A 57,671-nucleotide genomic window follows, 5' to 3' on the forward strand; every position below is an offset into this window, starting at 1 on the left:
CAGATTATAAAATCCAAGCCTAGCTTTTTAACTTACACACTTTACGGGATAGTGTCTCTGATTTTTTTTATTTACTGCTAAAAACTTTACTGTAAAGGAAATTGGTCTATTCACCATTGGCTTCTTTGTCTTTCCTCTTTTTGCCCTTTTGCCTATTAATCCTATATATTTTTCTTCACTATTTGCTTGAGTGTGCTGTAGTCTTTTTCACTCATCGATTTCTTCGGAAACATATAATTGTATTTTCCTTCCAGGGAAATAAATTTTTCGTTGATATCAAACCTCTCAAAATCTTTCCACAGACTCAGCTCTTCCCGGTTATCGAGATTCACATTAAAAGATTCTTCATTAAACCTGATTTCATAGATTTCAGAGGTTTCCAATGATTTTAGATATCGGATAACTTCTTTTTTCCATCTTGACACTTTACTGATGCTTACAGAAAGATAAACAGCACAAAGAAGGAAAATAAAACTTATAAAATATAAAATCCCGAAGTTCTCTCCGCTCAGGCTGTCTTTCATACAAAATGTGATGAACAAAGCCAATCCCACAATAATCGTTGAAATAGTTTTCCCCTTGGTAGTAGGTGAAAAAAATAAGCTTCCCTGGTTCCCGCTGAAATAAATTTCCTCGAAATCTTTTCTGTTTACATCTAACCTGATTACTTTTTCGCCATTCATTTCTTAGAAATATTTAGTTTGTTTTAAAAGTCTACAAAGCTAAATGAAATAGTCTGAATCCGGAAAAATATTTTAGTTAAGAGATCAAATTAACCTCTTGAAGCATTCACATAGTCTACAAAATCACCCCTCTTCATATTTATCGCTTATAGCGGAAAGCTTCTGCATCAGCTCACGGTTTTTCTGTTTTAAATCATCCATTTTCCGAAGCATATCATGAATAACTTCCAGGCCGGGTAAATTGATTTCCAGATCATAATGCCAGTTGGCAAATCTTTCAAAGGCAGGCAGGTCTTCATACGTCAGATACCGGATTTCATTCTCCGTCTGCACGCTTAAAAGGCCGTATTCTACCAGTTCATCAAAAAAAGTAATTTCGATATTGTATATTTTTACGAGTTCTTCCCGTGATATTCTTTCACTCATGGCTCAGGAATTTTTTAATTGTTCAAAAAGTTCTTTCTGCTTTTCAGTAAGATTTGTCGGCATTTTGATTTCATACGTCACAAACAGGTCTCCGAACTGTCCTTCTTTTTTGTATACCGGAAAACCTTTTCCTTTGAGTCTCACCGTCAACCCGTTTTGTGTTTCCGGTTTTACTTTCAGATTGACGCTTCCATTAAGGGTATTTACTTTCACATCACCCCCTAAAACAGCTGTGTAGAGATCAACTGTAACTTTTGTTTTAAGGTCATCTCCTATTCTTTCAAAATCCGGATCTGCCGGAATGGTAAATGTGATGTATAAATCTCCGGCCGGGCCTCCGTTGATACCGGGATTCCCATGCCCTTTCAGCTTAATCTGCTGACCGTCATAAACACCTGCAGGAATTGTAATTCTTACTTTTTTGCCATTAATATCAAAAGTCTGCGGATGTGTTTTGGCTGCATCTTTTAAGTTTAAATTCAGCTCGGCCTGAATATCCTGGCCTTTAAATTTCCCTGATGCGCTTCCGCGCGAACTTCTTCCAAAACCTCCACCACCCCCGAACATACTTTGGAAAAAGTCGGAAAAATCTTCGCCCTCTCCAAAATCTGCACCTGAAAATCCACCTCCATAATTCTGATTCTGATACTGTCTTTGCTGTTGCTGACTTTTTTCGTATTCTTCACCATGTTTCCAGTTTTCTCCATATTTATCATATTTTGCACGGTTTTCCAGATTACTGAGAACTTCATTCGCCTCATTCAGTTCTTTGAATTGTCTTTCAGCTTCCTTATCGTCCGGATTAAGATCCGGATGCAGTTTTCTGGCCAGTTTTCGGTAAGCTTTTTTGATGTCTTCCTGCGTTGCGCTTTTATTTACGCCTAAAATTTTATAGTAATCTATATAAGCCATAAAGACGATTGTTTACTCAAATTTAAAAAATTTGCCCCTGAAATTAATACAACAGAATGTTAAAATAAACTTATCTTTGATAAAAAGCGTTACATGAAAGAGGTTTTTAAAAACTATTCGGGAATTATACTTTTACTTTTGGGAATTACCGTTGGAAGCATTATCGGAATTACAGCTCCCGGTTTTGTAGATTATCTCAAACCATTAGGTGATATTTTTCTTAATCTGCTTTTTGTCAGCGTAGTTCCACTGGTATTTTTTGCCGTCTCCAATTCAATTGCTTCCCTTGAACAGCAGTCGAAGTTTGGGAAAATCATCTTTGTCATGTCTTTTACTTTCCTCCTCTTTATATTGGTAGCTGCCATTTTTACGATTTGTGCAGTCTATCTGTTCCCGGTTTCCACGATCTCCGGAAGTGCTGATATAATCAATGAAGCAGCCTCTGAAGATACCTGGGGCAACAGGATTGTTAGTTTTTTCACTGTTGGAGAATTCACGGAACTGTTTTCAAGAAAAAACATGCTTGCTCTTTTAATTTTTGCTTTTTTAACAGGTTTTGCAGCCAGGAAATCAGGAGAAAAAGGACAGCCGTTCAGAATATTTATTGCTTCAGGCTATGAGGTGATGAAAGAATTGCTTTTATTAATTATGAAGCTTGCCCCAATCGGTTTGGGAGCTTATTTCGCCTATCAGGTAGCCACAGTGGGGCCACAGCTTTTCGGATTTTATGCAAAACCATTAGGCCTTTATTATATTGCCGGAATCATTTATTTCCCGGTATTTTTCTCGATCTATGCTTTTATGGCCAACGGGCAAAAAGGTGTCAAAAGCTTTTGGACCAATGCGATTTATCCTACTCTTACTGCTTTAAGTACCTGCAGCAGTTTTGCAACGATGCCTGCCAATTTACAGGCAGCTTCAAAAATAGGCATTCCGAACCCTATTGCGAATCTTGTAATCCCCATCGGAACTACTCTCCACAAAAACGGGTCTTCAATGTCTTCGATCATTAAAATTTATGTCGCCTTTTTAATTATCGGAAGAGATTTTTTTGACCCTTCCAATCTTCTGCTGGCTTTGGGAATAACCGTTTTTGTAAGCATTGTAGCCGGAGGGATTCCGAATGGAGGCTATATCGGTGAAATGCTGATGATTTCCGTATACAAATTACCTCAGGAAGCCATTCCGGCAGTAATGATTATCGGAACATTGGTTGATCCTCTCGCAACAGTTTTAAACGCTGTAGGTGATGTTGTGGCTGCAATGTTTGTGAACAGGTTTGTGAAAGTTTCGTCCTGACCTGAACAAAAACACAAACATCTGTGAAATCTGTGGTCGGATTATAATTTTATACAAATTTCAGACTCTCGCCTATCAGGCGAATTAAGCAGATTCTTCTTCGTGTTTATACATCTTATTAATCAATATTAATCAATGCAATCCGATCCTATTCACTGCGTTTTATAGCTTCAAGGTTTTCATATTCTTCGGGAGTGAAAAGTCTGTAATGAACTTTAAATGTTTTTCCTAACGGGGTTTCCAGAGAAAAGCCTCCCGGTCCGAAGCCATCTGTAGCATCTAATGTAAAATGGGAGTACTTCCAGTATTCAAAAAGATCACGGTCAATCCAGAATTCGTGTCCGTTGATGGTTCCGATCATTGCGTCATTCATTCTCGGAAAGAAACCTCCTTTTTCAAAACACTGCGGCTGTGTTCCTTCACAACATCCTCCAGCCTGATAAAACATAAGGCCGCCGTATTTTTTCTCCAATTCCCAAATAACTTCCAATGCTTTTTCCGTTGCGGACAGTCTTGATATTTTAGGTTCCATTTTTTAAGTTTTAATTGGGTAGGTCGATTAACCGTAAGGCATATTTTTTCTTTCATTATGCTTTAAGACGCAGGAAAATCAAAAAGTTTTTAACTATAATAATTTTACGTCATTCCGGAAGAATCCAGACTTTTCTGTGAATGTAAGGATTCTTCTTTCATCAGAATGACTCACAAGATTAAAATAAATTACGTCTGAATTTCAAACGGTCTTTCCGTTTCACAATTTTATAGCTCGTTTCAAGACATAAAGTTAAAAATAGCCCGGCAAAAAAAATCATCTGCCAGGCCCACAAAAAACTCTGAAAATTAATTTGAGCCGGCAATATCGAGAACGATCCTGCCGTCAATCTGTCCTTTTTTCATTTTATTAAAAACATCATTGATGTCTTCAAACTTTGCTGCAGTTACAGTAGCTTTTACTAAGCCTTCATTGGCAAAATCCAATGCTTCCTGAAGATCTTTCCTTGTTCCTACGATTGATCCTCTCACGGTAATTCTTTTTAAAACCGTTTCAAAAATAGGCAGCTCAAAGGAACCCGGAGGTAAACCATTTAATGCAATCGTTCCTTTTCTTCTCAAGACATCAATTCCCTGTTTGAAAGCAACCGGAGAAACTGCTGTAATCAGGGCACCATGCATTCCACCTGCTTCTTTATGTAAATATTCTCCGGGATCTGTATTTTTTGCATTGACTACCAGGTCTGCACCCAACTTTTTCGCCAGTTCAAGTTTGTCATCAGCTACATCAATAGCAGCCACATGCATTCCCATTGCTTTTGCATACTGAACCGCAACATGGCCCAATCCGCCAATTCCTGAGATCGCAACCCATTCACCGGGCCTTGTTTCAGTTTCTTTTAATCCTTTGTATACAGTAACTCCTGCACACAAAATAGGTGCTATTTCCAAAAAATTGACATCAGGTTTCAGATGGCCCACATATCTTGAATCGGCAATAACATATTCTGCAAAACCGCCGTCTACACTATAGCCACCATTTTTCTGGGCTTCACAAAGGGTTTCCCAGCCGGTAATGCAGTAATCACAACATCCGCAAGCACTGTATAACCATGGAACCCCTACTGCATCTCCTTCTTTTACATGGGCTTCGGGGCCACAGGCAACTACTATTCCTACTCCTTCATGGCCCGGAATAAGAGGCATTTTCGGTTTTGCCGGCCAGTCGCCATCTACAGCATGTAAATCTGTATGGCATACTCCACAGGCTATGACTTTTACAAGCACTTCATATCTTCCGGGTTCTTTTACAGGAACTTCTTCTATTTTCAGGGGCTGCCCATAACCTTGAACAACAGCAGCTTTCATCGTTTTTGGAATCATATTATTTTTGAATTAGTTTTTAATTTTTGGTTAAAATTTCTGCTCATCCGGAACAGTTCAGACAAGACGCGTGAGGGATAGGAAGGGCGGCGAGGAACGAGCCGGTGCGGAATGAAATGGAGCACCGAAACGAAGTGAAGCCCTGGATAGCCCGACCGCTTTACCCCGTTGCTAAAACGGGGTAAACGGGCACGCCCTAATATTTAAAATTAAAAGAAACCTAATTTGTTTTTGTTGTATGAAATCAACATATTTTTAGTCTGACGGTAATGATCCAACATCATTTTATGGTTTTCTCTACCGATTCCCGACTGCTTGTAACCTCCGAAAGGTGCTCCTGCAGGGTAAGAATGATACTGGTTTACCCATACTCTACCCGCCTGGATCTGACGCGGAACATTGTACAGCTGATGTGCATCCCTCGTCCAGACTCCGGCTCCAAGCCCATAAATGGTATCATTTGCAATTTTAATTCCTTCTTCCTCATCTTTAAACGTAGTGAAAGCCAGAACCGGCCCGAAAATTTCTTCCTGGAAGATTCTCATTCTGTTATTACCCTTGAAAATCGTAGGCTGAATATAATAGCCACTTTCAAGCCCTTCTCCGACATTGTTTACATCTCCGCCTACGAGAACCTCCGCTCCTTCTTCTTTTCCCAATTTGATATAGGAAAGGATTTTATCTTTCTGAATCTGTGAAGCCTGGGCTCCCATCATCACGGTTTTATCCAAAGGGTTTCCTACTTTGATCGCTTTCACCCTTTCAATTACTTTTGCAATGAATGCGTCTGCAATATCTTCCTGAACCAGTAGTCTTGACGGACAGGTACAGATTTCTCCCTGATTCAGGGCAAAAAGTACAGCTCCTTCAATTGCTTTATCCAGAAATTCATCATCTGCATCCATTACCGAACTGAAGAAAACATTTGGAGATTTCCCACCCAATTCTAATGTTACCGGGATAATATTTTCAGTAGCATATTGCATCACCAGACGACCTGTAGCAGTAGAACCCGTAAATGCTGCTTTTGAAACCTTAGGATTGGTCACCAAAGCTCTTCCAAGCTCGGCGCCAAAACCATTGACAATATTCACCACTCCTTCAGGTAATAGATCTCCGATGATCTCCATTAATACCATAATGGAAATCGGGGTACTTTCCGCAGGTTTCAGCACAACACAGTTTCCTGCAGCCAATGCCGGAGCCAGTTTCCAAACAGCCATCAGTATGGGAAAATTCCAGGGGATAATCTGTGCAATAACGCCTAACGGCTCATGAACGATAAGAGAAACCGTATCTTTATCCAGCTCATTATGGGAGCCTTCTTCTGCACGGATTACAGAGGCAAAATATCTGAAATGATCGATTGCCAGGGGTATATCAGCAGCAAGCGTTTCCCTGACTGCTTTTCCATTATCGATGGTTTCCACCGTTGCAAGATATTCCAGATTTTGTTCTATTCTGTCTGCAATTTTATTCAAAATAATGCTTCTTTCCGTAGATGAAGTATTTTTCCAGGTTTGAAATGCTTTTTCTGCTGCGTTTACGGCAAGCTCCAAATCTTCTTTAGATGAATGGGCCGCCTGAGTGAATTTCTTTCCGTCAACCGGGGAAACTACATCAAAATATTGTCCGTTAACCGGTGCTGTAAATTGTCCGTTAATATAATTATCATATTGGCTTTTGAATTCAGGCCATTGTAAAAGGGTTTCTGATTTCTGTTCTGTAATCGTGCTCATATTAGTGTAATTTTAATTTTTCTGTAAAGCCAAATTACACCGCACTGCAAAAAAAGATATAGCACAATCCTACAAATAAACTGCAAAATAGTGCAGACGCTTAATTTTATCATTTCATTAACAGCTGCATGACTTTAAAATTTCTATATTTGAGTAAGAGGCAACAAAAAATGTTTAGAAATGAACAATAATAAATTTTTATTAAATACTCCTGAATTAAAAAAGGAAAACCAGCTTTTGAGCCTAATTGAAAATCAGACGAAATTCAATCTAAACAATTGTGAATTCAGTATCTATGAAACTCATAAAGCAGCTTTTGATGTAAAACTTCATTTTGAAAGTATTGCCTTTACGGCGATGCTCAGAGGGAAGAAGCATATGAAACTGGAAAATAAAACCAATTACTTCGATTATTTCCCGGGAGAAAGTGTTTTAGTAGCTCCCGGAGAAACAATGGTAATTGATTTCCCCGAAGCTGATGAAATCCCTACACAATGCATTTCTTTAAGCCTTAATCCTGATTTTATAGAAAATTCTTTAAATCATTTAAATTATCACCTCCCAAAAGTTGATGAAACCTCACAATGGAACATTCAGCTGGATGAGTATTATCTTTTTAACAATCAATCTCTTGCCTCTGCCACCAACAATATCATGAGAATTGCCATGGATGATAATTCCCAGAAAGATATCATGGCCGATTTTGCTTTGAAAGAACTTCTGATACGGCTTATGCAAACCCAGGCGAGAAGCATGGTAGAAAAAAATATTGCTAAAAATAAATCGAGGATCGGTTTTGCTGTAGATTATATCAGGAAAAATATTCACCAGAAGTTATCAATTGACAGCATTGCAAAACTGGCCTATGTGAGTAAGTCGAATTTCTTTAAGATGTTTAAAGATGAGCTTGGAACTTCTCCCAACGAATTTATTCTTCGAGAGAGGATCAACAGAGCTAAAGAGTTACTGGCCAGCCAGAACAGCATAAAAGAAACCGCCTACCAGACCGGCTTTTCAGATACCAATTATTTCACAAGGGTATTTAAACAACTGGTGGGTGTGACACCGAAAAGCTATCAGAACGGATTTGGGGTTTTTGAATAAGAAAGCCCTGTCCGAAGACAGAGCTCTGATAATTTATTAATTTTATAGATTAGTAACCTGGGTTTTGTTGGATACCCGGATTTATATTGATTGCTCCTATAGGAATTGGCCACTGCCATTTGGTGCTTGCAGATGCTAAAGTAAGGGTTGGAGCCGCAGATCCGGAGCCTGAACTTGAAGCTCCCTGACTTGGCCTCGTTAAAGATAACCCTAATCTCTTAAGGGTATACCATCTGTCAGCTTCCCCCATTAATTCCAATCTTCGCTCCTTTTGGATTTCGTCCCACAGTGCAATACCCGTTAAATTAAGAGCCGTATAATCAGAATATCTTGACTGTCTTAATTTATTCAGCAGCTCCAAAGATTTGACAGGATTGGAATTAAACGCTGCCTCAGCACCATTGAGATATACTTCTGCAGTTCTAAGGTATTTATAATTTACAACATTTGGCAAAGATCCTCTCGTATTATATTTAATCACATTGATATAGCTTTGCCCGGAATATGGACTAACCTGAAAATAAGTATTTTTTCTAACATCCGTAGCTTTGTACTGGCTATAAAAATTTTCGTAAACTACAAATTCCGACCTGATAAATCCTGACACAATCTGATTATATGAAACCCCGGTAGTAACTCTCTCTGCATCTGAGTTCAATATTTCAAATAAAGTTCCATCTTGCTCAGTACTATTCCAAACTTTAGGAAACTTATCAATAGCGCCTACGCTTGGAGACAGCCCGATAGATTCTTCTGCTGCCGCCAGTGCTTTTACATGATCTCCTTTAAACAAATACACTCTTGAAAGCAATCCTATTACTGCAGCTTTGTTTAAACGTCCCTTTGTAAATGGTGCAGCGGTATTGTTTCCGGCAGGAATATTTGCCTTTGCATACTCCAAATCTGTTATAATTTTGTCATAAACCTGAGCAACTGTAAGGTTTCTCGTCACAGGATTGTTGGAGGTCGTTTCCATATAGGCAATTCCCAGGGAGTTATTAGCATCTGCCGATTGTGTAGGTATTTTACAATATGCCCTGGCAATATCAAAATGAATGATACCCCTTAAGGCTCTGGCTTCTGCTTCAACCTGTAATGTTTCTGTGGGAGAAAGAATACCTTTATTTAAATTTTCCAGGACAAAATTAGCTCTGGAAATAGCAAAATATGCAGCACTGTATAATCCGATAGTCTGCCCATCATCTGAGCCAAACTCAAGAAGCCATGCTCTGGTATTTGTTAATCTCCCTAATGGATTCTGGATCAGATTATCAGAAGTTAAATCAGCCATAATATTTTGGTTTCCGGCATCTCCACCTGAAAAATATCCTGCAGATTTCATTGCATCATAGATACCATCTAAAGCAAATCTATAATCTGTAGGTGTTTTGAATGCCTCATCAACAAACGTATTCGTATTTGAAAACTGATCCAATTCTCTTTCGCACGATGTAACTACACAAAGAGTAAGCACCAAACCTGAAATAATTATTTTTTTCATTTTTTTTATTTTAAAATTCTACTTGAACACCAAACATAAATTGTCTAACGGCCGGATAACTAAATAATGCAAATGATCCCGATACAAAAGTCTGTCCTGCAAGCAGCTGATTTTCACCTGAACCAACAGCTACTTCAGGATCTCCCTTGAAGCTTGTCCATGTTAATAGATTCTGAGCCTGTACATACATTCTGATTGAATTTAGCGGGACATCTTCTCCCAATACTTTTTTATTGAAAGTATACCCGATCATTAAGGTTCTGAATCTCAAATAGTCTGATTTTTCCAGGAATTGATCGGACGCTCTCAATCCTACTGCAGTTGGTTTTGGCAATACATCAGTATCTCCGGGATTTTTCCAGTAGTTAAATGCATCCAGGCTCATATTATTTGCTCTTGAAGCTGAGCTTTGTAATAATTGTGTTTGATAATTATAAGTATAACCTCCTGTCTTGAATGTAAAATCTGCTGACAAATCAAATCCATATGCCTCTAAACTAAGCCCAAAACCTCCAAAAAACTTTGGAAGAGGACTCTTATCTGTAATATCCTTGATATCTGCTGTAGCGTTATACGTATCTGTAGCGGTTCTTCCATTTACTGTATAAAAATTCTCACCAGCATTTGGATTTTGCCTATCCGTATAATATAACGCTTTTCCATCTGCAGCATTTACCCCTGCATATTCTACCAGTCTGTAGAAATAAGGAGTCTCTCCTACTTTTAAAGCTGTTTCTCCTAAATTTCTTTGTGTACTTACACCATCGAGTGAAAGTATTTTAGCTCTTGGCAAAGATCCATTTCCTCTCAGTGAAAGTTTTAAATTCTCTTTTCTAATGATATCAAACGTAAATTCAGTTTCGAGACCTTCAGTACGCATATCTCCGAGATTTTTATAGATCGCATAATTTCCTGATTCATAAGGTAACGGTAACAGCTGTATAAAATCATTTCTATCCGAACGATATACCTCTATAGCTCCTCTAAATCTGCTTTTAAAAAAGGCAAAATCTACTCCTAAGTTGGTTGTTTTATTAGTCTCCCATTTTATATCCGGATTTCCGGTGATTATGGTAGGTGTCATATTTGCTCCACTCCCGTAATCTCCATATGCTACATATCCTACATTAGCAAAATTTGGAATATTCCTATCATTTCCCGTGGTTCCATAAGATGCTCTTAGTTTGAGATCATTTAAAAATCCTCCATTCAAAAAGTCCTCTTTTCCAATATTCCATGCTACACTTCCACTCCAAAATATACCGGACTTATTATTTTCCCCAAATTTTGAACTTTTATCCTGGCGAATAGAAGCTGTTAATATATATTTCTTTTTATAATTATACTCTGCAAGGCCTAATAAAGAAAATAAAGTACTTCTTACCTTATCTCCTGTGAAAGTGTTTTTATCCGAAGGAATGGTATTCGAAGGAGCATCAGAATTTGGGTTTTTGTAGTTTGTTCCGCTAGCAATAATATTCTCTGTGAATTCATTGTTAAATTCTACAAGAGCTGTAGCACCAACATAATGATCATTGAATTGTTTCTTGAAATCTATCCTATTTCCATAAATATAGTTGAAGCTATAAAATGTGGTTTTTCTAAGTGATCCTAATCCTGCAGCACCATTTATAATAATATCTAATTGAGATCCTCTTTTTAAATTATTTGTATTTACTAAATTATCATATAAGGTATTAAAGTACATTCTATATGATAATGCATCATTAATTTTATATTCCCCAAAAATATTTCCAGTCGCTCTTAACCTCTGTTCAGAATCAAGATTATTCCGCAAGGCCTCAATAATATTAAGCCCCTGTCTTAAATTAAAATTATAGGATCCGTCAGAATTATATACCGGTTCAAACGGATTATATCTATACATTGCTCCAAATGGACTTTGTACATTATTCCTATCCCTGACATTTTCTGTGTATTGATAGGAAATTCCAAGATCTAAACCAACTTTTAGCTTATCACTAAGATTATTTTCAAAATTAAATCGCCCTGTATATCTGTCAAAACCATTAATATCACGTACAATACCTTCATCTTTGTCATATCCTAAAGAGTAATAAAATTTATTCTTATCACTTCCCCCTCTAGCAGAAAATATATAACTCTGTAAAGACGAAGTTCTTAGAATATCTTTCTGCCAGTCATGGTCTAATTTTTTCAGAGCTTCTTCATCAGCTGCAGTATAACTCGGAAGGCCTGATAAACCTAAATTTCTCATTTCCTTTTCATACTGTAATTTCTGGGTAGAATTCATCATTTCAAAATTTAATTCCTTATCAGAGATCTTTTTTGAGAATCCTAGTCTGCTTTCGAATGAATATTGCGTTTTCCCGTTTCTACCTTTTTTTGTCGTTATAACAACAACTCCATTTGCTCCCCTTGAACCATACTGAGATGTTCCGGCAGCATCTTTAAGGATCACCACACTTTCAATATCGTTTGGGTTTACCGCATTGAATTGTCTGGATGTCATATAAATTCCATCAACAATATACAACGGTTCTGAATTACCAATAAGGCCGGATATACCACGAATATTAATCTCAGCTGTCGATCCTGGCTGTCCGTTTCTTGACTGGGAAAAGACCCCTGATGCACGGCCCTGAAGCATATTCCCAACAGAGGTCGTTGGAATTTGTGTCTTTAATTCTTCAGCTGTAACAACAGATTGAGCCTGAGCTATTTCATCTTTGGATTTTTTCTGATACCCCGTTACTATAACCTCCTCAATTTGTTTTTCTTTAGGTATGGTATCTTTATTTACAGTCTGTGCTATTAAAGCCTGTCCTGTAAAAAATAAAACACCCGTTGTTATTAAACGTAATTTTACATTCATGTTTTTGATTTTTATGAAAAACAAATATGTTAATAAATATTAACATTAACAATCCATAAATAACTGAAAAACAATACATTAAAATGTAATAATTTTTATAAAATCAAAGAAATAATGAAAATAAGAAATGTCATTTATTAATGACCACTAAAATATTTTTATTAAAAAACATTTTAATGATTTTTTTAAAAGTTAAAAAAAAAGTGCAGTTACTATAAATTCGACTCATTACTAAAAAAAATTAATTTAAACCAATTTTTTAATGAAACATTTTAATAAGAAATAAGTACAATTTATGAATAGCACGAGAAATTAACAGAATATTCAGGAACAATAACACTACAAAAGAGAATAAATAATTAATTTAAAACAAATTTTATAACATTTATTTAACAAAAAAGAGACGGTCTCAATAGATCAGTAAATTTCCAGAAATCTTCTAAATGACAAAAAGCTGCCAGCAGGATTCCGGGCCGAGGATACTTTTGAGACCGTCTCTTTTATAATATATTTAACTTTGATAATGGTAATACCGAGCTCCTTTCAGGACAGGATTTTCCGGTTCTATAAATTGTAACCCAAAGCCTTTATAATTGGGGTTGATGGATTGAGCTATTTGTTTTCTATGCAGTTTTTCATAGGTTTCAAAATCAATGGCAATCCTGTTATTTAAGTTTTCAAATACATTCCATTTTGAGACTACAGTTTTCCAGTTTTCAGAAATTTTCCCGGAAAAAACTTTTGATTTCGAACCGCTTCCGTACCCTAAGAACCCTATTTCAGAACCTGTTAATTCTTCGTTTTCATTATAAGCAACCTGCAGTGCTGAAAGAAGCGCCATAAAGATCGAAGCTGTGTACATATTTCCAATTTCAGAGGAAGCACGTTGGGATTTTTCTATTTTTTCACTGATAAACTGAAGATAATCATCAGATTTTGCGACTGCTTTTTGTTCTTCAGGTGTTTCATAAGCAAGTCCGTTTTCAAGGCTGTATAATTCTGTAAACACTCTTTTCCCGTGAAATGCATAAGGAAGATGGAAAATAAGGTATTTCCAGTCTTTGTACGGCTGATTTCTGCCTGTAATTTCTTTATAATGGTCGTAAGCCTCCCTGATTCTATCCTGATAACACTGGTTGGAATACTGACCGTCAAAAACAGGTTCATCGGTGAAAATTTCTATTTTATCAGGAAATATTTCAGGGGCATTCATTAAATCTTCTTTTTGATAATGGCGTCTGGGCTTGAAAAAATCAAAAACACTTTCGGTAGCAACTCCCCATTGGTTTTCAATTTCAAGAAGATCCGGATTTGCAGAAATCAGTAAGGCAACTGCACCGCCACCCTGCGTATATTCTCCGGATGAAGCCAATTCATATTTTGCGTAATCGCTGGCAATCACTACTGCTTTTTTATCAGGATTAGACCTCACAAAATCCAACGAATTATGAAGTGCATCCACAGCCCCGATACAGGCAAATGTCATATCTACAACATCACAGTTTTTAAAACACCGCTCACCAAATTCTTTTTCCAGAACTTCCTCCACCATCAGCATGGCATAGGAAGCAGTGGGTTTTGCTGCATCCAGCGCACTTTCGGTTCCCAGATAGATCCTGGATATGTCTTTCGGATTAATCGTATAATCATTTATTAATTTTAATAAGGCTTCTGCTGCAAATGTAGCTGCATCTTCATGAACATCCGGGAAACCCATTTTATGCAATCCTAATCCTTTCTCCAGCTTTGCAGGTTCTATTCTTCTTTTTTCAGCCAAATCTTTTATTTCCAGATACAATGAAGGCGCGTGATAACTGGCCGCTTCTATTCCAAAACTCATACGTTAAAAATTATAAAACACGAATTTAAAAATTATTAGCCACAACACCGCATATTTCGATTAGTATTATTAAATTGCAGTCACTGATGTATTCTGCTGCAAAAAATATTATCCGAAAAATTTTTCCGCAAAAATTTCTTTTTGAAAACGAAATACTTTTCAGGAAAAGCTTATATCCCTTTTACAGAGGGAATAATTGTGAATGTAATATCTGCCGTTCCCGGCTCAAACATTTTATAAGATTAGACAACGGAAACCTGCTTTGTCCTGTTTGTGGCAGCCTGCCCAGATCGAGAAGGCTTTTTAAAATTCTGAATGAAAACTATTTGAATACAGGCCTTTCCGTATTGGACTTTTCACCGTCAAGGGCTATTTTCCGGGCATTGAAAAACAGAAAGGATATCCAGTATTTCCCGACGGATTATGAGAATGAGTTTTTAGCAGATTATCATTTCGACATCACAAAAATAGATTCTGAGCCTGAAAGATTTGATCTTATTCTTTGTTATCATATTCTTGAACATATTGAAAATGATGCTGCCGCTATCAATGAATTATACCGGGTCCTGAAAAAAAACGGAACAGCTTTGATTCAAACTCCTTTTAAAGCCGGAGATATTTATGAAAATTTTGAAATCAAATCTCCTGAAGAACGTTTAAAACATTTCGGACAGGAAGATCATGTACGGATTTATTCTGTAGAAGGATTGACTGAACGACTGCGAAAAGCAGGATTTCAAACAGAAATTAAAGTCTTTGAAAAAGATGACTATCAAGGTTTTTCACCTCTGGAAACGATTATCATCTGTAAAAAATAACAAAAAGCACACTTTAAAAAGTGCGCTTTTCATATCAGTATTTACCTGTGTAACCATTATTTATAATCTTCAATAGCTTTGTTCAGGGCATCGATCTGCTTATTGATGCTTGCTGCGCTTTGAGGGTTTTGTTTCAGCAATTCCATTTTTTTGCTTAATCCGTCTTTCAGCATTTGAGAGATCATCATTTTAGCCTGTGGATTTTGTCCGACCTGGCTTTTCGCCCGGCCTAAAATTTTGGTGATACTTTCCGTAGCTTTCAGATTATCGGAAGTCATGATCCAGTTGAAACCGTCTTCGGCAGCTTTCCCCAGTTCAGGATTCTGGAATTTCACAAACGGGTAAAATGCTGCATAAGAGGCAATATTAGCCATCTGGGAAGTTATTTTATTTTTAACAACAATGGGTAATAATTGTGCCACTAAATCTTCTGAAGCATCTTCCAGGTTAATTTTGTCAGCCATTGTACTCGCTTTTGACGGGTCAACCGTAACAATAGCACCTAAAGAGTTTCCTTTTACCGCATTGGATACAGCATTGATTCCTTTTTCAAAAACCGGGGTATATTTTTTATCCTTTGTTTTGGCCAGGGCAGCAATGGCAGAAGCCTGAACCAATGTCTTGGGATCGTTGGACGCCAGCTTTTCAACATCAGCACCCAATGCTTTTAGCTGTTCAGGATTTGATAAATCCATGAGATCCAATGCTTTCATTCTTAGTCTGAAATACGGATCTTTTAAAGCTGCAGATAGTAATTTTGTTGCTGCAGGACTTTTTCCTACCTGGTCTTTTATGTTTTTTAATGCATTATATCTGCTTTTAAGCTCTTTAGAACCTGTATACTGCATCAAATACTGCTCAGGTGTTTTCGTATCGGTAATATCTGCCAATAAAATCCCATCCGCATTGATATTTACCAGATCCGGAGTTTTTGAAACGTCAAAATTAAATGTACTCTTTGCTTCTGCATTTACCCAAACATTATATCTTTTCGGTTTTCCGTTATCATATACGTCGATTGCCAATGGAAATTCGAACGGCTGGTCCTGAGACTGGTTGATCACCACGTTAACCTGTTTTTTAACCGGCTCAAAGGTGTAAGAATAATTCAGCTTCGGATTTCCGCTTCCGAAATACCACTGATTGAAGAACCAGTTCAGGTCTTTACCGGAAACTTTTTCAAAAGATAATCTTAATTGGTGTGCTTCCGCATTTTTGTACTCATTGGTTTTCAGATAATCATTCATTCCTGCAAAGAATGCATCATCCCCTAAATAATTTCTCAGCATATGAAGAATACCTCCCCCTTTCTGATAAGTTACCAGATCGAAAACATCTTCCCGGGAATCGTAATTGAATCTTACCAGGTTTTTCTTGAAATCGGAAGGATTATGAATGTACATATTCACATCACTCATCTGATGGTAGTCAGCATGGTCTTTCCCATATTTGTATTCATTCCAGAGATACTCGGAATAATTGGCGAAAGACTCGTTCACCGTCAGGTTGCTCCAGCTTTCCGCCGTTACAAGATCTCCAAACCAATGGTGGAATAATTCGTGAGCAATGGTATCTTCCCATTTATTTTCATCGATCAGCTGGCCCGGTTTCTGTAAAATATCGCTTCCATGAAGGGTGGCAGTTGTATTTTCCATTGCGCCGCTCACATAGTCTCTTCCTGAAATCTGCGCATATTTTGCCCAGGGATAATCATAACCCATTTTTTTAGAGAAAAACTCGATCATTTCCGGCGTATTTCCGTAGATCTGTTTTGCATAAGACTCATATTCCTTTTCGATATAATAGTCTACAGCAATATTTTTCCATTTATCTTTCACGATGGCATAATCTCCCACTCCCATAAAAAACAGATAGGTAGAATGCGGCTTATCCATCACCCAATGATCGGTTCTCAATCCGTTTGATTCTTTCTGGGAATCTTTTAAAAGCCCGTTGGAAAGGGTAACATATTTATCAGGAACCGTCATATAAATTTCCTGTGTTGTTTTCTGGTTCGGTTTATCAATCGTCGGGAACCATGCGGAAGAAGATTCAGTTTCTCCTTGCGTCCAGATCTGAGTAGGCTTATCAGCTTCTGTTCCCTGGGCATTGATGAAATACAATCCTTTGGCATCACTAATTGCAGCGCTTCCTTCCTGTTTTACTTCATTCGGACGGGAAGTGTATTTGATGTAAACGGTGTAATCCTGATTTTTCTGATAGGTTTTATCAAGACTGATTTTTAAAATATCATCTTTGTATTCATATTTTAATGGTGTTTTTTTACCATTCTGATCTAAAGCCACTTCATGAATCAACATGCTTTTTGCATCAAGGGTCAGTTCTCCTGTAGGATAAAAGTAAGGTGAAGCTGTTAACCATTCTTCTCCGTTCATCTGTTCTTTCTGATAATCGAAATTAACTTTAAGTTTGGTGTGCTTCAGTTCTGTTACTTTGGTATGCGTTGCTCTGTATACTTTTTCTCTGCCTGAAGTTTCGGTTTGTGCCGATACATTGGCGGAAAATAAAATTCCAAGCAGGGCAACAGATAAAATGGCTTTTTTCATTATTTTTTAGAATTATCTTTTATTAATAGGTCGAAAATATCATTGACTACGGTTTCGTAATCTCCTTTTTTAAGCTGTTCTTTTGTTTTCGCAAAAGCCTTTTTAAGCTCACTTTCAGGGTTCTCTTCATCAATGATGTCTACCGAATCTACACCTTTCAATTGAAGTATGGCATTTTTCAATGCTTCAAGATCTGCTTTTTCTCCGGTATTTATTTTTAAATATTTCATTGTATTATTCTTTTGTGAACGTATTTTTTGTTTCTCCCTGGCTGATTACAAACTGATTTTTTGCCGGATAAAAATCGATAACAATTCCTGCCATGTCAAATTTAAATCTCGTATTCGAAGTTGCTTCCAGAGAAAATTCACTCTGACCTGTGGCTTGAGCCACCAGTTTTTTCTCCCTGATAAAGATATTAATTTTTAAAGGGATATCCGGAGAGGAATATGTTCCTGCATATTTCCGGAGTTCGTTTTCCGGAACTTCAAATACTTTAAAGCCGGGCATCTCAAAGTCTTTTCCCATTGCTGTTTTTATCATTTTAATGGAAATTTCGTTGGTATCCATATCCGACTGGCTGGTACTGAAAGCTATCGCTACTTTCAGATCAGGAAAATAAAACAAAGCTGAACTGAACTTATCAATCCCACCGGTATGACCGAATCCCCAATATGTATCGAAAGGAACCTTCACTAATCCGTAACCATAATTACCAACAAAGTTTTTCATTGTATCCAGACTTTCTTTTTTGATTAATTTTCCTTGTTCCAGACCAAGAATGAATATTAAAAGTTCAGTTGGGGTTGAGATAATGCTTCCGGCTCCACCGGGAATACTCATGTCAGTTTCTGATGAAGCCTCGTACTTCCCGTTCATATACTGGTAAGATTTTGCCTGATTGCCGGAGGTGTCGATTTTTCCGCCAACTTCCGTTAAAGTTAATTTTAAAGGTCTGGCAATTTTATTTTTAATTAATTCAGCATAAGGCTTTTTAAAAACTTTTTCAAGAATAAAGCCCAATAAAATATAATTTGAATTGCTGTATTCGTATTTTGAACCAGGCTCAAAATCACTTTTGTATTTTTTGATGATATTAACCAGACTGCTTTCTGTCTGAGCTTTTGTGTTGTACTGCCAATATTCTCCTTCATTGGTCAGATTATGAATTCCGGTTCTGTGTTGCAGTAAATTTTCTATTGTGATTTTATCAGCATTTGGAATTTCAGGATAGAAATCAGAAAGTTTTTGATCCAGAGAAAGCTTTTGATCTTCCGCGGCTTTCATGATCAGAACTGCTGTAAAAGTCTTACTTATGGAACCTACCCGATATTGGGTATTCATATTGGCTTTCTGTTGTTTCTCTACGTCAGAAAACCCAACTACTTTCAGGAAAGTCGGCTGATTATTTTCTGCAAAAGCAAAGCTTCCCATTATTTTATGGTGTACAAACAGGGAATCAAAGTAATTACCAAGTTTCTCCTTTATCTTATTCTGAGAAAAAACAACACTTGAAATACCAATTGCTGAAAGAAAAAATAACTTTTTCAACATGCTTCTTAGTTTAATCAATATGTTGAAAAAATTCACTGAATGTTACAAAAAAGTAAAGTTTTACCCTTCACATTTGGTCTTTATATTAAACGGCAACGGGAGCTTTAATTCCGGGGTGCGGATCATAGTTTTCTAAGGTGAAATCTTCAAAATTAAAACTGAAAATATCTTTAATTTCAGGATTCAGTTTCATTACCGGAAGTGCTTTCGGTTCTCTTGCCAATTGCTTATTCACCTGCTCAAAATGATTGTTGTAAATATGCACATCCCCAAAGCTGTGAACATAATCACCTGCTTCAAGGCCACAAACCTGCGCCACCATCATCAGCAGTAATGCATAGCTCGCAATATTAAACGGAACTCCAAGGAAGACATCAGCACTTCTCTGGTATAATTGTAAAGACAGTTTTCCGTCGGCTACATAAAACTGGAATAATGCATGGCAGGGAGCCAGCGCCATACTGGGGATTTCGGCAACATTCCATGCAGAAACAATCAGCCTTCTTGAATCCGGATTTTTCTTAATCTGGTCAATAACCTCTGAAATCTGGTCTACCACTTTATGATCTGCCCCGGTCCAGCTTCTCCATTGTGCTCCATAAACAGGACCCAAATCCCCGTTTTCATCTGCCCATTCATCCCAGATGCTTACCCCGTTATCATTAAGGTATTTGATATTGGTATCTCCTTTTAAGAACCAAAGCAATTCGTAAATAATAGATTTTAAATGCACTTTTTTCGTCGTTACCAAAGGAAAACCTTTTGAAAGGTCATATCTCAGCTGATACCCGAAAACACTTCTCGTCCCGGTACCTGTTCTGTCGGTTTTATCTGTTCCATTGTCTAAAATATGCTGTAAAAGGTCTAGGTAATTTTGCATTTTGAGCGTTTAAATAATTATAACAGACTTCAAAGTTAATAAAAAAACAGCTGTGAAGTTCTCTTCACAACTGTTTTATTTCAACAAAAAATTATTACTTATTTTTTAATAATTTTCTGAGTACTTTTCTCTTTACCATTATCCAATGACAGAACATATACTCCCGGAAGCAGTGATTCTACATTGACTGACTGGGATTTTGTCTCTCCGGAAAGAACCACTTTTCCAAGGCTGTCAACAAGCTGATATCTGAATTCCAAACCTGAACGGGATTTAATATTGATTACATCTTTTACAGGATTCGGATAAACACTGATGGTATTATTATCAGTTAAAGTTTCTGCAGTCAGTGATGAGACCGTTCCTGAAGAAGCTATTCTCAGGGTATAATCTTCAACCTGTCCATAGCTGAATGTTCCGCATGCTGATGTAGGCAGGGAACTGTATTTCATGATTACCCTCATTCTTGTATCTCCTGTTACAGCAGCCGTTGGGATTGTGATATTTCCAGATACAGGAGAGGTAGTGCTCGCGGCTTTTGACCATGCCAATTCTCCGGCGTCCGTAAAGTCTCCATCACCGTTAAAGTCAATATAAACAGCATAGGCTTCACTATATTTTGTAGATGACCAGTACGGAGTTATCGTGATGGCGTAAGAGCTTCCTTTTGTCACATTTCCGATAACAGACGTGAAATTCTCATATCCCGAGGTACCTGTAGATGCTTTATTAATATTCGCAAATACCACATTGCTGATACGCTCGTCTGCTGTAGAATTTGCAGAAGAAGTACAGTAAGTTGCCGTGGAAGCCGGTGACGTGGTTATACTTACACTGTTGCTTGCCAATGAAATATTTCCTGCTGCATCTTTCGCTTTTACCGTAAAACTGTATGATGTGGAAGGAGACAGCCCTGTTACTGAATAAGTGGTCGCAGAGGTAGAACCTAAAAGACTTGTTCCTTTGTATACGTCATATCCTGTTACACTTACGTTATCCGTAGATCCGCTCCATGATAATGCTGTAGAATTCTGTGTTGTAGAAGATGCTGCCAACTGAGGTGCAGTAGGCGCCTGAGTATCAGTCACCGGAGTTCCGCCGTTATAAGCTGTTCCTAACCCTACGGCATAAAAAGCATTCTGAACGGCAATATGTTCTGCTGAATCAGTACCAAAAAGGTCTTTTGCTGATTGAATCCCGTAAGTCATCGCATTCGTATAATTGGAGTTGGCTGTAAGGTAAGAAGTCTCCAGTCTGTATGCTATTTTTGCAGCTTTTTCAAACCCGATTCCGGTAACGTTAAAGCTGTTTCCTATATCATTCGTTCCTGTGCCTCCCATTACCAGAAGATAAAACCAATAGTTTATAACTCCGCTATTGGTATGAACCCCGCAATAATCATTTTGTGTCTGGCTTGGAAATGCACACCCCGTAGTTGTTGCGTCTTTCCAATAAGTTCCTTTATAGGTATCCGGCTGCTTAGACAATCCTGAATTCGGATTACTAAGAGACCTTAAATAATTAGGTGATACTTTGGTGATCTCTTCACCAATTAAGAAATTCTGCTTTTCAGGGGCATAGGCATTTTCAACTACCGCTCCCCAGATGTCGGAAAAGCCTTCGTTCAAAGCACCGGATTCTCTTTGATAAGCTAACTGAGCTGTTGTCTGACATACAGCATGTCCCAGCTCGTGAGCCGTCACATCAAATGCTCCAAGGGGTTTAAAAGTTGTTGCCCCGTCGCCATACACCATTTCACTCCCGGTCCAAGCCGCATTTTCCCAGGAGTTCCGTACGTGTACGTAGCTGTTTAGTACTGCCCCCTGGTTATCGTAGCTGTTTCTGTTGAATGTATTTTTAAAATAATCATATGTTTTTTCTACTCCCCATTGTACATCAAGTGCCACATCATTACCGGTTGAAGAATGCTCTGCCGTTGTCCAGTTATTATCCGTATCCGTAATATCTGTCTTTACAAGATTGGTATAATCCCCATTATTGTTAGTATAGGTATTTACACCTCCGCCTCTTGTATTATCTCTCAAAACATATTTACCATTCAAAAGAGTGGTCTCTATAGTCTTTGTTCCACTGTATCTTGTCTGGGCACTTCCTGCAACAAAAACCGACAATAGATCCGATTTTGACTTATTTTCTGCTCCGATAGCATTTGCCTGTTTTCCGTAGCCATTTTCACCTGCATGTTTCATAATCGGATCATCAAACAGGATATCCCCCGAATTTGCATCTACATAAATGTGGGACCTTACAAAAGGTTCAGCCGAAAAAATATCAAACTTATAGGATAATAAAAGCCTATAGTTGCCGTCAGAAGCCTGAACCGGAATTAAAACAAGCTCTCCCTTGGGCTGATAGCCCATATCTTTTCCATGTTTTGTATTGGACATTAAAATTTTTGCACCTATGTATTTTACCGCTTTATTAAGTGCTACAGATTCTGAAAGATCTGCATGGGTATTTACCTCTCCGGTATTGTAGATTTCGCCGCTCATACTAACCAGATTGCCTTTTATATAATGCAATATATAATTGGCAAATTCAACCTTAATTCCCTGATGATAAAGCTGATACTTCTCATCAGAAAAATCACTGAACAATTTTGCAGATTCAGTTCTGACCATCTTAGATCCGGCGGGGAGATTTAAAATTTCTGAAAAGAATTTTTCATGATCAGACAATACCAGGTCTCTGGCTGTTGTCCCTGAATTAAAAAGAATAAGTGATGATCTGCCATCTTCACTGTTTATTCTTTGTTGTACATACCGTTGAGCCTGCACACTTACTCCACTTACCAAAAGTGGAATAAAAAACGCAAAAATCAATTTGTTTTTCATAAAAATTATATTTGGTGTGTTATTAAATCATTCCAAATATAAAAATAATACAAACATAAAATTAAAAAAAACTTGCTTTAATTATGAAAAACATATAATTCAATTAAAAATATTGCCAATTTAATAATAATTAAAAATAAACATTTAATAATTATATCTCAATAAAACAATGCAATTATTACAAATAATTTCATAACAATATTTAATTACAATTAAATATTTTGATAATAAAAACAATAAAATACGACTAAATCATTCCTGAAATCATTTTACTATTGATTCATCAACATTCATATATCCATTGAAATTTAAAAAATGATCACCATATTTTTTCAATAATCTGATGGTTATTGTTAAGAGAAAATGTCTCACCTTCTTTCATGCCTGCCATTATTTTAGACAGTGGAGCTTCTTCTGATATCGCCATTATTTTCTGATGATCAACTATGATCATCCCTAAAGAGACCGAAATATAAAAAAGCCCTTTATCTGTTTTTACTAATGCTCCATTTTGAATTTTCACAGATGATTCTGAAGTCATTTTTTGTACAATTACCTGCTGATTTACGACTTCGTTAAGCTGCCGTTGAAGATTATTGATTTCCTGTTGAAGCATTTCGCGGCCTGTTTCGTACTTATCTCCCATGGAACTTTTGGTATCATTGTTTGAAGCTCTGGTTTCTGCAATCAGGTTTTCAAAGTTTTCAATTTTCTCTGTAATTTTTGTTTTTATGCTGTTTAATATATTCTGTTTATTCATCTTTAAAATTTGGCTAAAGCCTTTGTCTTTTGAATTAAAAAGCGGGCTAAAGCCCGCTTACTTATCTATTCAAGTTTAATTATTTAATAGAATCTCTAGTGGTTATAGCTCCATTTTCAACTAAAATTTAACTGGCTTTTCTATTCATTTTTCAAACACAGCATAGTCTGAAACTTTAAAACTGAAATCTTTTCCTGTATTAAAATCTCTTTTCGTTCCGTCAAATATATTTTTAAATGTTCCGGACAAATGATCATCCTGGATACTGAAATCAACAGCCTCTTTTGACATATTCAAAACAACCAGGACTTCATCCTTTCCATTTTTCCGCACGTATGCTAAGATTTTATCGTTAGCGGTAGTATTTAAAAGATAGGTGATGACGTTGGAATCTCCTCCTTTTAAAGCAGGGTTTGAAGATTTCAAACTGAATAAGGTTTTATAAAAATCAGCCATTTGATAGGTATTCGTCCATTTAACAGCATCTTTTTCAAAAAACTCCAGCCTCTTCATATTGGGTAATTCCTGACCTGAGTATAATAGCGGAACTCCATTCCAGGTTGCAGAAAATACGGCCATAGGTTTTGTAATCACACCATATTTTTCATATTCTGTTCCGTTCCATGAATTTTCATCGTGATTTGTTGTAAACCAGGCTCTCATAGAGGCATCGCCAATATTGGAATATCTGATCAGCAAATCTTTTAAATCCTGTAAAGGCAGATTTTTTTTATAATAATCCTCAGATTTATGCATCCAGGACCATGAATAGCTGGCGTCGAAAACTTTCCCGTATTCGGGGGTTTCCAATTCATCAAATTCCCCCAGCCAGAAAAGAGGCTTTATGGTTTCGACTTCTGGGCGTGCCTGCTCCCAGAAATCCACTTCTACCCAGGAAGCAAGATCACATCTGAAGCCATCGATCCCGGTTTCTTTTACCCAGAATTTCATGGCATCAATCATTGCCTTTCTCATTTCCGGGTTTTTATAATCCAGTTCAATGATGTCATCCATTCCGGAAGCAATATGAAATTTTCCGTCCGGATCTTTCAGATAAAATTCGGGATGGGCTTTTGTCCAGACATGGTCCCAACCGGTATGATTGGCCACCCAGTCGATAATCACCTTAAATCCCAACCGGTGGGCTTCGTTCACCATGTGCTTAAAGTCATCAAGTGTTCCGAACTCCGGATTAATTGAGGTATAATCTGCTGCTGCATAAGGACTTCCGAGACTTCCTTTTTTATTTTGCTGCGCAATAGGGGTTACCGGCATGAACCAGAGTGTTTTCACTCCCATTGATTTCAGTCGGGGCATTTCTTTTTCAAATGCTTTGAAGGTTCCCTCCTGAGTATATTGTCTTATATTGACTTCGTAAATATTTGTAGTATGCTTCCAATCTTTCGGCAAATCCATCGTGTTATTTATATTTTGAGTAGTACAGGAAACAATTCCCAGACCAATTACAGCTAATAATATTAATTTTCTCATTGATCTCTTTTTAACAAAAATAGGAATTGTTTTTAATAACAGAGGGGTGAAAGGGTGAAATTACTAAACTGTCAAATCGTTAAATTGTTAAATCGTAAATGATCAATTTTGATTTGCAGGTCAGTTTAATAAGTAGCTTCTATCCTATCATCCTGAAATAAAACAGATCCGTCTGCTTTTCCACATAAAAAGCCCTGGATACAAATCCAGGGCTGTATTTTATTTTATACTTACCATTTTATCTTTCTTCGTTATCATCATCTTCATCATCGAAAACATCATCATTGTAGTCTTCTTCTTCCTCATCATCGAAGCTGTCATCTTCATCTTCAAAGCTGTTGCTATCTCCAAAATCATCATCAAAACTGAAATCATCATCCATTAAAGGCATTGCCGATTTCTTTTTTGATCCGCCTGCATTTCCGCTTTTACTTGGTGCTTTTAATGGAACATTTCCAAATCTGTATACTGTAATCGGATAATTAACTCCTTTGGTTTCTTCAATTACTTCAATAAGTTCACAGAAGAATTCCCAAAGATCTAAAAGACCATACTGGAACTGAGCTTTATCTCCTGTTTTTTCAAATGCCTCATCGATATACACATCCGACATAATCTCACCATCACCATCGTCACTCATATCTTCCAACGGAACACCTTTTACTATTGTTCCATCTTCTTCAAGTAAATTAAAAGTTGAAAGCTCATCTCCCTGCAAGCTGAACGCACTTTTAATTCCTAAATGTAAGTTCCATAGCGTTTGTTTTCCTTTAATTTCGATATCACGGAAAATATCTTCTTTCGCATCTAATATTACGCGGATTTTGTAAACCATATCAGTTTTTAAATTACTTATTTGCCTTAGTTATTATGATAAATCTCTATTGCAAATATATAATAAATGAGATGTGACAAAAAAATATTTCAGGATTTTTTAAAATATTTTTTTTTCTTAAATTTTGCCGGAATCATTTGCTTTTTTCAAGCATAAAACTGAATTTCGTTCCTTCAAGATAAACACTCTCTACGGTAATATTTTCATTATGGGCTTCAAGAATATGCTTTACAATGGCTAATCCTAAGCCCGAACCTCCCTGCCTTCGGCTTCTGCTGGTTTCCACACGGTAGAACCTTTCAAAAATCCTTGGTAAGATTTCCTGTTTTATTCCCATCCCGTTATCTATGACTTCGATCAGGACTTTATTTTTCAGAACACTGGTTTTTACCACCACTTTTGCTTCCTGCCTGTTGGCATAATGAATGGCATTAGAAACAAGATTGATGAAAACCTGGGAAATTTTTTGCTTATCTGCATCTACAAAGATCTGTGGATGCAAAGTCTGAATCTGCAGAGTTGTATTGTGTTTTACCGCTTCAAGATCAAGAAGGTCGAAAATCTCTTTTATTAAAAGGTTAACATCAAATTTGGATACCGTAAGATTGATCTCTCCAGCTTCCAGTCTGTTAATCATATCCAGGTCTGTAACAATGGCAATCAGCCTTTCTACGGAAATATCTATTCTTTCCAGATATTTATCCCGGATGGTCATGTTTTCAACTCCGCCTTCCCGCAATGTTTCCACATATCCCTGAATGGAAAACAGAGGGGTTTTAAGCTCATGGGAAACATTTCCGATATATTCTTTACGGTAGCTTTCCATTTCTTTCATCATATCGATTTCGGTAACCTTCTGTTGGTTAAGATCTGAAAACCTTTCGCCCAATTCTTTGATCGTGATATTTTCATCATTATCATGAACAATCTCCTGTGGTAAAAGCTGTGAAAGCCCGCGAACCTGTTTTTTACCGTAATAGTTGAAGAGAAGTTCGAGCACAACATAATTAACAATGAAAATAAAGACAATACATAAAAAGAATCCGATTTTAAAAAACGGGGTCTTATAGTAGATATCCTTCAGTGAATCAAAAATGATTACTAACAGAAACATCACCAAAGTCAGGAGGCATGATGCGACAAGGGTAAGCCTGTAAAATTTCAATTTTACAATTTTTTATGGGTTATAAAGTAAAGGTAGGAATTTTAGTCGTATTAAACGATCAGCTTATATCCTATTCCTTTTAACGTCTGAATGGTGTTGATTCCTAATTTTTCTCTTAGTCTTCTGATATGAACGTCTATGGTTCTTTCACCTACGATCACATCATTCCCCCAAACTTTCTCCAGGATTTCTTCTCTTTTGAAAACTTTCTCTGTATTGGAAGCCAGCAAATAAAGCAGATCAAATTCTTTTTTAGGAAGCAAAAACTGCTGTCCGCTTTTGGAGACTCTGAAGTTGTCTTTATCAATTACCAGATCCCCGATTTCTATTAATTTAGCATTATCAGAAACCTGAGAAGTCAATTGTAATAAAGCATTTACTTTGGAGATAAGGATTTTCGGTTTGATCAGTTTTACAATGTAATCATTGGCTCCTGCCTGAAAACCGGCTAATTGAGAAAACTCTTCACTTCTTGCAGAAAGGAAAACAATCAGTGTTTTTTGAAGCTCTTTTATTTTACGAAGTTCCTGGCAGGTTTCAATTCCGTCTTTTTCAGGCATCATTACATCTAATAAGATAAGATCGGGAACAATTTCCTTTGCTTTATCTATTCCTTCATTACCATTGGTAGCGGTATAGATGTCGTAACCTTCTTTTTCTAAATTGTAAGACAGAATCTCTAAAATATCCAGTTCATCGTCTATTAAAAGGATTTTCTTTTGGTTCATTTTTAATTTTTACTGAGTCAAAGTTAATAATTTTTAAATCACAGTTTAACAAAACGGCTATCGTTCATATAAAGTTAACAATAATATTGTTTTATTAATATTTAGTTAAGAAAAAATTAAATTTTACTAAACCATTTACACCCTTAATCTTTCATTCCTTTGCACCGAAAGAATATAGTAAAAAAGAAAATGAATTTTAGAAAACTGAGTATCGCAGTTTTGTTTTTGACAACATCAGGAACTCTACTTTACGCTCAAGAGACCAAAAAAGATTCTGTAAAGAACGAAAAAAAGATCGAAGGTGTAACCATTCAAGGAACTACTAAAAAAGGGGCGGAATCTAACATTATCAGTCTGCAAAAAAAATCTGTAGAAGTTATTGAAAGAGTTGGCTCTGCACAGCTTACCAAGCAAGGTGTAGGAGACGCAGCAACAGCAGTAACCAAGGCTACCGGTACACAAAAACAAGAAAGTAGCGGGCAGATTTTTGTAAGAGGTTTGGGAGACAGATATAATTCAACTACTATGAATGGCCTGCCTATTCCGTCAAATGATCCTCTCTACAAGAATATCGACCTGGGAATCGTGAAAACAGACATGATTGATTTCCTAAGTTTGGAAAAGGTTTACACACCAAGGATTTGGGGTGATATGGCCGGTGCAAACGTAGATATTGTCTCTAAAGTATATACAGGAAAACCATATTTCAAAGTTAATTTAGGGTCTTCCGTTAATATGAATGCTATCCAGAAAAATAATTTTTATTTACAGGATGGTCCAAACTTTTTCGGAACAAACATAATCAACAAACCTTCAAATGCATCAGTTGCGACTGCAGGTTATGTATTTAAAACCTCTTGGCAGAATCAAGAAAAAAGCAATCCTTTCAACTCTTCTTTAGGAATTGATTTTGGAACAAACTTCAAGATCGGATCACAAGGAAAACTAAGCATTTTCGGTTATGGAGCTTTTGATAATGAATATGGTTATGTAAAAGGAATTGCAGGGGGTGCTTATGACGGGCAAAATACTCCTTTAAAAATATATAACGATTCTGAAGAATACAGATATCTTACAAATTCTACAGGTTTATTAAATCTCAATTATAAGATTAATAGCAACCATAATATTAATTTCACTACAAATTATATCCATACAACAGACCAAAAACTTGGTAACTATAAAGGATATAACAGAGATTATTATGACAATGATCCTTTACAGGAAAGATATCAGACTCAGCTTAGAAGGGCAACTTATAAAGTAAATGATTTATTTGTAAATCAGTTAAGAGGAGAACATACTCTTTCTGAACCCTTAAAAATCTCATGGAATTTAGGATATAACAGACTTGAAAGTAAAAGACCTGATCGTCAGCAAAACGTTACCATCTATGACAAACAGATGAATAACAGCTTTTTTGCAAGTAGTAATCCTGGGGCAAACAACAGATACTATGACAATCTGATTGAAAATGATTATGTGGGTGACGTTCATGCAGACTATAAATTCTCTGACAATGCTAAATTAACATTAGGATACAGCGGAAGATATAAAGACAGTGATTTCAGAGCTACACAATATAATTTTAGAATTAAATTAAATCAGGGAAGTTATTTTGTAGATCCGAACAATTATGATTCATTCTTTAATTTATTGAATTATCAGACAGGAGCATTTGATATTGTAACATTCAGAGGAGATGTAAAATTCGATCCGGCAAATGCATTGATTCCACAGTTCTTTACTTCTGAAGTTTTCAATAATGCAGGTTATGCCAACTTTGATTATAAATTCAATGAAAAGCTTACTGCGCAGTTGGGTGTTCGTTATGACAATTTAAGTCAAAAAATGACCTATAATACAGCATTGCTTTCTAATGGTGGAAAAATAGATAAAAATTATTCTAAAATTTTACCATCATTGAATATTAAATATGCTTTAAACGATTTCAATAATTTCAGGCTTTCTGCATCAAAAACTTATACAACACCCTTATTATTAGAAATGGCTCCTTTCGAATATGAGGATATTGATGAATCAAGTTTAGGAAATACTTCTGTTTATCCATCAGATAATTACAATTTAGACTTAAAATGGGAATGGTTTCCGAAAAAGAATGAGGTGATCTCGATTACTGCTTTCGGTAAATATATCAAAAATCCTATCTCAAGAATCACGATAGCCTCTTCATCAAATGTGGTTTCATTTGCAAACGTAGGAGAAGGAGCGAGAGTATTCGGAGCTGAAGTTGAATTAAGAAAAGACCTTTATACAAGAGGAAACTCGAGATTCTACACATTTATTAATGCAACTTACTTAAATACAGAACAAGATCTGGATTCTGATAAATTGCTTAAAGAAAACACTTACGTTTCAGGAAACTTCCTTAAGACTAAAGAAAAGATGCAGGGAGCTTCAGATTTCTTAGCTAACGTAAACCTGGGCTGGGAAAACAAATGGAAAAGCGGCAATTTAGACCTTGTAGTAGCATATTCCTATATCGGAGATAATATTTATTCTTTAGGATTTGAAAAAAGAGGAAATATGGTAGACAAAGCAATCAATACCCTTGATGCCATTGCAAGATTTAAATTCAGTAGTGGGGTTGGTATCTCTCTTCAGGGGAAAAACTTATTAAATCCTACTATCAAAAGAGTTCAGGATAATGAAGGAACAGAGCTGGTTTCAAAAGAATACAAAAGAGGTATTAATTTAGGACTGGGAGTTTCTTACGAATTTTAAAAAATATAAAAAAATAACATCTAAAGTATTATGAAAAAGAATCACTTAAAATTAATAGCTGCGGCTTTATTTATTGGTACTTCATTCGCAATTCAGTCTTGTAGCAATAATGATGATGATGATTCTATCCCAAAAGTAAATCCTGTAGGGATAGCTCAAGACCCAAGTAATTTCAAAGGGGACGTTCCAAATGGGCAGGTTGTAACCTTAGATCCAACTAAAGTATACAAATTAACTGGTGCCGTAATGATCAAAGACGGTGGAAAACTTGTAATTCCTGCAGGAACAAGAATTGAAGCTACTGGTGGAACTTCATCTTTCATTACTGTAGAACAAGGTGGACAGATCTTTGCTAATGGAACTGCTTCATCTCCTGTAATTTTCACATCTCCTGCTGCAACTCCAGGAAGCTGGGGTGGATTGGTTCTTTGTGGTAGAGCACCTATTAACAAAGGAACCTCTGCTACTGCTGAAGTAGGAAATGCTACTTATGGTGGTACTTCTACTACTGATAATTCCGGGTCTTTAACTTATGTAAGAGTTGAATATGCCGGTGCTATTTATACAGCTGATAAAGAATTCAACGGGCTTTCTCTATTTGGTGTAGGTAACGGAACTAAAATAGAAAACGTAGCATTAGTAAACGGATCTGATGATGGTATCGAATTCTTCGGTGGAACTGTAAATGTTTCAAATATTGTTTCAATAAACAATGAAGACGATGCTTTCGACTGGACAGAGGGTTGGAATGGAACCGCTACAAATATCTTCGCAAAAAGAAGAAGTAATGGCACTGGAAACAGAGGTATCGAGGCTGATAACAACTCAAACAACCACAATGCATCTCCAAGATCTAATCCTACCATCAAAAATGCTACTTTCATCGGAGCTACTTCAGGAGAAGCTGATGGTATCAAATTAAGAGTAGGAACTTATGCTTCTATCGATAACGTAGTACTTTCCGGATGGACTACAGGGATCAATATGGAAAATGATGCTACTGTGAACTATTTCAACGGAGGTGGTAAAATTACGAATGTGAAATTTGATAATATTACAACTAAAGCTTCTGCAAAACTAAATACAGGAACATCCGTTACAGTATTAGCGAATACTTATACTGAAAACACAAGTGCAACTGGTGCAGGAAATGGTACTTCAGCCCCTACCTGGTCTTCAGGATGGTCTAGCTTATAAGAATTAAGTAATTAGTTTCTTCATATCAAATTAAAAAATCCCCTCGGAAAATATTTTCCGAGGGGATTTGATTTTTTAATACCTATCCAAATACAGTTAACTTTAATATAAATTTATAGCAAAAAACTCCCCGGAAATATGTTCCGGGGAGTTTGATTTTGTCTATGAGCGAAAAATTATATTCTATCAGATTAAGTAATCTGATATGGTTTATTCTCTATGGCTTAAAAAAATCTTTCGGAACCACTTTTTTTAATTCTGTAGTTTTTATCAGTCGGTTTTGCTCGTAATGTTCTATTTTCATCAGTCTTTTCACACTTCTCCTTGAGATCCTTGGTTTCAGGACCCTTGAATAGAATCGTCCTATATCCATTCTTAATCCTTCTGTTTCTACCGTATATTCTTTCGAATCGGATTTAAGATGCTGGTCAAATAATAATAAAAGATGATACAGATCGGTAGCTTCCTGTTTTGTCAGAAGATTCTTATTAAAAAATAACTTTAATTTATCCTTAAAGGAATTTTCAGTAGGTGCATTCAGGTGATCCAAGTCTTCAGAAGAGAAATTCAACTTTAAGTTCAAATAATTGATCATCTGTTCAGGAGATATTCTATCCAGATAATAACTCTGGAGTTCTTTTACAGAAGTCCATCTGCTTCTGTCAAGCGACAAATCCATCTGTCTTAGAAAAGCATAGAGGAAAAGCATTTCTTTATAACTCAATTTTGAATAATTCATGCTGTTTTTATATTTATAGGCCCATTCAATATGATCTAATTTTGAAAAAGTAAAATACTGATCTTACATAAAAAAATATTATTAAAATCTGCACATTTACCCATTACATATTTCCAAACAATATCTGCGCGAATTTATTTTTTTCTAAACTATAAAAGGTTTTTATTACTTAAATTTATTGTTAACATTGCATTAACAGAATTCCACTCAAAATTAATAAAAAATAAAAAACAAAAAAATACCTATCGAAAAATATTTTTTCAGTAGGCACAATAAATAGTAAAAAAAAATATAACTCTAATTTTTTCACAGCAAATTTCTCCTGTGTATCAGGACTTCAATTTTTGATATTCTTGAGACTCTTCTGCTGAATAACCGGCATTGATTAAAGCAATATCCGGTCTCCGGCTTTGCCCATTTCTGATTTCCTTTATCATTCAACGGAAGACGTAATACTTACTTTTGATAATGCTAATTTTTCTACAATTTCTTCTGTCTCACCTGAATAGAGATGTTTTGCATGAACTATTCTTTGAATTGTGATGAAGTCTATTCCTGTCTGGAGATTTAAAAAATTTTGAGAAACTGACATGATCGTAAAATCCGAGGTCACAAACAATATCTTTTACTGACATTTCCGAAACTTTAAGTAAACGTTTGGCCTCCAATAAAATCCGCTCCTGAATAAGAGAGGAGGCTGAAGATTTTAGTTTTTTTTCGCAGACAATATTCAGATAATTAGGCGAAATGTTCAGTTTGTCAGCATAAAATGATACTGAGCGCTCCTCCTTAAAATGTACATCAATTAAATTTAAAAATTTAGAAATAATCGGACTTGAATGATACATTTCAAAATCTTTAAAAACTTTTTCAACAGATTTACTCACCAGCAAGCTGATCAATTCACTTCGTTTCTGAATGAGCTCCCCTCCGTTCAGTTCTTTCCGGATCACCCGGAACTCATATAAAAGCAGCTGGCAGATTTCTTTGGAAAGATAAAAGATCCCAACTGAATAACCGGTATGGGCTATAACAATATCTGTATTATTTATTGATCAGGAGCAAAAAAACAGGATGAGATTTAAAACCTCATCCTACATTATATTTTAATTAGCATATTGAAAATTCCTGATTGCTTCCAGTGTCATATCTATTTCCCGGTCTTTAATGGCATCACTGATGAAATACGTTTCGTATCCACTTGGCGGAAGATATATTCCGCTGGTCAATAGCTGATGAAAGAAATTGTTGAACAAGGCGTGATTGGCCTGTTGTGCTTCATCAAAATTGGAAACCCTGTTGATATGGAAGAAAACAGACATCATAGAGCCTTTTCTGTTGATCTTATGAGCAATCCCTTTCTCGTTCAGAATTTTTCCGATCTCAAAATCTAAAGTTTCCGTTGTTTTATTAATTCTGTTGAAAAAGTTTTCATCATTTTTAATAATCTGAAGGGTTTTTAAACCTGCCCTCATCGCGAGAGGATTCCCACTCAATGTTCCGGCCTGGTAAACACCTCCTTTTGGAGCCAGGTGATCCATAATTTCATTTCTTCCTGCAAAAGCTCCCACCGGAAGACCGCCGCCAATCACTTTTCCATACGTTACTAAGTCGGCTTTTATATTATAAAGTTCCTGAGCGCCCCCAAAAGCAAGTCTGAAACCAGTCATCACCTCATCAAAAATCAATAAAGCTCCGTTTTCATCACAGATTTTTCTCAGGTTTTGTAAGAAATCATTTTCAGGAAGGACACAACCCATATTTCCTGCTACGGGTTCAACAATTACCGCAGCAATTTCACCCTGATTATGACGGAACAAATCTTCAACCTGCTCCATATCATTATAACGGGCTAATAAAGTATCTTTCGCAGTTCCCTGGGTAACTCCCGGAGAATTTGGATTTCCAAATGTTGCAGCACCACTTCCCGCTTTAATTAAAAAAGAATCGGAGTGCCCGTGATAACAGCCTTCAAATTTGATGATCTTATCTCTTCCGGTATATCCTCTTGCCAATCTTACGGCACTCATACATGCTTCAGTACCTGAAGAAACCATCCTGATCTGATCAATATTCGGAACATTTTCTATAATGAATTTTGCAATTTCAGTTTCCAGCTCTGTCGGAGCTCCGAAAGAAAAACCTTTTTCCGCCTGAATTTTCAATTCTTCCAAAACTTCCGGATGTGTATGGCCCAGAATTGCAGGCCCCCACGAATTGATGTAGTCAATATAAGTATTGTCATCAGCATCGGTAAGGTAAGCCCCTTTGGCAGACTTCATAAAAACAGGAACACCTCCTACTGATTTAAACGCACGTACCGGAGAATTAACTCCTCCCGGAATGTATTGGTAAGCTTCATCGAATAAAGCTGAACTTCTTTGATATTTCATATGGTCGGTTGAGTGTTAAAAGTTAAGAGTTGAGAGCTGAACATATTTTCAACTCTCAACTCCCAGCCGTTAAACTATAAATTAATTTCTTGGCTTTTTGTCGATCAGGTAAATCAATTGTCCGTTGGAAGGCTGTTGCCCTTCATCCATTCTGTTTTTGGCGTACAATTTATTTAATTTAATCCCGAATTTCTGGGCGATATCATGCATATCTTCCCCACTTTCAGCTTTATAGGTTGCTGTATTTCCGGCGGAATTTTTAGATTCAAGGAAAATAATATCGTTTTTCTGTAAAACTTCACTTTCCAGCTCATTCCATTTCATCAGCTTGCTTTCACTGATTTTGAATTTGTTTGCAATGAATTTCACGTTGGTATCTTCAGGAATTACGATATATTTCAAACCTTCATTCGGATGATTTTTCACCAGTATGGAATTGAGAATTTCAGCTTTTGTTTTGATTCTTTCTACTCTTTTCTGCTGTTGAGCATAAGAGGTCTGCTTATAAGGAACAGTGACAGTAATCTTTTCTTTTTGGGTTACTTTGGAAGGGTTCATTTGCGCCATAAAAGCCCTGTCGTCTTTTAAGTCAGGATACATTTTAAGAACTGCATACAGCACTTCTTTAGAATTCACGTTATCGAATTCGTATAATTTATATCTTTCAATTTTACCGATCAGAATGGAAGCATACCGCGGATTGGTTGCATATCCTGCTTTTTTTAGTCCATATGCCCACGCTTTATAATCTTTCATATCAAGATTGAAAAGACCCGTATAATATTTTCTTGTTGATAAAAATATGGAATGGTCTTCATAAGACTGTCTTGGATCATCATACACACGGAAACACTCATTAGGAGCATCATCAGTATGTTTCATGGTTCTGCCGGTCCAGTCTTCTTTACATTTAATTCCGAAGTGATTCTTGCCTTCCTGAGCCAATCTGCTTTGCCCGCCACCCGTCTCTAAAAGTCCCTGGGCAAGAGTAATAGAAGCCGGAATTTTATATTTTTCCATCTCTTCTACTGCGTATTGGGCAAATTTCTGAATGTATTGGTCTTCAGTAGCCCAGGTCTGGGCTGAGAATTTTGATAAAACTAAAAGGCTTATGAGTAAGAAAAGTCTTTTCATGTTTTTCAATATTTACTTATATAATTAATTTTCTGTTTTGTTTTTCTAAAAGCAGATTTGCTCCTTCTATCCCCTGCAATCCTCCTGTGTGAAAGCACAAAATTCTGCTGTTTTCAGGAAAATATCCTTCATCAATAAGCTCTGTCACTTTCTGCATCATCTTTCCCGTATATACCGGCTCCAGCGGAATACCGTAACTCTCTTTAAAATCATTGATAAAACGGATGTTTTCATCTTTTATTTTACCATAACCTCCAAAACCTGAATCTATTAGATCAAAATTTTTCTTTAAGGTTAATTCTCTGATTTTATTTTCCAGGGAAGAATCATCAACCGCTTTAAAACCTATAACTTTCTGATTATCTTCACAAAATCTGGAAATCCCGGCAACTGTTCCTCCGGTTCCTACTGCGGTGCAAAGATAATCAAAATCTTTTGTTTTGTTGTTCAGCATCATTTTCACGCCTTCTACAGCTTCCTGGTTGGTTCCCCCTTCCGGAATAATCAATGCATCCGGAAATTCGTGGGTCAAAAATTCAGCTAACTTTTCTTTATTGCGGTACTCTTCACGGGTAATAAATTTTAAATTCATCCCGTTTCTTTTAGCAAAAAGTAATGTGGGGTTATCCCGCCATTTATCCTGTAGCTCTTCGCCTCTTATGAGCCCCAGGGTTGGAATTCCCGATAGCTTTCCCACAGCAGAAACTGCTGAGATATGATTTGAAAATGCTCCGCCAAAAGTGATGACAAACGGGTTTTCAGGATTTCTTTCTAAATAATGATTGATGTTATAAAACAGTTTCCAATATTTATTCCCTGAAATCTGAGGATGAATGAGGTCTTCTCTTTTCATAAAAAGCTTTACATTTTTATGAATTGGAATTTCCTGAATGGAAATCGTTTCTGTTGGAAGTTTTAACAGCATTTTCAACTTTAATTTAGCTCAAAGATTAAAAGTTTTAATGCAACAAAAATAACGCTTTTCAAATTTTACAGTGCATGAGTATTAAAATTTGTTTTTATTTAACTACCATCTTTCTTGTTTCAAAATCCATCCTTCAAAAAAGAGGTAATTCCGATTACACAGAAAAAACTCATCATTCATATCTCATAACTTCTACAGATATTTCCGGAAGCTCCAAAATTGCCTTTTTTCAAGATAGGTCAGATCATGCTCATTTGCGTAGGCTTCTCTTTCAAATGAAATCCGTTTATAAGCCTGGTAGCCGTTTTTCAGTTTAAAAAACCAATAATAATATTCTGCAACATATAAAATATAAAAGAGAATAATCAACAATTCAAATTGCTGTCTCAAATGAATTTTTTCGTGATTGATAAGTGTTTTATTTTCCTTATCTTCGGGTTTCCTAATGAAGATAAAGGGAAAAAGAGCAATACCGTTAATTTTTAATTTTTTTAATGGCTTTTGGCATACAATTATCATAATAACAAATATAAAGTTTTTTGACTTAGAGATTTAACTTATGGCCCATTATGACATCAAAGAAGGTGAAGACTTTTACTATAATGAACAGGGGTACAAAGTTTTTACAGAAAAGTTCCATCTGAAAAGAGGATATTGCTGTAAAAGCGGCTGCAGGCATTGTCCTTACGGGTATGATAAAAAGACTGATACATTCATTAAAAACGATAAAAAAAATAAATAAAATGAAAAAATATATTTTTATTTTGTTAGCCTCGGCTACTTTGGGTTTAACTTCCTGTAGTCCTTTCCAGGTACGTTCAGATTATGCAGAAACAGCAAGTTTCCCTTCTTATAAAACCTATAAAATAAGAATTGATGATCTGAAGCTGAATGATATTGATAAAGACAGAGTTTTAAATGAATTGTCAAAACAACTACAAACCAAGGGTCTTTCATCGGGAGAAAATCCTGATTTAATTGTCAACGTAAAAGCCAATCATAAAAAAATAACAGATATTACCAACAATTCTCCTTACGGAATGTATGGTTGGGGTGGTCCTTTCGGTTGGGGTGTGGGAATGAGCAGAACCTGGACCAGCAATTATAATGAAGGTGCATTAATTGTTGACCTTATCGATACAAAAACCAATAAACTGGTTTGGCAGGGAATCGGAAGCGGAATTTCCGTGGATTCTCCAAAAGCTAAACAAAGACAAATTCCTGAGATCATGGCTGAGATTATGAAAAATTATCCGCCACAGAGAAAATAATACGATTTAAATCAATCATTATAGATAAAGTCAACACAGGTTTTGTGTTGACTTTATTTTTTTATTAAAGAAAAAGTAATCATAAGATCTATTATGACTTCAGAGTCTATTCATTAATAATGATAGTCATATTAATCAAAATTCAATGCAAAACCTATTAAAATTAACAATAAAGTCATTTCTTATTCATAAAAATGTAGTATTCTTACGGAAAAATTATATTATATGAAAAAAATTATCTTATTTCTTGCATGGGCCGGCCTTGTCCACGCACAGGCGCCTGCAGGATATTATTCATCTGCTAACGGTTTAACGGGAGCATCACTGAAAACCGAGTTAAGCTCGATTATCACCAGTGGACATCAGGATAAGGGCTATAGCGGTTTATGGACCGGCTATAAAACTACAGATATTGATAAAACCTATGAAAATGACGGATCTATTATGGATATCTATTCTGAAAAGCCTTCCGGAACCGATCCTTATAAATACACTCCCGGAACCAATCAATGTGGAACTTATTCAGTAGAAGGAAACTGCTATAACCGTGAACACATTGTTCCCCAGAGTTTATTCAGTGAGGCTGCTCCAATGGTTTCCGATATTCATTTTATCAGGGCTACCGATGGAAAAGTAAACGGGATGAGATCTAATTATCCGTTCGGAAAAGTAGGAACAGCTACTTTCACTTCCCAGAACGGTTCCAAATTAGGAAATTCTGTATCTTCAGGATATTCAGGGACTGTTTTTGAGCCGATTGATGAATTTAAAGGAGATGTTGCCCGTATGATCTTTTATTTTGTAACGCGCTATCAAAGTAAATTATCTACTTTCTCTTCCGGAAATATGCTGGGAAGCTCGACCTTCCCGGGACTACAGACATGGGAACTGAATGTATTACTGGCATGGCATAATCAGGATCCGGTTTCTCAGACGGAAATCCTGAGAAACAATGCATCTTATACCTTCCAGGGAAACAGAAATCCATTTATTGATAACCCGAGTTATGTTGATCAGATCTGGGGATCACAACAACCTTCTAACGATACTCAGTCTCCGACAACAGTGACAGGCCTTACGGTTTCAGGAAAAACATCGAGCAGCGTTTCTCTTTCATGGAATGCATCAACAGACAACGTAGGTGTTTCTTCCTATGCTGTTTATATGAACGGAAGCCTGAAAACTACGGTAAGTTCTACTTCAGCAACGATTACAGCATTAAGTGCTTCTACATCTTATACTTTCTATGTGGTAGCAAAGGATGCTGCAGGAAATTCTTCATCCAACAGCTCTACGGTTTCTGCAACAACAGATTCAGGAACGACTACTCCTCCAACCAACTGTGTGAACGAAACTTTTGAAACCATTCCGACGGGAACTTCATCAAGCTATTCTACAAGAACATGGACTAATGGCGGAATTACATGGACTGCAACAGATGCAAGAACTGACCAGACCATTTCGAATAAGGCCATAACGGTAAGAGATGGTTCTTTAAAATCAAGCAGCTCTGCCAATGGTATCGGATCTTTAACGGTAACTACTCAGCTGAAATTCAGCGGAAGCAACGGAACTTTTAATGTTCTGGTAAACGGCACGCAGGTAGGAACTATTCCTTACAGCACTACGGCTACTACAACGACCATCAACAACATTAATGTTTCAGGAAATGTAACTGTAACCCTTGATAATAATTCAGCAAGCAACAGAGTTGCAATTGATAACTTAAGTTGGGCTTGTTATTCGGGAACGGCAAAACAAAGCAATACTGTTTCTTCTGAATTAAAAATTGAGGCTGAAACTTTACAAGTGTATCCGAATCCTATTTCCAACCAGGAGATTTTTGTAAAAGGAGATACAAAAAATATTCAGAAAGCTGAAATTTATAACCTTCAGGGGAAGGTAATGCAGACTGTTGATCAGCCTTTCAAAAACAGCAGAAATTCAATCAGAATTAAAAGTTTAGAGCAGGGAATTTATCTTCTGAAACTGGATCAATCTACTTTGAAATTTATTGTTAAGTAAATGAAAATTTAAATATAAGAAAGGCCGCAAATTGCGGCCTTTCTGTTTTTATAGTACGTTTAATTACTGTCCCATAATTTCTCTCATTCTTTCCTGGATCATCTGAGGATCTGACATCCCTTCCCAACCAAACATTGCAATCATTACAATATTAGCCAAAAGGTTTAATGAGCTCAGAATGATACCGATGATACATAATATTCTACCGGTGCTTAAATTGCTGTAATCCGAATAAAGATCAGGGTTTTGCTGATATAAGGCGTTATCTTTTTTGTAAAGGGATAATCCGATGATCCCTGTAATAAGTCCTACGATCCCGTAGCAACAACATCCGATAATCGATACTATTCCCAAAACAAGTACAGCTGTAGCGTTAGGTAATTTTTGTTGATTCATAGTTTATAATTTTAATGTTTGTGTTAAATTATATGTAGATAAAAAAATGTTTGTAAAAGTAAGCAATTACCATTATAACCGAATTAATAACGGCTAAAAAAATAATTGCATTCCCGTAATTTCTTTTTCTGTCAATAAAGTTGAGTCCTACCGTAAATAAAAAAAGCAATAAGGTATATACCGCAGGAAACATATGGAACGCTTCAGAGAACCGCCCTTCAAAGACCATTACAATCGCTCTTTGAGCACCACAGCCAAAGCATTCTATTCCTAAGAACTTTTTGCTTGGGCATGGTAACATAAAGTCTTCGATCTTCATTTCTTTTATTTTTTATTTAAATCGGGTTGATAAAATTAAGAAGAAATTTTCGCTCTTAGATACTGATGTGGAAAAAAACAGTCTTCTTTCATTTCAAATGAGCCCTGTACTGCAATATACGGGTTTCTTAAAATCTCCCGGGCTATAAATATCAGATCGGCATCGCCTTTTTGCAGGATTTCCTCAGCCTGTTCAATTTTTGTAATCAATCCTACCGCTCCGGTTTTCACTTCAGCTTCATTCTTTACTTTTGAAGAAAAAGGAACCTGATAACCATCAAAAACAGGAATTTTTGCTCCATGTATATTTCCGCCACTGGAAACATCCACCAAATCAACTCCATGTTTTTTCAGCTCTTTTGCCAGATCCACGCTATCTTCAATACTCCAGCCATTTTCTGCATATTCCGTTCCTGAAATTCTTACGAATAAGGCTACATTTTCATTAAGTTCTTCATTCACCGCATCCACAATTTCAAGTAAAAACCTGATTCTGTTTTCAAAGCTTCCGCCATATTCATCAGTCCTGATATTGGATAAAGGCGATAAAAACTGATGAACCAGATAACCATGCGCGCCATGAATTTCAATCACATCAAAGCCTGCTTTAACGGCCCGTTTCGCTGCTTTTTTAAAGTTTTGCACCTGATCTTTAATTTCTTCAACAGTCAGCACGTGAGGGATCCTTTCCGTAGGATGATAAGGAACCGGGCTTGGCGCTACTGTTTCCCATCCTTCTTCAACCGGAATCTGGATATTATTCCATGTAGAACCTTTCCTTCCTGCATGGGCAAGTTGTATTCCAATTTTGCTTTCCGAGTTTAAATGGATAAATTCAACAATTTTCTGAAGTTTTCCTGCCTGCTCATCATTCCAGATTCCCATACAGTGATTGGTAATTCTTCCGCGGGGCTCTACTCCTGTTGCTTCCACCATAATTAAACCGGTTCCGCCCTGCGATCTGCTTCCGTAATGCACGAAATGGAAATCATTTGCCATTCCGTTTTCACATGAATACATACACATCGGGGACATTACCCATCTGTTTTTCAGCTCAACGTTTCTGAATTTTATTGAAGTATATAACATTTCCGAATTGAATTTTGAAATTAAAACTGTGAAGAATAAATAGAGTTGTCCACGTTATTAAAAAGAACTAATTTTATCCCCCTTTTTTAGTTTCACAATATATGAAAAAAGACATACAGATCGATTACGAATATTTTAAAAATAGCAGTGAATTAAACGATATTGAGAAAAAACTTCTCGACAGGGCCAAACAGGCCAGGGAAAACGCATATGCTCCTTATTCCCAGTTTTTGGTAGGCTGCTCTGTTCTTTTGGAAAACGGAGAAATATTTTCCGGAAACAATCAGGAGAATGCGGCTTTCCCGTCAGGACTTTGTGCTGAAAGAACAACTTTATTCTGGGTAGCTGCTAATTTTCCGGATCAGAAAATTAAAAAGATCTTTGTAGTAGGCGGCCCAAAAGAATTCCATGAAAAGAATCCGCCCATCCCTCCTTGTGGAGCCTGCAGACAGAGCTTAATGGAATATGAGACCAAGCAAAATGAAAATATTGATCTTTATTTTTCAAGCATGAATGATGAAGTTGTCAAAGTACACGCCATTAAAGATCTGCTTCCGTTTTATTTTGATGCTACTTTTCTATAATCACCAATAAGGCCAAAGGGCTGAAGGACGAATTTTCTTTTTTGATTTTCAGCTTTCTGGCATTTTACAAATAAAATTGTCTATTCTTTTTAAAAACTTATATTTGCAAAAATTTTGGTTTTCAATCTATTGAAATGAAAAGGGAATTGGGTGTGACTCCCAAACTGTCCCCGCAACTGTAGACCACAATAAAAAATTCCATAATAAACCACTGTGAAAACGGGAAGGTATGGAAAAGTGAAAGTCAGGAGACCTGCCAGAATTAAAATTAAAAAAATATATTGCTTTCGGAGGAAAAGTAAAATAGTAATGAAAAGATCTTTAGTCCTTTTTTTATCGTCATACAGTTATTTTCTTTGTTTCGGACAGGAGAAGACCATTGATACGGTTTATATTTTTGACAACCAGATGAACAAGGTTAAACTTTTTCACAAGGTGACTACCATCACGCCTCAGGATGTTGAGAAAAATTCGACCAACCTTTCAGAACTTTTACGTTTCCAATCCAACGTTTATATTAAGGAAAACGGGCGTGGGGCCGTATCTTCCCCTTCTTTCAGAGGAACGACCGCCCAACAGACCGCTTTTGTATGGAATGGGATCAGTATCAATTCAAATTTCCTCGGACAGGGCGATGTTAATAATATCCCATTATTCGGTTATGACCAGCTTGATATAAAAGCTGGTGGCGGAAGTGTCGTTTACGGAAGCGGAGCTATCGGGGGAAGTATCCATTTAAACAATAATCTGGATTTCAACAGCGGATTTCATGCTTCTTTGTTTTCAGAAGCTGCATCATTTAATACTTATAATAATTTTGCAAGAGCTTCTTACAGCAATGATCAACTGAGCTTTAAATTTTCGGGGAATCATGCGATCAGTGAAAATGATTATGAAGTAAAGGAATCCCAGAATTATATCAACCGTAACGGAAAGTATTCAAATACGAATTTCAATTTTGCAGCTGCTTATAAAATTGCCCCACACCAGCAAATTTCATGGATTTCTGAGCTTTTTAACGGAAATCAACATTATCCTGTTTTTTTCGACAGCCAGACAAGAACAAAATATGAAACCCAGAATATACGCAGCCTGATTTCCTGGGACTGGAATAACGCAAAATTCAACAATTCATTTAAAGCAGCTTATACAGAAGAAAACTTTCAGTATTACGGAAATATCAATGAGCCCAAAACCAGTGGCGGAACGGGGAAAAATTATATTTTAAAAAATGACTTCAATTATTTTTTAAGCCCGAAATGGAACATTAACCTCATCACTGAATTCCAGGTCAATAAAGGAGAAGGTTATCAGTCAGGAATCGGAGATGTAAGCAGAAATGTAGGATCTGTTTCCGGAGTGGTGCGTTATTTTGCTACGAAAGATTTACGTTTTGAAGGTGGTGTGAAAAAAGATTTTGTTGAGGATATCAGTTCGCCCCTGCTATTTTCTTTTTCAGGAAAATGGAATGCCTTAAAATGGTATACGGCTGATCTCAATGTATCAAGAAATTTCCGTTTTCCATCTTTTAATGACCTGTACTGGCAGCCGGGAGGAAATATTAATTTAAAACCGGAAACTTCTTATCAGTTTGAATTGAGAAATCAGTTTAAAATTGCTGACATCAAACTTTCGGTAACTCCGTATTACATGAAAATCCGTGATATGATCACCTGGTTACCTTCTTCTTCAGGATATTACCAGGCGACCAATACCTATGAAGTGGAATCTTATGGGCTGGAATCCCAGATTGAATATTATAAAAAGTTTGGAAAGCATGGTTTAAAGGCTAATTTAGGATATTCTTATACCCGGTCTACCAATCTTGAGCTCCAAAAACAGCTGATGTATGTCCCTTATCACAAATTTTTCGGAAATATCGACTATCAGTATGATTTTATGAGATTATACGTGCAGGGAATGTTTAACGGGCTCACCTATACCGATACCAATGAAAAAAGAAATGATGCTCTGGACCCTTATTTTGTAATGAATGCCGGGCTGTCTGCAACCATTCTTAAGAATTATACTGTAGGTATCAAGGTTAATAATATTTTTAATCAGATTTATCAGACTGTGGCTTATTATCCAATGCCCAAAAGAAATTACAGCATCAACCTGAATATCAATTTTTAAAATAAATATAGTAATGAAAATGAGAAAAATTTTATCTCTTGTATTTGCTTCGGCTTTACTTTTTAATGTTGCCTGTAGCAACGATGATGATATGATTCAACCTTCAAAAGGGACTTATGAAAACGGAATATTCATCGTAAATGAAGGTGGATTTTCAACACCTACATCAGAGGTTTCGTTTATCAGTTATGACCTGGGAACTCTTGACAATAAGATTTACGCCAGAAATAACAGTAATGAAATACTGGGGAATGTCTTACAAACCATCGGTTTTAACGGAGACAATGCTTATCTGGTGTCTAATGTTCCCAATAAAATTGACATTGTCAACCGTTATTCTTTTAAGAAACAAGCTACGGTAACCGCCAATCTTAATAGCCCGAGATATATTGCATTTTCCGGAAATCAGTATTATGTAACCAATAATAATTTTTTCGACGTAATGAAGCTGAATGTTTACAATAATAATAATTCTTTTGTAAAGAGTATCAATTTTGACAGATCAGCAGAAAAAGTAGTAGAGGCCGGTGGAAATATTATCGTACAAACCGATGGTATAACGTATGAGACCACTCCGCCTTATAACGAATTACCGACAGGATACACAATTACGATTGTAAAGCCATCTACTAACACAGTGGATAAAACCGTTACTTTACCAAGCAACGGAATCATCAGAGACCTGATTTCATACAACGGAAGTGCTTATGTACTTGCATCCAGTAACACCAACTCATATATCTATAAAATCAATCCATCAACCGGGACTTTTACGACAGCAACAATCACCGGAATTCCACAGGTACAAAAGCTAAGAGCTGATGGAAATAAATTCTATTTCTCAGATAACGGAAATAAAATCTATTCAATGAACATAGATTCTACCCTTCCTTCTGCTCCGATCGTTACCACACCGGGAAATCTTTACGGATTCAATGTGATTGACAGTAGAATTTATGCTTCTGATGCAAGCTTTACAGCAGACAGTAAAGTAAATGTTTACAGTGCCAATAACGGTTCATTGTTAAAATCTTTTACTACAGGAATCGGAACAAGCGGATTCTATAAAAACTAAGAATGCGCATCAAGCGTATAAAATTTTAATTTTTTCATCATTTGTGCTCCGGGCGGCTTCTTCGAAGCCGCCCGGATTTCATTTCAATCCTAATAAAAAAATGAGCTCCCAAATTAACTTTGGGAACCCGTTTTTTATTCATATTTTGAATCTATATCTAGATTTTCAAGCCCAGTTTTTCAGCTTCAACGATCACAAATTTCTTAGCTTCCTCATGATCGTTAAGGATTTCGCCTTCCAGAATAGCTTCTTTTACCTTTTCTTTTAAGATACCGATTTCACGGCCCGGTTTAAGATCAAACATCACCATGATTTCTTCACCTGAAATTGGCGGCTGGAAATTTCTTACCTGATCTTTTTCTTCAACTTCTTTTATTTTTACCGCAACATATTCAAAATTTCTGATGAATTTTTCCTGCTTTCTGGCATTCTTGGTGGTAATATCAGCTTTACAGAGTGTAAACAGGTCTTCAAGGTTTTCCCCGGCATCAAATAACAATCTTCTCAAAGCAGAATCTGAAGCATCATCGGTAATCAAAGCAATAGGACGAGATGAAAGCTTAACCATTTTCTGCACATATTTCATATCGTTTCCTAAGGGTAATTTCAGTCTCTGGAATAAAGATTTCACCATTTTTGAGCCTAAAAATTCATGTCCGTGAAAAGTCCAGCCTGTTCCTTCAACGAATTTTTTTGTGGGAGCCTTTCCGATATCGTGAAGCAATGCAGACCAGCGCAACCAGAGATCATCTGTATTTCCCGAGATATTATCTACTACTTCCAGAGTATGATAAAAATTATCTTTATGGGTTTGCCCTTCGACTTCCTCTACGCCTTTCAGCTCTATCAGCTCCGGAATAATCAGTTTCATCAGCCCGGTTTCCTCCATCAGTTTTAAGCCTGTTGATGGCTTTCCGGAAAGCATGATCTTGTTAAATTCCACCATTACCCTTTCCATAGAAACAATCTTGATTCTTTCTGCTTCCTGCTTAATCGCTGCCAATGAATTGTCTTCTATCGTAAATTGCAGAGTTGATGCAAAACGAATAGCTCTCATCATTCTCAGCGGATCATCAGAATACGTCTGGGCAGGTTCTAAAGGAGTTCTTAAGATCTTATTTTCCAGATCTTCAACTCCATTAAACGGATCAATCAGTTCTCCGAAATTATCTTTATTCAAAGAAATCGCCATCGCATTGATGGTAAAATCTCTTCTTTTCTGATCATCTTCAAGGGTTCCACCTTCTACATCCGGCTTTCTGCTGTTTTCATTATAGCTTTCTTTTCTGGCGCCCACAAATTCAAGTTCCAGATCTTTATACCTGACCATTGCCGTGCCATACGTTTTGAAGACAGAAACCTTTAATTCAGGATCAATTTCCAGAGCAACATTCCGGGCGAGTTCTATCCCGCTTTGTTCAGTCACAAAATCAATATCCGTAGAAGCTTTTCTCTTCATCAGCAGATCCCGAACATAGCCACCAACAATATACACCGACTGATTATTCCTGGCTGCCACCTCCGAGATTATTTTGAAAAGCTTTAGATTTTTATTCTGATTAAGATTGATGAACATATTTATTATTTAATGTAAAACCATTAAGAAATGAAGTGTATTAAGTGGATCGCTCAACATCCTTTATTTCTTAATGGTTAAATGATTTTGCAAAGATAATTAAAATCTTGTTTTTTATTCCCGAAGAACTTTTATTCTGTTGTCACTCCATATTTTGATGACAGAGGAACCTGAATATTTTGAAACTTTCTCGCGGTCTTCTTCCACGGCATAATCTACCAACTTTATCATTTCAGGAGAAATGTCGGAAAATTTAAGCGGACTTTTATCCCCACTGAAATTGGCTGAAGTAGATACCAGTGGCTTATTCAGTTTTGTGATCAGCTTTTTACAGAAATCATTCTTCACCAGTCTGATCCCGATACTTCCGTCTTCAGCAAGTAATTCCTTAGGAAGCCCTCTTGGATTTTCATAAACAATCGTTACCGGTTTTTCACTCAGGTCAATAATCTCCCACGCCATTTCCGGAACATCTACCAGATCCTGCAGCCTCTTTTCAGATTCTACCAGGATAATCATCGATTTGTTTTTCTCCCGTTTTTTAATGTCAAAGATTTTATTGACTGCTTCTATATTGGTGGCATCACACCCTATTCCCCAGATGGTATCTGTAGGATAAAGAATGGTTCCGCCGGATTTTAATATATTGATAATGTTTTCCATTTTAATTTTTTTACAGGCAGGGAAAAAGCTAAAATAACAGCTATTTTGCCTGTCAAAAATAAGGATTTTTCATTAGGTTTCGGCTAAAGCCAATTGAGAAGATTACATTTTAGAAACGGGCTAAAGCCCGTTCTATTGAATAGAAATTGTTGTTGGTGTCCACCTTTACTTTTGATATTTACAACGCAGAATTTTATTGTTTTTACTTATTCAATAGGGGTGGGCTTTAGCCCACCTGCAAAAAATAAACCTTCCGGCTTTAGCCAAAATTTATTTTAGATTGTATTTCTCAATAAATTCCTGATATTCTTCCATAAAAGTCTTTTTCTGATGGTTCCTTTCCTGATTTTTAATATAGTTTCTGACTGAATCAATCTTTGACTCTGAGACTGAAACTGCAATGTATTCATCCTGCCAGAAGAATTTTTCTTTTGTTAGCTGGTTTTTATTAATCCAATAAGAAGACTCTCCTTTTATTAATTGGACAATTTTTTCAATATTTTGGCCAGAGCCTAAAGACAGCAAACAATGACAGTGATCTGTATAACCATTTACCATATCTAAAAAAACACCTTTTTCTGAAGCATTTTCTTTTATATGTTTCCAGACTTTGATTCTCAGGTCAAATGTATTAAAATGTGGGATCCTATTTTTTGTAGAAAATACAATATGAATATAAATTTTGATAAAGGACATTGTGTTTTTTATCAAAAATAGGAATTTCCAACCTAAGTTTTGGCTAAAGCCTTTTTTGAAAATCCAGAATATTTAAAACGGGCTAAAGCCCGTTCCTATTGAACATCCTGCAACCCCGGCAAATATCTTTCCTCTATAATATTCAAATGATGATAATTATGCCCTACAATCAGTTTTCCGATGGTTTCTACGGAAATTTCATTCCCATTGGCTTTTCCTGTATTATGTAAAGCTTTGGGGTTAAGGTTTTCCACTAAAATCTGAGAGGATTTTCTTACCAGCTTATATTCTTCCAATAAAGATTCTAAGCTTCTTTCATTAGCAAAAGACTGCTCAGCATATCCGTTTTCATCAAAACCCGGCAATTCTGCCTGTTCGCCTCTTGCAAAAGCTAAAATACGGTATTGGAATACCCTTTCTGTATCAGAAAGGTGTAAAAGCAGTTCTTTCAAAGTCCATTTTCCTTCTGCATAAGCAAAATGAGATTGTTCTTCTGTAAGCTTAGAATAAATATCCGTTGTTTTATCTCCGGTTTTTTTCATTTCCTCTATCCAATTTTCAGAAGGAATCTGGTCTAAATATCTTTGTATGTATTTTTGAAAATCTGACATGTTAATATAGTTATGAGTGATGAATTATGAGTGATAAGTTGTGAATAATGGAAGCCAATCAATTGTAGTTGTGATTACTAGCTGTTCATTAATTATTGCTTATGATTGTTCCGGGTTTGTCCATTCATAGAAGTTTACGGAATCATATAATTTGAAACCAGCAGATGGATATAATCGGTTTCCTACATCATTGCTCTTTCCTGTTTCCAGTAAAACTCCGCAGGCATTGGATGATCTGCAGATTTCTTTGGCCTCTTCGATCAGTTCTTTGGAATACCCTTTTCCTCTGTGGTTTTCATTGACGTAGAGATCATTCAGCAGCCAGTACCTTTGCATTCTTGTTGAAGAAAATATAGGATACAGCTGAACAAATCCTACTAACCGGCTATTATTTTCAGCAACAAAAATTTCGGAATCTTTATTTTCAATTCTTTCTTTTAAAAAATGTTCTGCAGCTGGAATATCTGAATTTTTATGATAAAAAACCCTGTATTGGTCAAACAATTCTGATAATTGCGAAATGTCTTCGATAGTCGCTTTCCTTGTATTTTTCATGAAATGGAAATTTTATTGATGATCGTAGCTTAAAACACGCTTCATTTTCCACTGGTTATCTTCTGACATCCACAAAATGGTAAATTTTGCACGGCTTCCTTTATGCCATTTCCCACCATAAAATTCAAAGAATTCATGTACTCCTTCCTGTATAAAAGCATATAATTTATCCTTATTGTACAGGGGATAAACCTTCATGCTACCGGGAATAAGCTCACGCTTTACTTTGTTTGGTCCACCGCAGATATTATTTTTAATGGATGCTATAAATGCTTCCTTTCCATCAGTAATCCCACCTTTATCATGATAAAATTCAAGGTCATTGCTGACGATGGAATTATAATGAGAAAGATCACATTTGTTAAATCCTATATCGAATATCAGACTATCCAGTTTTTTAGCTGTTTTATAAAGATCATCAGTAGGTTTAACCTGAGCATATGAAATCTGGCTAAAAAGGCCTAGGATTAATAAAAATCGAATCTTTCTCATTATATTTTATTTTTAACCGTTTTTAAGAAAAAGCTCTTTCTAAATCAGCGATAAGATCTTCTTTATCTTCAATTCCAACGCTTAATCGGACCAAATCATCGGTAATACCCAATTCGGCACGTTTTTCAGCAGGAATAGACGCATGAGTCATTAAAGCAGGGTGGTTGGCCAAAGATTCCACACCTCCCAGAGATTCAGCCAGAGTGAACACTTTCACCTTTTCCAAAAATTTGATTGCATCTTCTTTTTTACCGGATTTGAAAGTAAAAGAAACCATTCCGCCAGATTCTTTCATCTGGGATTTTGCCAATTCATATTGTGGATGGGATTCCAATCCCGGATAAATTACTTTATCCACAGCAGGATGGGTTTCAAGATATTTTGCCACTTCTAATCCGTTATCAGAGTGTCTCTGCATTCTCAACGCCAGGGTTTTAATTCCTCTCAATACAAGATAAGAGTCGTGAGGTCCTAAAATCCCACCGCTTGCAAACTGAATGAAGTGTAATTTTTCTCCTAATTCCGCATCTTTTGCGATAAGAGCTCCGGCAATAACATCTGAATGTCCGCCTAAATATTTCGTAGCCGAATGCATCACAATATCAGCCCCAAGATCAATTGGTCTTTGGATATAAGGTGTTGCAAATGTATTGTCAACCGCTACCAGAATATCTTTTCCTTTTGCAATCTCAACCACAGCTTTGATATCTACCAGCTTCATCAGAGGATTGGTAGGGGTTTCTACCCAGATCAGCTTTGTTTGATCAGTGATCACCTCAGCAATTTTAGAAACATCATCAAAGTTCACGAAAGTAAACTTCAACTGATATTTTTCAAAAAGCCTGGTAAACATTCTGTAAGTACCTCCATACAAATCATCTACGGCAATTACTTCATCACCGGGATTTAATAATTTTAAAACACAGTCGATTGCAGCAAGCCCCGATCCGAAAGCAAGGCCTCTGGCTCCGTTTTCGATACTTGCCAGGGAATCTTCCAGAGCCTGTCTTGTAGGATTAGCAGCTCTTGAATATTCATAACCGGAATGCACTCCAGGGCTTTTTTGTGCAAAGGTAGAGGTTAAAAATACCGGAACATTTACAGATCCTGTAGCAGACTCGTGATGCTGCCCTCCGTGTATCACTTTTGTATTAAAATTCATCATATTTTATAATTTACATTTTTATCGCAGACTTCACTGCAAATTCTTCTGCAATCTGCTCCAACCATTGTGCCACATCTTCTTCTCCTGTTGCTCTCTGGTAAGTATTTCCCAAAGAAACCAAAATCTGATGAATAAACATTTTCATCTGATCAACCGGCATTTCCTTTGTCCAAAGATCAATTCTCAAAGCTTCCATAGCTTTATCATCCCAAACAGAAATCATCGTTGCCTTAGTTTCTTCTTTTTCAACACCTCCATCCTGTGCATTCCAGGTAATATTTTCAGGAATGTGGTTTTCATCTAATTCAACGTCTATCGTTATCTGAGTCTTTCGCATATCAATTTTAAATTTTTCACAAAGTTAATACTTCTTGAGCTTATCTAAAATTTCTACGAAATTATCTTCATCAGGAAAAGGGCTGTTAAGATTAAACACTTTTCCTTCGGGGTCTATAATGATAAACCTCGGAATCGACTGGATTTTATAGCTGTTCATAAACCGGGCAGCATCGGCCAGCCAGTACTGAGGTACCTTAGACGGTTTTGTTTTTAAATAATTCAGCCATTTTGTTTTATCTTCATCCAGGCTGATTGAGATAAACTGAATATTACTGTAATGTCCATATTGGTTACTTCTGGTATCAAATATCGGCCGGATCTCCCTGCATGGCCCACACCAGGTTGCCCATAAATCGATGATAACATATTTTCCTCTGTACTTCGACAGCTTAAAAGCATTTCCTTTATGATCTACAAGATCCAGATCTGAAAACGGAGCACCTTTCTGAGAAATGGTGATTTGCTCCAATCTGGAAGTTACCAGTTTTTTATAATCGGTGTTTTGTAAGCTTTTAATTTCCTTCTCAAACAATTGGCTTCGTGAAATACTGTCAGTTTCCAGCTCCATACTTTTCACAAGATGCCTTGTCAGCAAACGGTCTTTATTAATTCCAGCCGGTAAAGCATTTAATTTGATAAAAAGAAGACTGTCAGGATTACCAGCCAATCGGTCTTTATCCGTAAGCATTTGATCAAGCCTGTATTTCATATATTCATCATTTTTACTCAGCAGGATGGTCGGATTTTTAATCTTTTCATTCAATTCATTTAAAAATTGTTTAGGAGGAGCAAATTTCGGATCATCGAATGAAGTCATTTTCCTGTAAGTATTAATTTCATTCAGATACTGTATTGCCAATAATTGTTTCCTGTAGGCTTTATATTCATCAGAAAGCGCATTATTTTCAGAATCTGTATAATTTCCCAGTCTTTCGATACTGTCTTCCCAGTCAGATTGAGCCAAACTATAGAATTTTGCCGGGTCATCATTATATTTCTGTTCATCAACTGCGTAATCAAATTCATATCCAAAGCTGTCTTCCTGGTTTTTATAGATCTGTTCAGCAGACCTGTTTGATTTCACAAAATAATTCATTTTCACCGCATTGTACTGAATATCAAAATCAAATCTGTCACCACTTCCCATCACCAGGTCAATTCTTTTATTTCCGAATTCAAGGCTGTATTCATCGAACGGGATTTCTTTTTTTGTTTCCCATGTAAATGATCCGCCTTTCACTGGTACACTTCCTATTTCTTTATGGAAATCTTTTGAGAAAATCTTCACAGAATCTACCTTAAGAGAGGTATCCAGTTTTCCGGTAATAATAATCCCTTTGCCTTCACTTTCATAAGCTTTGGGTTTCTGTAAAAGATAAAATATTCCTGCTGCCACAACCAGAAATACGGATGAAAAAGCAACTTGTTTTTTATTTTTAAGAAATGCTGTCTTAAAGCCTTTTCCTTTGTACCAGAAATACCCTGCGATCAGGAAAGCTAGTGCCCAGAAAATACTTAAATATTCACTGTAGGTAATGAAATGATTCAGGTTCTTTATATTGGGAGATTTACATAAAATATACAGAGAATTGTAAGGACAGTATGGAAAATCATTTTTTGAAATTAAAGAATACATATTGACGATGAGTCCCAGAATTCCTACAAGAAAAGCCCAGATAAAACCCGGGAACGCAACTGAAATACATAATTGCACTGCTGCAACGCCTAATATGGCCACACATAATCTTATGAACGTTTTCAGGACCCAGAATCCGTCAAAAGTCAGCTGCTTTATTTCATTAGGGTTAATGTAATAATCCAGTAATGAGAAAAGAATATTAAATCCTATATAAGAGGCAATGCATAAAAAACTTAAAATCAGTAAAACAATATATTTTGAAAAATATAATTGTAATTTACTGATAGGCTGGGTTTCCATAAGCTGCCAGCCATTGTTTTTATGATCGATCTGTGCTATTCTGTTGGCCGCGATCACAATAAAAAGCAACAAAAAGAAAATAGCAAAAGCTTTAAAATTATCTACTATTGATTTTTCAAAAACGGAATACGGAAGGTCTTCTGAAGCAATAAACTGCGGATTAAATACCTGCCCGGCAAATCCTAACAACGGAATCAAAGCACCTAAGGTCAATGCCAGGTAAACCAATCCGAGGCCTTTTATTTTAAGCCATTCTGTATTGACTAATGTTATCATTTTTTTCATTGGTGTCGATTATTTTTTTGTTATTTCCATAAACCAGTCTTCCAGTCCCGCACTGTTTTTTATCTCAAAAACTTCGGCCTCATTCATGACCAGCATTTTAGTAAGCTTAATGATATCTTCTTTAGATTGTACCGTTACTTCGATCATATTTTCATCAATTATTACGGCTGAATAATGTTCAGGAATAGTACTGATAAAATGAGAGGCTTTGTTCAATCCTATTCTCATATGGTTGTACCGGTAATGAGCGTTCAATTCTTCCACGCTTCCGGAAAACTTGATCATTCCATTGGATATAATTGCCAGATGGGTCACCATTTTTTCCACTTCCTGCAACAGGTGGCTTGAAATAAAGATAGTAATTCCCTGTTCTTTATTGAGTTTAAGAAGCAGCTCGCGGATTTCGAGCATCCCGTTTGGATCCAGTCCGTTGACAGGCTCATCCAGGATTAAAAGTTCCGGGCTTCCCAATAATGTCATGGCAATGGCCAGCCTTTGTTTCATTCCCAGGGAATATTTTTTCATCTTCATCTTCCGGCTGTCCCAGAGATCTACCAGTTTCAAAACCCTTTCACATTCCGAATCAGGAAGACTTCTCAGTTTGGAAAGGATCACGAGATTATCCCAGCCTGATAAATGATCATAAAAGGCAGGGCTGTCTATCAGACTGCCAATTTTCTGAAACCCTTCAGGATAAAGCTGTGTCAGGTTCTTATTAAAAATCTCAACAGCATGGTTATCATCGGGAAGACTTCCCAGTAACAGCTTCATAGTCGTTGATTTTCCGGCACCGTTGGCTCCCAGAAAGCCAAAAACGCTTCCCCTGGGAACTGTTAGGTTTACGTTTTTCAGGATCGGTTTATTCTGAGTGAATCCAAAATTTAAATCCCGGATAATAATTGAATTTTCCATATAATACGCTGTATTTGCAGGTTTGAAAACAAAAAAAGATCTTCTGCACTGCAAAAGACCTCTTATTGGTATGAAAAATAGCCTATTTTGTTACATCAGGTTTATACCCTGACTGGTTAAATATTACGGTTGCCTCCAATTTCAGGAAATCCACCAGCTTGGTTTCCGGCTTCTGCTTCAGATAAGATTTACAGATCTGCCATCCTGTAAAAACACCGATTTGTGGTGAAGACTCGTTATCTATTTCCGTATAAAATTTAGAAAACGGGCCAGGGGTGATAAACCTTTCCAGCAGCCTGGAATCGGACCCGAAAATCAGGTCGTTTTCTACAAAATAATTCCAGACATTCCCTTCATTGGAAACTGCCCAGTCATATTGCTGCTTTGTATAGTTCATTTTCAGATAATCCGGGGTATCCGGTAAAAAGGCATCCTGAAGAATCATAATTTTCCCCTGGTACATCAACATATCGATAAATTTCTGATGATCTGTAGAAAACGGAGCAATGTTTTCGGCAAACATTCTTGACACTTTGGGAACAATATTATTAGGGTTCATCGATTTCTGGAAATACAGTTCCAGACCTTTATAATTAGGATTTTTATCGCCCATAAATCCGGTCATATCTATAAACAGAAGATTTCCTTTTTCGTCATAAAAAATTGGGTCCTGAATCATCTGTAAAGCCGATGAAAAAAGATACACTTTGGGACTTTTAAATTTAGGAAAGTAGTATTTAATGTGGGTAAACAGATCCTGCAGTTCGTTCTGAAGCTTCTGCTGATCTATTTTAGCCACCGCTTCTTTATAAATTTTGATTTCACCGGCATCCACTCTCCTTTTCCCGAAATCTTCATCAGAAACCGTTCCCTGGAACCATGGAAATTTAGCTTTAAACTGATCCAGCGGAATATTCTGATCATAAAATTCTTTGGAAATATCGGTCAGTTCTACTTTTTCTGCCGGAGTCTTAACTTCAACCTTCCATGGGTTCTGAGTTTCTTTTTTGCACGAATTCAGCCCTGCAACTAAAATGGAAGAAAGCACAATAATTCTAAAAATCTTCATTATTTTTACATGAAATTTAAGTTTACAAACATAAGAATTTAAACACAATGTAATGGTGAAAAATAAAATATTTATCATCCTTTCCACCTTCACAGCTTTTATATTTTTCCATGGGCAGGCATTGAAATTCAGGGATAAAAATTTTGAAAAAGCAGTCCTTGAAAATTATGACCTTGATCAGAACGGTTTCATTGATAAAGAAGAAGCTTTAAAATTAACCCGGTTGTTTATTGTTAAAAAGGAAGTCACATCCTTGGAAGACCTGGGTTTATTTCAGAATGTGAAGATGGTAATGGCCGATGACAATCATATTCCAGAGATCTCTGTAAAAAATCTGGATCAGCTTGAATTTTTTTCATGTACGGGCTGTAAAATTTCAACTTTTAACGGGGAAAATCTTAAAAAACTTACCTCAATTTATCTCGATAATAACCTTCTTGAAAAAATTTCACTGAAAACGATTCCAAGAATTGACCAATTAACATTATCTTTAAATAAATTAAAGTTTATTGAGGTAAGGGAGCTGAAAAATTTAAAGCACCTGAATCTTGAGCACAATCAGCTACAGCAGCTGGATATTTCCGGAAATGAAGCTCTGCAAACCTTAAATGTGGGTGGAAATAAAATAAAAGAAACCGATATTAAAAAAGGAATGAACACTGATGTTACCATTTTCGGGACAGAACCTTAAAATACAAATGATGCAACTGGAAACAGAAAGATTAATCTTAAGAAAATTTAAAGAAACAGATGTTGAGCGCATGTTCCTGCTTGATTCTGATCCGGAAGTCATGAAATATATTGGCCTGGCTCCCTTAACCGATATCAAAGAATCTGAAAAAGTAATCAGAATGATTCAGCAGCAGTATACTGACAACGGTGTCGGCAGGCTTGCAGTTATTGAAAAAGAAAGTGGCCTCCTGATCGGCTGGAGCGGTTTAAAGTTACTGACCCAGGAAATTAACGGCTATGTAAATGTTTATGATTTAGGCTACCGTTTTTTACCCGAATTCTGGGGAAAAGGTTATGCGCTGGAATCGGCAAAAGCTTCCCTCAATTTCGGGTTTAACGATCTTGATGCCCAAACTATTTACGCTCACGCTCATTCCGAAAATGAAGGTTCCAATCATATTTTAAAAAAATTAGGCTTTCAAAAGACCGGGGAATTTGTGGAACCTGACGGAACTTGCTTCTGGTACGAATTAAAACGTGAAAATTATTTTACCTCATGACAATAAGACAAGAAGAAAACCAGGGCCGCCAGAAAGTGTTTCACCTTATTGAAGAAGCTTTCAGAGATATGGATCACAGTGACCATCAGGAACAGTTTCTGGTGGAAAGACTGCGGAAATCCGAGGCATTTATCCCGGAATTATCTATCGTTGCAGAAATCGGCGATAAGATTGTCGGGCATATTTTGTTCACAAAAATCACTATTGAAAACGGTTCAGAG

Annotated in this window: 53 protein-coding genes, 1 pseudogene, 1 riboswitch and 1 other annotated feature (1 of these 56 running past the window's edge); of the genes and pseudogenes, 14 read left to right on the plus strand and 40 right to left on the minus strand. The window is 36.5% G+C overall.

The annotated features are described in order from the left end of the window. Positions 1-161 precede the first annotated feature (161 nt). The 3 genes from PMI13_RS07250 to PMI13_RS07260 form a co-directional block, all read right to left on the minus strand. A complete protein-coding gene (locus PMI13_RS07250; protein WP_007842268.1) occupies positions 162-683 on the minus strand; it encodes a hypothetical protein in 522 nt (173 codons plus the stop codon). Positions 684-806: 123 nt separating this feature from the next. Then, positions 807-1,109 carry a chaperone modulator CbpM gene (locus PMI13_RS07255; RefSeq protein WP_007842270.1) on the minus strand — a complete coding sequence of 101 codons (303 nt, stop codon included), beginning with the start codon at positions 1,107-1,109 and terminating at the stop codon, positions 807-809. 3 nt (positions 1,110-1,112) lie between these two features. Continuing rightward, a complete protein-coding gene (locus PMI13_RS07260; RefSeq protein WP_007842272.1) occupies positions 1,113-2,021 on the minus strand; it encodes a DnaJ C-terminal domain-containing protein in 909 nt (302 codons plus the stop codon). Positions 2,022-2,114: 93 nt separating this feature from the next. Between PMI13_RS07260 and PMI13_RS07265 the strand changes: the two genes are divergently transcribed. Further along, positions 2,115-3,320 (plus strand): dicarboxylate/amino acid:cation symporter, encoded by a 1,206-nt coding sequence (locus PMI13_RS07265; protein WP_007842274.1) that lies wholly within the window; start codon positions 2,115-2,117, stop codon positions 3,318-3,320. Between the two features lie 148 nt (positions 3,321-3,468). Here the strand turns inward: PMI13_RS07265 and PMI13_RS07270 are convergent, their stop codons facing one another. From PMI13_RS07270 to PMI13_RS07280, 3 genes are all read right to left on the minus strand, one after another. Further along, a complete protein-coding gene (locus tag PMI13_RS07270; protein ID WP_007842276.1) occupies positions 3,469-3,852 on the minus strand; it encodes a DUF779 domain-containing protein in 384 nt (127 codons plus the stop codon). 308 nt (positions 3,853-4,160) lie between these two features. Beyond that, the gene (gene adhP, locus PMI13_RS07275) at positions 4,161-5,195 is read right to left on the minus strand and encodes an alcohol dehydrogenase AdhP (RefSeq protein WP_007842278.1); all 1,035 of its coding nucleotides are present in this window, start codon (positions 5,193-5,195) and stop codon (positions 4,161-4,163) included. A gap of 209 nt (positions 5,196-5,404) precedes the next feature. Further along, entirely contained in the window at positions 5,405-6,934 is a 1,530-nt protein-coding gene (locus PMI13_RS07280) for an aldehyde dehydrogenase family protein (protein WP_007842280.1), read from the minus strand. Between the two features lie 180 nt (positions 6,935-7,114). On the opposite strand from PMI13_RS07280, the gene PMI13_RS07285 reads away from it, so the two are divergent. Then, positions 7,115-8,038, plus strand: coding sequence for a helix-turn-helix transcriptional regulator (locus PMI13_RS07285; RefSeq protein ID WP_007842282.1), 924 nt, complete (start codon positions 7,115-7,117; stop codon positions 8,036-8,038). Positions 8,039-8,087: 49 nt separating this feature from the next. Here PMI13_RS07285 and PMI13_RS07290 read toward each other — a convergent pair whose 3' ends face one another. The 3 genes from PMI13_RS07290 to PMI13_RS07300 all read right to left on the minus strand — a co-directional run bounded on the left by PMI13_RS07290 (position 8,088) and on the right by PMI13_RS07300 (position 14,236). Continuing rightward, positions 8,088-9,539: a RagB/SusD family nutrient uptake outer membrane protein gene (locus PMI13_RS07290; RefSeq protein WP_007842283.1), complete on the minus strand. Its 1,452-nt coding sequence runs from the start codon at positions 9,537-9,539 to the stop codon at positions 8,088-8,090. A 10-nt stretch (positions 9,540-9,549) separates the two neighbouring features. Then, entirely contained in the window at positions 9,550-12,396 is a 2,847-nt protein-coding gene (locus PMI13_RS07295; RefSeq protein ID WP_007842284.1) for a SusC/RagA family TonB-linked outer membrane protein, read from the minus strand. Between the two features lie 511 nt (positions 12,397-12,907). Further along, a complete protein-coding gene (locus PMI13_RS07300; RefSeq protein ID WP_007842285.1) occupies positions 12,908-14,236 on the minus strand; it encodes a hydroxymethylglutaryl-CoA synthase family protein in 1,329 nt (442 codons plus the stop codon). Between the two features lie 86 nt (positions 14,237-14,322). On the opposite strand from PMI13_RS07300, the gene PMI13_RS07305 reads away from it, so the two are divergent. Continuing rightward, on the plus strand, positions 14,323-15,054 hold the full coding sequence (locus PMI13_RS07305) for a class I SAM-dependent methyltransferase (protein WP_007842286.1): 732 nt from the start codon (positions 14,323-14,325) through the stop codon (positions 15,052-15,054). Between the two features lie 56 nt (positions 15,055-15,110). Here the strand turns inward: PMI13_RS07305 and PMI13_RS07310 are convergent, their stop codons facing one another. The 10 genes from PMI13_RS07310 to PMI13_RS07355 all read right to left on the minus strand — a co-directional run bounded on the left by PMI13_RS07310 (position 15,111) and on the right by PMI13_RS07355 (position 27,889). Continuing rightward, positions 15,111-17,621 (minus strand): M1 family aminopeptidase, encoded by a 2,511-nt coding sequence (locus PMI13_RS07310; protein WP_007842287.1) that lies wholly within the window; start codon positions 17,619-17,621, stop codon positions 15,111-15,113. Next, positions 17,621-17,851, minus strand: a complete 231-nt coding sequence (locus PMI13_RS07315) for a hypothetical protein (protein WP_007842288.1) — start codon at positions 17,849-17,851, stop codon at positions 17,621-17,623. Before PMI13_RS07315 ends, PMI13_RS07310 begins: the two co-directional genes overlap by 1 nt. A gap of 4 nt (positions 17,852-17,855) precedes the next feature. Further along, complete coding sequence (locus tag PMI13_RS07320; protein WP_007842292.1) at positions 17,856-19,175, minus strand: serine hydrolase domain-containing protein; 1,320 nt, start codon at positions 19,173-19,175, stop codon at positions 17,856-17,858. An 85-nt stretch (positions 19,176-19,260) separates the two neighbouring features. Beyond that, entirely contained in the window at positions 19,261-20,055 is a 795-nt protein-coding gene (locus PMI13_RS07325; protein WP_007842294.1) for a thymidylate synthase, read from the minus strand. A 98-nt stretch (positions 20,056-20,153) separates the two neighbouring features. Next, entirely contained in the window at positions 20,154-22,910 is a 2,757-nt protein-coding gene (locus PMI13_RS07330; RefSeq protein ID WP_007842296.1) for a M4 family metallopeptidase, read from the minus strand. A gap of 319 nt (positions 22,911-23,229) precedes the next feature. Continuing rightward, positions 23,230-23,670: a hypothetical protein gene (locus PMI13_RS07335; protein ID WP_007842297.1), complete on the minus strand. Its 441-nt coding sequence runs from the start codon at positions 23,668-23,670 to the stop codon at positions 23,230-23,232. A gap of 144 nt (positions 23,671-23,814) precedes the next feature. Next, complete coding sequence (locus PMI13_RS07340; RefSeq protein ID WP_007842299.1) at positions 23,815-25,161, minus strand: alpha-amylase family glycosyl hydrolase; 1,347 nt, start codon at positions 25,159-25,161, stop codon at positions 23,815-23,817. Positions 25,162-25,399: 238 nt separating this feature from the next. Further along, positions 25,400-25,996, minus strand: a complete 597-nt coding sequence (locus tag PMI13_RS07345) for an IS1096 element passenger TnpR family protein (RefSeq protein WP_007842302.1) — start codon at positions 25,994-25,996, stop codon at positions 25,400-25,402. Positions 25,997-26,129: 133 nt separating this feature from the next. Beyond that, on the minus strand, positions 26,130-27,161 hold the full coding sequence (locus PMI13_RS07350; RefSeq protein WP_007842308.1) for a sensor histidine kinase: 1,032 nt from the start codon (positions 27,159-27,161) through the stop codon (positions 26,130-26,132). A gap of 50 nt (positions 27,162-27,211) precedes the next feature. Continuing rightward, positions 27,212-27,889 (minus strand): response regulator transcription factor, encoded by a 678-nt coding sequence (locus PMI13_RS07355; RefSeq protein WP_007842309.1) that lies wholly within the window; start codon positions 27,887-27,889, stop codon positions 27,212-27,214. A gap of 189 nt (positions 27,890-28,078) precedes the next feature. Between PMI13_RS07355 and PMI13_RS07360 the strand changes: the two genes are divergently transcribed. Together PMI13_RS07360 and PMI13_RS07365 are read left to right on the plus strand one after the other, a co-directional pair. Beyond that, complete coding sequence (locus tag PMI13_RS07360; protein ID WP_007842310.1) at positions 28,079-30,634, plus strand: TonB-dependent receptor domain-containing protein; 2,556 nt, start codon at positions 28,079-28,081, stop codon at positions 30,632-30,634. Positions 30,635-30,664: 30 nt separating this feature from the next. Then, positions 30,665-31,831, plus strand: coding sequence for a hypothetical protein (locus PMI13_RS07365; protein WP_007842311.1), 1,167 nt, complete (start codon positions 30,665-30,667; stop codon positions 31,829-31,831). Positions 31,832-31,863: 32 nt separating this feature from the next. Further along, positions 31,864-31,993, minus strand: a sequence feature (His leader region). Between the two features lie 55 nt (positions 31,994-32,048). Here the strand turns inward: PMI13_RS07365 and PMI13_RS07370 are convergent. The 7 genes and pseudogenes from PMI13_RS07370 to PMI13_RS07395 all read right to left on the minus strand — a co-directional run bounded on the left by PMI13_RS07370 (position 32,049) and on the right by PMI13_RS07395 (position 37,541). After that, entirely contained in the window at positions 32,049-32,570 is a 522-nt protein-coding gene (locus PMI13_RS07370; protein WP_007842313.1) for a hypothetical protein, read from the minus strand. A gap of 433 nt (positions 32,571-33,003) precedes the next feature. Then, entirely contained in the window at positions 33,004-33,183 is a 180-nt protein-coding gene (locus PMI13_RS21525) for a hypothetical protein (RefSeq protein WP_238536290.1), read from the minus strand. Positions 33,184-33,196: 13 nt separating this feature from the next. Continuing rightward, positions 33,197-33,418 (minus strand): annotated as a pseudogene (locus PMI13_RS21530) (helix-turn-helix domain-containing protein); the annotation flags it as partial. Positions 33,419-33,676: 258 nt separating this feature from the next. Beyond that, positions 33,677-34,963 carry a glutamate-1-semialdehyde 2,1-aminomutase gene (gene hemL, locus PMI13_RS07380; RefSeq protein ID WP_007842315.1) on the minus strand — a complete coding sequence of 429 codons (1,287 nt, stop codon included), beginning with the start codon at positions 34,961-34,963 and terminating at the stop codon, positions 33,677-33,679. An 81-nt stretch (positions 34,964-35,044) separates the two neighbouring features. Continuing rightward, positions 35,045-36,097 (minus strand): glucosaminidase domain-containing protein, encoded by a 1,053-nt coding sequence (locus PMI13_RS07385; protein WP_007842318.1) that lies wholly within the window; start codon positions 36,095-36,097, stop codon positions 35,045-35,047. 16 nt (positions 36,098-36,113) lie between these two features. Next, positions 36,114-37,022, minus strand: coding sequence for a 1-aminocyclopropane-1-carboxylate deaminase/D-cysteine desulfhydrase (locus tag PMI13_RS07390; RefSeq protein WP_007842319.1), 909 nt, complete (start codon positions 37,020-37,022; stop codon positions 36,114-36,116). Between the two features lie 192 nt (positions 37,023-37,214). Then, complete coding sequence (locus PMI13_RS07395; RefSeq protein WP_007842320.1) at positions 37,215-37,541, minus strand: hypothetical protein; 327 nt, start codon at positions 37,539-37,541, stop codon at positions 37,215-37,217. Positions 37,542-37,581: 40 nt separating this feature from the next. On the opposite strand from PMI13_RS07395, the gene PMI13_RS07400 reads away from it, so the two are divergent. The 3 genes from PMI13_RS07400 to PMI13_RS07410 all read left to right on the plus strand — a co-directional run bounded on the left by PMI13_RS07400 (position 37,582) and on the right by PMI13_RS07410 (position 40,318). Next, the gene (locus PMI13_RS07400) at positions 37,582-37,764 is read left to right on the plus strand and encodes a DUF5522 domain-containing protein (RefSeq protein WP_007842321.1); all 183 of its coding nucleotides are present in this window, start codon (positions 37,582-37,584) and stop codon (positions 37,762-37,764) included. 1 nt (position 37,765) lies between these two features. Next, complete coding sequence (locus PMI13_RS07405) at positions 37,766-38,293, plus strand: DUF4136 domain-containing protein (RefSeq protein ID WP_007842322.1); 528 nt, start codon at positions 37,766-37,768, stop codon at positions 38,291-38,293. Between the two features lie 225 nt (positions 38,294-38,518). Further along, the gene (locus PMI13_RS07410; protein ID WP_007842323.1) at positions 38,519-40,318 is read left to right on the plus strand and encodes an endonuclease; all 1,800 of its coding nucleotides are present in this window, start codon (positions 38,519-38,521) and stop codon (positions 40,316-40,318) included. Positions 40,319-40,381: 63 nt separating this feature from the next. On the opposite strand, the gene PMI13_RS07415 is transcribed toward PMI13_RS07410, so the two are convergent. From PMI13_RS07415 to namA, 3 genes are read right to left on the minus strand one after another with little or no spacing between them, the layout of a single operon-like run. Next, the gene (locus PMI13_RS07415; RefSeq protein WP_007842324.1) at positions 40,382-40,714 is read right to left on the minus strand and encodes a CCC motif membrane protein; all 333 of its coding nucleotides are present in this window, start codon (positions 40,712-40,714) and stop codon (positions 40,382-40,384) included. Positions 40,715-40,742: 28 nt separating this feature from the next. Beyond that, positions 40,743-41,033, minus strand: coding sequence for a DUF2752 domain-containing protein (locus PMI13_RS07420; RefSeq protein WP_007842325.1), 291 nt, complete (start codon positions 41,031-41,033; stop codon positions 40,743-40,745). A 35-nt stretch (positions 41,034-41,068) separates the two neighbouring features. Further along, the gene (namA, locus tag PMI13_RS07425) at positions 41,069-42,121 is read right to left on the minus strand and encodes an NADPH dehydrogenase NamA (RefSeq protein WP_007842326.1); all 1,053 of its coding nucleotides are present in this window, start codon (positions 42,119-42,121) and stop codon (positions 41,069-41,071) included. A 101-nt stretch (positions 42,122-42,222) separates the two neighbouring features. On the opposite strand from namA, the gene PMI13_RS07430 reads away from it, so the two are divergent. The 3 genes from PMI13_RS07430 (at position 42,223) to PMI13_RS07440 (ending at position 45,916) form a co-directional block, all read left to right on the plus strand. Next, the gene (locus tag PMI13_RS07430) at positions 42,223-42,705 is read left to right on the plus strand and encodes a cytidine deaminase (RefSeq protein ID WP_007842327.1); all 483 of its coding nucleotides are present in this window, start codon (positions 42,223-42,225) and stop codon (positions 42,703-42,705) included. Positions 42,706-42,803: 98 nt separating this feature from the next. Then, positions 42,804-42,980, plus strand: a riboswitch (cobalamin riboswitch). A gap of 34 nt (positions 42,981-43,014) precedes the next feature. Beyond that, positions 43,015-44,841, plus strand: a complete 1,827-nt coding sequence (locus PMI13_RS07435) for a TonB-dependent receptor plug domain-containing protein (protein WP_007842334.1) — start codon at positions 43,015-43,017, stop codon at positions 44,839-44,841. A gap of 19 nt (positions 44,842-44,860) precedes the next feature. Beyond that, positions 44,861-45,916: a DUF5074 domain-containing protein gene (locus PMI13_RS07440; RefSeq protein ID WP_051999573.1), complete on the plus strand. Its 1,056-nt coding sequence runs from the start codon at positions 44,861-44,863 to the stop codon at positions 45,914-45,916. Between the two features lie 157 nt (positions 45,917-46,073). Here the strand turns inward: PMI13_RS07440 and PMI13_RS07445 are convergent, their stop codons facing one another. The 11 genes from PMI13_RS07445 to gldB all read right to left on the minus strand — a co-directional run bounded on the left by PMI13_RS07445 (position 46,074) and on the right by gldB (position 56,218). Next, entirely contained in the window at positions 46,074-47,492 is a 1,419-nt protein-coding gene (locus PMI13_RS07445; RefSeq protein WP_007842336.1) for a CCA tRNA nucleotidyltransferase, read from the minus strand. Positions 47,493-47,606: 114 nt separating this feature from the next. Continuing rightward, the gene (locus PMI13_RS07450) at positions 47,607-48,155 is read right to left on the minus strand and encodes an L-threonylcarbamoyladenylate synthase (protein ID WP_007842337.1); all 549 of its coding nucleotides are present in this window, start codon (positions 48,153-48,155) and stop codon (positions 47,607-47,609) included. A gap of 270 nt (positions 48,156-48,425) precedes the next feature. Beyond that, positions 48,426-48,851, minus strand: a complete 426-nt coding sequence (tnpA, locus tag PMI13_RS07455; protein WP_007842338.1) for an IS200/IS605 family transposase — start codon at positions 48,849-48,851, stop codon at positions 48,426-48,428. A 95-nt stretch (positions 48,852-48,946) separates the two neighbouring features. Next, the gene (locus PMI13_RS07460; protein WP_007842339.1) at positions 48,947-49,462 is read right to left on the minus strand and encodes a DinB family protein; all 516 of its coding nucleotides are present in this window, start codon (positions 49,460-49,462) and stop codon (positions 48,947-48,949) included. 99 nt (positions 49,463-49,561) lie between these two features. Further along, a complete protein-coding gene (locus PMI13_RS07465; protein WP_007842342.1) occupies positions 49,562-50,017 on the minus strand; it encodes a GNAT family N-acetyltransferase in 456 nt (151 codons plus the stop codon). 12 nt (positions 50,018-50,029) lie between these two features. Continuing rightward, a complete protein-coding gene (locus PMI13_RS07470) occupies positions 50,030-50,509 on the minus strand; it encodes a nuclear transport factor 2 family protein (RefSeq protein ID WP_007842345.1) in 480 nt (159 codons plus the stop codon). A gap of 22 nt (positions 50,510-50,531) precedes the next feature. Next, positions 50,532-51,671, minus strand: coding sequence for a cystathionine gamma-synthase (locus PMI13_RS07475; protein WP_034670229.1), 1,140 nt, complete (start codon positions 51,669-51,671; stop codon positions 50,532-50,534). 13 nt (positions 51,672-51,684) lie between these two features. Beyond that, positions 51,685-52,011 (minus strand): gliding motility protein GldC, encoded by a 327-nt coding sequence (gene gldC, locus PMI13_RS07480; protein WP_007842349.1) that lies wholly within the window; start codon positions 52,009-52,011, stop codon positions 51,685-51,687. Positions 52,012-52,035: 24 nt separating this feature from the next. Further along, positions 52,036-54,237, minus strand: a complete 2,202-nt coding sequence (locus tag PMI13_RS07485; protein ID WP_007842350.1) for a thioredoxin-like domain-containing protein — start codon at positions 54,235-54,237, stop codon at positions 52,036-52,038. Between the two features lie 9 nt (positions 54,238-54,246). Continuing rightward, entirely contained in the window at positions 54,247-55,149 is a 903-nt protein-coding gene (locus PMI13_RS07490; protein WP_034670212.1) for an ABC transporter ATP-binding protein, read from the minus strand. Positions 55,150-55,231: 82 nt separating this feature from the next. Continuing rightward, on the minus strand, positions 55,232-56,218 hold the full coding sequence (gene gldB, locus PMI13_RS07495; RefSeq protein ID WP_007842354.1) for a gliding motility lipoprotein GldB: 987 nt from the start codon (positions 56,216-56,218) through the stop codon (positions 55,232-55,234). 52 nt (positions 56,219-56,270) lie between these two features. Here gldB and PMI13_RS07500 point away from each other — a divergent pair, with 52 nt between their 5' ends. The 3 genes in view from PMI13_RS07500 to PMI13_RS07510 are tightly spaced (at most 10 nt apart) and all read left to right on the plus strand, a layout consistent with a single transcriptional unit that may run on beyond the window. Continuing rightward, positions 56,271-56,909, plus strand: coding sequence for a leucine-rich repeat domain-containing protein (locus PMI13_RS07500; protein ID WP_007842355.1), 639 nt, complete (start codon positions 56,271-56,273; stop codon positions 56,907-56,909). 10 nt (positions 56,910-56,919) lie between these two features. Continuing rightward, a complete protein-coding gene (locus tag PMI13_RS07505) occupies positions 56,920-57,450 on the plus strand; it encodes a GNAT family N-acetyltransferase (RefSeq protein WP_034670208.1) in 531 nt (176 codons plus the stop codon). Next, on the plus strand, positions 57,447-57,671 hold the 5' portion of the coding sequence (locus tag PMI13_RS07510; RefSeq protein ID WP_007842357.1) for a GNAT family N-acetyltransferase. 303 nt of this gene lie beyond the right edge of the window; the window shows 225 of its 528 coding nt (coding positions 1-225); the start codon lies at positions 57,447-57,449; the stop codon falls past the right edge of the window. Before PMI13_RS07505 ends, PMI13_RS07510 begins: the two co-directional genes overlap by 4 nt.

The organism is Chryseobacterium populi, assembly GCF_000282115.1.
Lineage (GTDB): Bacteria > Bacteroidota > Bacteroidia > Flavobacteriales > Weeksellaceae > Chryseobacterium > Chryseobacterium populi.

Coding starts and splice junctions, on each gene's coding strand:
- PMI13_RS07250 (WP_007842268.1), bottom strand. CDS start 683: ATGAATGGCGAAAAAGTAATCAGGTTAGATGTAAACAGAAAAGATTTC.
- PMI13_RS07255 (WP_007842270.1), bottom strand. CDS start 1,109: ATGAGTGAAAGAATATCACGGGAAGAACTCGTAAAAATATACAATATC.
- PMI13_RS07260 (WP_007842272.1), bottom strand. CDS start 2,021: ATGGCTTATATAGATTACTATAAAATTTTAGGCGTAAATAAAAGCGCA.
- PMI13_RS07265 (WP_007842274.1), top strand. CDS start 2,115: ATGAAAGAGGTTTTTAAAAACTATTCGGGAATTATACTTTTACTTTTG.
- PMI13_RS07270 (WP_007842276.1), bottom strand. CDS start 3,852: ATGGAACCTAAAATATCAAGACTGTCCGCAACGGAAAAAGCATTGGAA.
- adhP (WP_007842278.1), bottom strand. CDS start 5,195: ATGATTCCAAAAACGATGAAAGCTGCTGTTGTTCAAGGTTATGGGCAG.
- PMI13_RS07280 (WP_007842280.1), bottom strand. CDS start 6,934: ATGAGCACGATTACAGAACAGAAATCAGAAACCCTTTTACAATGGCCT.
- PMI13_RS07285 (WP_007842282.1), top strand. CDS start 7,115: ATGAACAATAATAAATTTTTATTAAATACTCCTGAATTAAAAAAGGAA.
- PMI13_RS07290 (WP_007842283.1), bottom strand. CDS start 9,539: ATGAAAAAAATAATTATTTCAGGTTTGGTGCTTACTCTTTGTGTAGTT.
- PMI13_RS07295 (WP_007842284.1), bottom strand. CDS start 12,396: ATGAATGTAAAATTACGTTTAATAACAACGGGTGTTTTATTTTTTACA.
- PMI13_RS07300 (WP_007842285.1), bottom strand. CDS start 14,236: ATGAGTTTTGGAATAGAAGCGGCCAGTTATCACGCGCCTTCATTGTAT.
- PMI13_RS07305 (WP_007842286.1), top strand. CDS start 14,323: ATGTATTCTGCTGCAAAAAATATTATCCGAAAAATTTTTCCGCAAAAA.
- PMI13_RS07310 (WP_007842287.1), bottom strand. CDS start 17,621: ATGAAAAAAGCCATTTTATCTGTTGCCCTGCTTGGAATTTTATTTTCC.
- PMI13_RS07315 (WP_007842288.1), bottom strand. CDS start 17,851: ATGAAATATTTAAAAATAAATACCGGAGAAAAAGCAGATCTTGAAGCA.
- PMI13_RS07320 (WP_007842292.1), bottom strand. CDS start 19,175: ATGTTGAAAAAGTTATTTTTTCTTTCAGCAATTGGTATTTCAAGTGTT.
- PMI13_RS07325 (WP_007842294.1), bottom strand. CDS start 20,055: ATGCAAAATTACCTAGACCTTTTACAGCATATTTTAGACAATGGAACA.
- PMI13_RS07330 (WP_007842296.1), bottom strand. CDS start 22,910: ATGAAAAACAAATTGATTTTTGCGTTTTTTATTCCACTTTTGGTAAGT.
- PMI13_RS07335 (WP_007842297.1), bottom strand. CDS start 23,670: ATGAATAAACAGAATATATTAAACAGCATAAAAACAAAAATTACAGAG.
- PMI13_RS07340 (WP_007842299.1), bottom strand. CDS start 25,161: ATGAGAAAATTAATATTATTAGCTGTAATTGGTCTGGGAATTGTTTCC.
- PMI13_RS07345 (WP_007842302.1), bottom strand. CDS start 25,996: ATGGTTTACAAAATCCGCGTAATATTAGATGCGAAAGAAGATATTTTC.
- PMI13_RS07355 (WP_007842309.1), bottom strand. CDS start 27,889: ATGAACCAAAAGAAAATCCTTTTAATAGACGATGAACTGGATATTTTA.
- PMI13_RS07360 (WP_007842310.1), top strand. CDS start 28,079: ATGAATTTTAGAAAACTGAGTATCGCAGTTTTGTTTTTGACAACATCA.
- PMI13_RS07365 (WP_007842311.1), top strand. CDS start 30,665: ATGAAAAAGAATCACTTAAAATTAATAGCTGCGGCTTTATTTATTGGT.
- PMI13_RS07370 (WP_007842313.1), bottom strand. CDS start 32,570: ATGAATTATTCAAAATTGAGTTATAAAGAAATGCTTTTCCTCTATGCT.
- hemL (WP_007842315.1), bottom strand. CDS start 34,963: ATGAAATATCAAAGAAGTTCAGCTTTATTCGATGAAGCTTACCAATAC.
- PMI13_RS07385 (WP_007842318.1), bottom strand. CDS start 36,097: ATGAAAAGACTTTTCTTACTCATAAGCCTTTTAGTTTTATCAAAATTC.
- PMI13_RS07390 (WP_007842319.1), bottom strand. CDS start 37,022: ATGCTGTTAAAACTTCCAACAGAAACGATTTCCATTCAGGAAATTCCA.
- PMI13_RS07395 (WP_007842320.1), bottom strand. CDS start 37,541: ATGATAATTGTATGCCAAAAGCCATTAAAAAAATTAAAAATTAACGGT.
- PMI13_RS07400 (WP_007842321.1), top strand. CDS start 37,582: ATGGCCCATTATGACATCAAAGAAGGTGAAGACTTTTACTATAATGAA.
- PMI13_RS07405 (WP_007842322.1), top strand. CDS start 37,766: ATGAAAAAATATATTTTTATTTTGTTAGCCTCGGCTACTTTGGGTTTA.
- PMI13_RS07410 (WP_007842323.1), top strand. CDS start 38,519: ATGAAAAAAATTATCTTATTTCTTGCATGGGCCGGCCTTGTCCACGCA.
- PMI13_RS07415 (WP_007842324.1), bottom strand. CDS start 40,714: ATGAATCAACAAAAATTACCTAACGCTACAGCTGTACTTGTTTTGGGA.
- PMI13_RS07420 (WP_007842325.1), bottom strand. CDS start 41,033: ATGAAGATCGAAGACTTTATGTTACCATGCCCAAGCAAAAAGTTCTTA.
- namA (WP_007842326.1), bottom strand. CDS start 42,121: ATGTTATATACTTCAATAAAATTCAGAAACGTTGAGCTGAAAAACAGA.
- PMI13_RS07430 (WP_007842327.1), top strand. CDS start 42,223: ATGAAAAAAGACATACAGATCGATTACGAATATTTTAAAAATAGCAGT.
- PMI13_RS07435 (WP_007842334.1), top strand. CDS start 43,015: ATGAAAAGATCTTTAGTCCTTTTTTTATCGTCATACAGTTATTTTCTT.
- PMI13_RS07440 (WP_051999573.1), top strand. CDS start 44,861: ATGAGAAAAATTTTATCTCTTGTATTTGCTTCGGCTTTACTTTTTAAT.
- PMI13_RS07445 (WP_007842336.1), bottom strand. CDS start 47,492: ATGTTCATCAATCTTAATCAGAATAAAAATCTAAAGCTTTTCAAAATA.
- PMI13_RS07450 (WP_007842337.1), bottom strand. CDS start 48,155: ATGGAAAACATTATCAATATATTAAAATCCGGCGGAACCATTCTTTAT.
- tnpA (WP_007842338.1), bottom strand. CDS start 48,851: ATGTCCTTTATCAAAATTTATATTCATATTGTATTTTCTACAAAAAAT.
- PMI13_RS07460 (WP_007842339.1), bottom strand. CDS start 49,462: ATGTCAGATTTTCAAAAATACATACAAAGATATTTAGACCAGATTCCT.
- PMI13_RS07465 (WP_007842342.1), bottom strand. CDS start 50,017: ATGAAAAATACAAGGAAAGCGACTATCGAAGACATTTCGCAATTATCA.
- PMI13_RS07470 (WP_007842345.1), bottom strand. CDS start 50,509: ATGAGAAAGATTCGATTTTTATTAATCCTAGGCCTTTTTAGCCAGATT.
- PMI13_RS07475 (WP_034670229.1), bottom strand. CDS start 51,671: ATGAATTTTAATACAAAAGTGATACACGGAGGGCAGCATCACGAGTCT.
- gldC (WP_007842349.1), bottom strand. CDS start 52,011: ATGCGAAAGACTCAGATAACGATAGACGTTGAATTAGATGAAAACCAC.
- PMI13_RS07485 (WP_007842350.1), bottom strand. CDS start 54,237: ATGAAAAAAATGATAACATTAGTCAATACAGAATGGCTTAAAATAAAA.
- PMI13_RS07490 (WP_034670212.1), bottom strand. CDS start 55,149: ATGGAAAATTCAATTATTATCCGGGATTTAAATTTTGGATTCACTCAG.
- gldB (WP_007842354.1), bottom strand. CDS start 56,218: ATGAAGATTTTTAGAATTATTGTGCTTTCTTCCATTTTAGTTGCAGGG.
- PMI13_RS07500 (WP_007842355.1), top strand. CDS start 56,271: ATGGTGAAAAATAAAATATTTATCATCCTTTCCACCTTCACAGCTTTT.
- PMI13_RS07505 (WP_034670208.1), top strand. CDS start 56,920: ATGCAACTGGAAACAGAAAGATTAATCTTAAGAAAATTTAAAGAAACA.